This is a genomic window from Burkholderia pyrrocinia (assembly GCF_003330765.1).
Lineage (GTDB): Bacteria > Pseudomonadota > Gammaproteobacteria > Burkholderiales > Burkholderiaceae > Burkholderia > Burkholderia pyrrocinia_B.
The window spans coordinates 917,330-975,000 of sequence record NZ_CP024903.1 but is presented as its reverse complement, the minus strand read 5'-3'; the positions used below and the strand labels follow the sequence as shown (position 1 = coordinate 975,000).

Here is a 57,671-nt window from a genome sequence, read left to right as displayed (position 1 = left end):
ACGACTTCCTGAGCAACGCGAGCACGTGGAACCTCGACATCGGCAACACGAGCGTTTGCACGGGTACGGTTACCGGTCGCTAAGCGCTATTCGGGCTGATTTTTGCCCGACGCAACTGCGCCCTTGGGAAACCGTGGGCGCAGTTTTTCTTTGCGCATGCAATCTGCGCTTCCCTTCGCCGCCAGCTCGAGCATCGCTTTCGAACATGTGGCGCACTTAGAATATCCGGTCGACACGACGGGAGAAAATCTTATGAAACTTCAACCACGCAGACTCTGCCGGATCATCGCGCTTCTCGTTTCCGGTCTGGGCGCCACGGCCGCGTTGGCCGCGCCGAACGTGCAAGGCGGCGGCTCGTCGCTCGTCGCTCCGGCCATCGGTAGGATCAGCAACACCGCAACCGAAATCGGCCTGTTCGGCACCGCCGAAGGCTCGTTCACGTACTTCTCGGTCGGCTCGGGCGCCGGTCAGAACGCATTCCTGAACAACCAGCCGACGTTCTTCGGCGCTGGCGTCACGGGCACGGTCCACTTCGCGAACAGCGATGCGGCCCTATCGACCGCCCAGCTCACGTCGTACAAGGCCGGTCTCGGTGCGACCAACGGCCCGCTGATCCAGATCCCGTACATCGTCACGCCGATCATGGTGCCGGTCGTCAATGGCCCGGCCGTGACGAGCACGACGACCCCGCAAACGACGCCGGGTCAGGCGCACAGCATCGCGCTGAACGACGACGATCTGTGCGGCATCTTCTCGGGCAAGCTGACGAACTGGAACCAGGTCACGAATCCGGAAACGACTGCGGTCTACACGACGAACGCGCCGATCAAGGTGATCTACCGCTCGGACGGTAGCGGCACGACCGAACTGCTGACCCGCCACCTGGCCGCTGTCTGCACGACCGCCAATACGGCGACAGGCGTGACGTTCGTCGACTCGCTGACGTTCACGGCTTCGTTCCCGGGCGGCATCCTACCGTCGAACTTCGTCGCGGCGTCGGGTGATGGCGGCGTGCATAGCGCGCTGACGTCGTCCACCGGTGCTGCGGTCGCGTACCTGAGCCCGGCCTATACGAACACGTTCCTCGCCCCGTCGAGCACGGTCGTAACGTCGGCCGGCGCGCTGCAACTGCCGGTGGCAAGCCTCGTGAACGCGAAGAACGGCGTGTACTATGCCCCGACGTATGCGAGCGCGACGACGGCACTCGGCACCGTCTCGCCACCGGTGGCCAAGGTCACCGCCTCAAACCCGGCCAATTGGGTGCCGAACACCGCCAACCCAGCGTCCGGTTATCCGGTTTCAGGTACGAGCCAAATCATTCTGAGCCAGTGCTATGCCGACGCGAACGTCAAGACGGCCGTGCATGACTTCCTGAACGCGCACTTCACGAACGCCAGCTTCGCGTCGATCGTCCACGGCAATGGCTTCGACACGGTTTCGTCGAGCTACCAGAGGGCCATCTCGAACGACTTCCTGAGCAACGCGAGCGGCTTCAACCTCGACATCGGCAACGCGAGCGTCTGCGCGGGTACGGTGGTCGGCCGCTAAGTCGCCGAGCTGACTTCCGGGATCCAAACGGCTGCGCCCCTGGGTCACCAGCGGCGCAGTTTCTTTTGGTCATCACCAGCACATCCGTCAGGCAACTCGCAACGTTTCCGGACATCCTGCGTTGCAATCGGATGTCCACGTGATCTCGCAGCATGCAAGGCGTCTGGAAGGACAGGTCTGCAATACAACCGTCTTTCACATCCATTCCGCTCAGTTCGTCGATCGGTAAACTTCCCGATCCCCGCGCACAACATCTTCCCGCTTCTCGTCGAACGATCCGCACGACGCCTGCCTGCAAAATAAAACGCGGGCACCGTTACAACCGGCAACCCGCGTCGCGCCGTGCATTCGTCCGAATCAGATCTTGCCTAACCTGGCGCGTTCCTCCGCCGTCAACGTGGCCCGTTGCGTGGCCCCTGCTTGACCGAAGCCAAGAATCGACACCGCGTTCGACGAATCGTAGCCCACCTGCTGCTTGTGCTTCTTCATGCCATCGCCTCCCGCATCGCCGAAACCTTCGACCTGCACCGAGATCGTCCAGCGCCTCGCCGGCGCGCCGGACGCGTTATTCTTCGCGATATCCTGCGCCACCTGGGTCGCTGCCGATGCCGCCGCACTCGCGGCCGTCAGCGCCCCAGTATTCACCGCCTGCACGAGCGGGATGCCGGTTGACTTGCCCGTTACCTGAATGTTGTCCGCGTTCACGACGCGCAGCGCCGCCACGTTCAGGTTGCCCGCACGAATGCCGGCATCGCCCGCATCGACGGTGCCGCGCGGCGCAATCAGGTTGATCGTACCGATCGGCACGCCCGGTACGCTCTGCAGCGTCGCGATGCCCGCGCCAGTGACCTGCCCGCGTGCGTCGACCGTACAGTAGTGGTTCGCATCGCACACATATTGTGGCGCGGGTGTACTGGCCGACGACTTCGAACCCTTGCCGGCGTTGATGTCGCCGTTCGAGCTCCAGATCGTCATGTCGCCGCCTTGCTCGGTGAAGATCCGGCTCTGCGCCAGCAACACGCTGCGGTCCGTAAAGATATCGATGTCACCCGTCTCGAGCGTGAGGATCCCCATCGTTCCGGGCCCGGCAATCACCTTGCCGGTGGCGGCATCGGCGATCTGCGGCGGTGCGGATGTACTGCCGATCAGCGCCTGCCCGCCCGGACCGAGGATCGATACGTTGCCGCCCTGCTGCGTCTGGATGGTCGTACTGCGAATGTCCAGGTCACCCGTATCGATCAACTTGTTCGCACCGTTGCTGCCCCCGCCGAGATTGTTGGCCGTGTAGCCCAGCGCAGCCGGGAACATCGTATTGAGCGCCTCGTATCCGCGTGCATATTTCTGATAGTACGGACTGGCGGGATTGTTGTAATCCTCACCGACGCTGGACAGCACCTTGAACAGCACCTGCTCGGCGAAAAGCTGCTGGACATACTGCGGCAACGCCTTGAATTTCGACCACGCTTCGTCCGAGGTCAATGGCTTGATCGCCGGCTGATCGTTGACCAGCCCCGTATCGATCGAGAGACCCGCCTCGTACTGCTCAATGAACGTGACGAGCGCGGGTGTCGCACTGGAAACGCCGGGTACGGATTTCGCCGGATCGACGTACGTCGAAATGAACGATGCGGTATCGATACCCGGCCCGACGCCGAACAGCACATTGACGTTCGCGCTCTCATGGGGCAGATATGGATTGTTCGCGTTTCCGATCGCATTGATGCCGGTGGCTTTGCCGCCCGGATTCGTCAGGGCCGACGACACGTCCAGCTGACTGGTCAGCGGGCCGATGTTCCGACCTGCTTCGATATCAAAGGTACCTGGCCCGCCAAGAGACAGAACCGGCACGACTGCATTGACGTTGTGTACGAGCGGCGTGTCGTAAATATCTCGCCCGGCGACAACACGTGTCACATCGGACTGACGAAGGTTCTGGCCCAGGAACGACAAGTTCACAATGTCGCGCCCGGCCTGAATCAAAGCGGACTTATCTGTAATAACAGGAACCAGATTGCCGTAGAAGCCTTCATCGAGACCGCTCGTCTGCAGCACACCGTCGACGATGTCTCCGCTAAGGCTGTAGATTCTCGCTGACGCTGTGTCGTCACGATGCAGCGCGACAGCGTCATGTGCCGCTGCCGATGCGACGGTCGGATCCGCGACAAAGACGTTCGGCTTGACCGGTGAAGGCATCGAAGACGGGTCGGCATCCAGCATGCCGAACATTGGCCTTCCGTTAGGCCCTGTTCCGTTGCTGCTCGACAGATTGATGGACTGATCGGCAACCAGAGTCAGATTGCCCGACGGCGACGGGTATAGCCCGCCGCTCGCCGCCACGGCAATACCGCCGGTGAACGCAGTCAAATTCATTGACGCAGGGAGGACGGACGAAAAATCGTTCAAACCCGCAGTCGGTGAATTGGGCGCACCGCCGCCAATCAGCCCGACGTCGGAGAGTGTACCGATCGCAACATCGCCCGTCGTCGACGCAACACTGACAGCGGATGTCGACGAATAGCCCTTCATGTCGGCTTGCTGCGTGTATGCGAACAACAGCGCCTTGCCCTGCACATACGACGGATCGAGCACGCGCCCGATGCTGACGCCTTGTCGCGCGTTGACGTCGAGCACACCATCCTGCGTAGCCAGCAACGTATCCATCGTCACGGCCCGCGCCCCGGCGAAATCCGGGGGCACTACGATATCCGACCCGATCTTCCCGCCCGCCAAGATCGTGCCCGATCCTTTCGCGACGAAATAACCACCGCTGAGAATGTCCCCGCCCGCCCGCACGGTCAGGTTGCCGCCACCAACCGTATTGACCATCGGGCTATCCGTATTGGCGCCAGTCAGATACCACGTCGTCGGCAACGACACCGACAGGTCGGAAATATTCCCGCCCGCCAACACGGACACGTTTCCACCGGTACTCAACACACCTTGACCGAATGCACCGAAGTTGATGGAGGACTGGACGATCTGCGTCGCCGGATTGGTCGCCCCGACCATTCCGGTCGGATTGCCGAGCTGCATCCACTGCCACCAGAATTGGCTGATGTTGGCGCCTTTCCGCCCGGTCACCGTGCCGTTCACATCGGTCAGATACTCCGCGCCCGTGATATCGCGCTGTGCGTGAATCGTGATATCGCCGGCCGAATCCGGATTGACGGCGGGCGTGACCAGAATATCCGGATTGCCGTTTCCGCCATGAATGATCGAAAGGCCGATGCCGGAGGCTGGCGCTCCAGCGGCAGGCGCGCCGCCGGTGTAAATCACGCCCGGAACCTGCACGTCCTGGCTGCCCGGCTGTATCGACCCGGCGTCGAACAACGTAATGTCGTTGCCCGCCGCGATATCGATCGCTCCGGTACCGGTGCGTATCATCGTTGGAGCCAGCAACGCCAGCCCGTTGCCATCCACGAACGTCGTATGCCCGTCGAAGGTCACGCTCTTGCCGTTCGATCCGCCCCCTGCGGTCGGTGCCTGGAGCGACAGCGGGTTTGTGCTGTTCAGATCTGCCCCTGCCACCACACGGAAGGAACTGCTCGATCCGCCCGTCAGCGACGCAGACACAAGCGGAATCGGAACGGTCGCAACGGACGTCGGGGACGGCGAATTGTCCGTCACGGCGGGCAAGCTGATTGTCGTGGTCGCGATGACCGAAACGGGTTGAACACTTGGAGCCGTGACAGTAGTCACGAGCGGCCATTGCAGCTGATGCTGGACCGCAAACTGGACTGAATCGGACAGATACTTCTGATACTGATTCAGATAGATCAGATAGGATCCGGGATTCGACGCTTGCTCGGCCGCGGTCGGCGCGATCGGTGCCACTGCCTGACCGGGCAGCATCGTTGTGGAGTTTAGCCCTCGGAACTTGGAGACGATCTCCATATTGGTAACGTTCGACGGCCATTGCAGCGCTGACGAAAAGCTCGTCGCGGTCTGGTCGAGGAATTGCGCATACGCCGAATAAAGCGCGTAGTACTCGGCAATCTCGTCCGGTGTACCGCCGGTCGGTTGCCCCGGACCTGACGCCAAGCCGTTTCTCGCGAAATATGGAAGTCCATAGCCTGCCAAAGCCCCGTAATATCCCGCCGGCGCTTCATAAATCGCCTGTACCGCCGACAGCGTCGACAACGGCGGCACCGGAATCGTCCCGCCACCGCCTAGCGGGTTCGCAATCTGGAAAAATCCGTCCGACAGACTCGCCTTCACTTTCACATTGTTCTCGGCTCGCAGCGTCACGACCGGCGCTTGCCCGTCGAAGCGGAATGCGAGATTCGTCGGCGACGCGCCCGCACCGAGGTTCCAGTTCGTCAGCACCTGGATATCGCCACCGTTGATCGCGGGGCTCGGGTTGTCGAGTTCGATTCCCGGCACGATGCGCGTATTCGCGATGTTCTTTCCTGCGAACGGATCGACCAGCGTATCGAGTCCGTGTTGCACGAACCCCATCAACGTACCCGGCGCCGCGGTCGATGCGTCGCCGTTCTGGTATCCGTAGAAAGTCTGGTGATCCGTATTCGCACCGTTGCTCGCCGGCGCGAAGTACATGTTGTTCAGCCCGTCGAAACCAATATCTTTATCACCACCTCGTAGCTGCGCCTGCGTGACGCTCGTCGCCACGCCGGTCGCCTGATTCGTCAGGGTGCCGCCGCCGGAGCCGTCCGGTGCGAACGAGAATGTTGCCGGCGTACCGGACGTACCTTGCGCGGTAAACGTGCCGGTCAGCAGATGCCCGCTCTTGTCATACCATCCCGCCGGGTCGATGACACCGTCGAAGTGCTTCGCCCCCGTCGTCGCATCCGTCGTGCTCCACACCGCGTAGGCCTCAAGCGAAGTCGCGCGCGAACCGACGATTCCCTTGCCGTCGTTGAACGTATCCGGCAGGTTGACCTTCACGCCGTTGTCGGCCAGCAGCGGCGCGCGGAAATTCACCGTGCCGCCGGACAAACCGCCCGCCGTCCCGCCCGACACGTCGATCAGCGCGTTCGCTCCGAGCGTGATGGCTCCCGAGTTCGCGCGGAGGATATTCTCGTAACCATAGGTTGCGTTGTACGCGGTCGAGTTGCCGTTCGCATCGACGATCGTCGGATCGAACAGCGCGGTCGTGCCGATATTGACCTTGCCGCCGCGCTGGTTCGGATCCGAACCCCGCGCCAGCAGCGAACCTTCGATGTCCACGCCGTTGCGCCCGTACAGGTCGATCTCGCCGCCCGCCTTGCCGGACGCGTCGATCGTCCCGAGCACGTTAACATTGCCGTTCGCCGTGTCGGCCGCGCTGCCCAGCCCGCCGTCGGCCGTCAGCAGCACCGAATGAGCGGTCAGCGTGTTGCCCGGCGACAGCGTCAGGTTGCCCGTCTTCGTGTGGACCGTAATCGCCTGGTTCACGCCGCTCGATGCAAGCGTCTTAGACAGTGCATCGAGGTCGGCAGCACCACCGGTATTCAGCGAGAACGAGCCGCCCGCATAGCCGCTCGCCGCACCGCCCTTGATCGTGCCGTTCAGGTTCACGACCTGCTGCGGCGCAGACAGTGCGAGGCTGCCCGCCGCACCGCCGCCGCTGGCGCCGGAGAAATCCAGCGTCGAGCCGGACTGCACGTCGACGGTGCCCGCATCGGCCGTCAGCGTGATCGACCCGGCCGGCGCGTAACGCGTCACGTCGAAGAACTGCTTCGATACGCCTGCCGAACTGACCGTCGATCCACCGCCGATCGTCAGGTTGCCGTTCGTTGCTTCGAGCGTCACATTGCCGGCCGGCGCGCTGATCGTCGCACCGTTGTCGGCCACGGTACCGCCGATGAAGGTCCACGAGCCGCCCACCGCGTCGCGGGTCAGTGCAGTGCCCGCTACGCCATTCAGCGTCAGTGCCCCCGTCGTCTTCACGGTAGCGGCCGAACTCGTATCGGCGAGGTAGACCGGCGCATTGAGTGTCACCGGCAATGCGCCGAAATCGAACGTGCCCGTGCCCTGCCCGACGATGCCGCCCGTCGCGTTCATCATCGCCGAGCCGAAACCGCTGGCGGCCTTCGTGCCCGTGCCGAAGTCGATTTCCTTCGCGTTGACCGTCAGCGTGCCGCTTCCAGTCGTCGCCGTGCCCGGCGTCGCACCCATCTCGTTCGTGAACGCAACCTGTTGCGCATTCAGCGTTACGTGGCCGCCATCGCTCGTGAACGTGCCGGCGCTCAGATCGATGCTGTTGCCAAACGTCGCGTTCACGTCGCCGACGAAACCGATCGCACCATAGCTGCGCAGCGTCACCTGCTGCGCGTTCGCGAATTGCGCTAGGCCGGCCGGGTCGACCACGAAGCCCTGCAGGCTCGCCGCCGCCGCGCCGCTCGCGTTCGTGAACGTGATCGCGGAACCGTCCGCCGTGATCGACTTGGCCGACAGCGCCGCGGTCGGATCGACCTTCAGGTCGCCGGACGAATCGAGCAGCAGCGCCTGGCCGCCCGCGAGCGTCGCACCCGCGCCGACCGTCAGCAAGCCCGTGCCCGTGCCGCCGGTACGCGTCAGCGGCGCCATCGCGCCGTTCGACACGCGCAACAGCGCACCGTCGCCGGCGATTGCGATCGGCTGGTCCTTCGCCGCCGGATAGTCGCCCTGCGCGGCAATCGATGCACCTGCGTCGACGCGTAGGCCGTTTGCAGCATTCGGATCGGTGCCGCTACCGTCTGTCTTCGTGACAAGCAGGATCTCGGGGCCTTTCAGCGTCGTGTTTCCGTCGTTCGACACGACGATGCTGTTCGCAATCGGCGTGATCGTGACGCCGCTCGTGGTCGCCGCACGCGTACCGCCGATCAGCAGGCTGCCCGCGTTCAGCGAATCGAGCGCATCGCTGCCGATCTGCAGATAGCCGGGCAGCGCCGCCGCGCCGTTGCCGGTGATCTGGATGTCTTGAGATGCGATGTCGACCTCGGCAGGCGCACCGCCCGCGCCGGCGGCCGCGTTCAACGTCGCGCCGAGCGTGAGCGCCTTCGTCGCCGCCAGCACCAGTTGGCCACCATCGACCGGCAGCGGCGGAGTCACGTTGCCCTTGCTCGCGGCAAGCTTCGTGAAGTACGCGTTCGCCCCCGTCAGCGTGTATTGCGAGTACTGCTGCCAGACGTTGTTCGACTGCACGTTGAACAGCGTCGGCGTCGCGCTGCGGCTGCCCGTCAGCGCATCCGCGAAATAACCGGCCGTCACGACCGTGCCGTCCTGCAGCACCTGGCTCGCACCCGGCACGAGATTGCCGGCCGTGCTCGACACCGTCACGCGATAGGCGCCCGGCACCGTCGCGTACTTGCCAGGCAGCAGCGTGTAGTAGCCGGCCGCCAGCCCCGGCACGCCCGACAGGTACACGGCCTTGCCGACCGCATCGCCCATGCCGGCCTGACCGACGCCGAGCGTCGCCGTCGCGGTCGTCGCCGTGCCGTTCGCATTGGTCGACGGCTGCTGCGTCTGCGCGAACGTCGGGTCGTAGGCGGCGACTGGCGATTGCTTGCCCGGCAAGATCGCATAGACGTTCCCGGCCCCCGCGTTGACAGGCACGGCCGTCGCGCCCTTGCCGCTCGCGTAGCTCACGTTGTATTGCGACAGCACGTCGCGCGTGCCGCCCGTGCCCGGCACCCATTCGGTGGCCTGCAGATCGCCGCCGCCGGACAGGTCGATCGTCGCGCCCTTGTCGAGCGCGACGTTACCGCCGTTCACGCCGACATATTTCGCGGGCGGTGCGGTCAAGTCGGTCGTCGTCGCACCGGCGACCGGATTGAACTGCCACTCGACACCGTCGACCGTCGTGCCATACGGGATGACCGCGCCTTCGTTCGAGACCGATGTCACGCTGCCGCTTGCCAGCTTGACCGAATCCGTCGCGACCAAGGGCAGACCTGCGAACTGTGCCTGCGTCGCGGCATTCGACGGATCGCCGATACCGAACACGAGCGTGCCGGACGGCGCGCGCACCGTGCCGCCCTGCACGATGTTCGTCGCATCGACGAGCAGCGCGCCGCCTGCGGACAGCGGTGTGCTCGACGCACCGTTCGACGCGAATGTGATCGTCGTCGGAGTTGGCTTGCCTGTTGTCGCATCGATCGGGCCGACCGCATCGACGATGAACGTGCTGCCGGTCGCCGGATACAGATTCGCTGCCTTGAACGTCAAGTCTCCCGGCGTATAGAGGATGCCCGGCGCCTGAGCTTGCCCGGCGCTCACCGAACTCAGGCGAACATCGCCACTGCTCGTGAAGTTCGCGTGGCCGAAATTGTTAAGTTGAAATTGGTTTTGCAGGTCGATGAACGACGCGTTCACGTTCAGGTTCGCATCGGAAACAGTCGCGACCGGCTTGAATGCCGGCGACTGCGACGTCAGCGCCGGTCCGGTCAACGCGACATACGGCGCATCGATCTCGATCGTCGTGCCGAGCGCTTGCTGCGGCGGCTGTGCGAGCAGCGTCGAGAGTACTGTCGGCGGCGTTGAGTTGTTGTCCGGCTGTTGGGCCGGCGTCGACAGCAGCGTCGCGAGTTGATCCATGCCAAGCGCGGCGATCCGGCCGGTATTCAGCGTCACCGACTCCGGCAAGCTCAGTTTCACGTTCCCGGCAAACACGATCGGCGGGACCGGCTCGGCGATATTGGACGGCGCAGCGCTGCCAAGCACGAGATTCGCAATGCCCGAGTCACTCAGCCGATCGGCGGCGAACTGAATGACGCCGGTCGGCTGGCCGATCTGCAGCCCGGTCGTCGAATCGATCGCCGTCGAAAAGCTTTGCCCAGGTGCCAGGCCGGCCGGCGTCAACTCGCCGCTTTGCCGGATGACAAGTGCGGTCGCGCCGGCAGCCCCGCTGCTCTGCTGCGGCAGAATCGTCAGCGTACCGCCCCGCGCCTGTGCGCCGCCCCCATGCGCGGCGAGCGTCGCGTCGGCAAAGAGACCATACCCGGCGGACAGCGTGATCGAACCGGCATCGCTCCACACCGGCTGGAACGCGTAAGTACCGTTCGCCTGCAACTGGTCGAAGTTCGCAGATTTGCCCGACACGTCGATCTTCGAGCCCGCCTGAGCGACCACATAACCCGCATCGCTCGACAGCGTGACCGACCCGCCCGGCAGTACCTTACCGGTGTTCGGCACGACGGCCGTCCCGCCGATCTTGACCGGCGTCGCGAGCGGATTGATCAGCGCGACGCCCGACACGTCAAGCGTCGCATCGGAACCCAGCCATACCGATTTACCGGGACTCGTGAACCCCGAGTTGAGCTGCCCCGTCTGCGCGAAAGCACCGTTCGAATCCGCGCTCAATGTGATCGCCCCGCCGGGCGCGGATACCGAACCCAATACCGTGACCTGCGTCGGCGAACCGAGGCCGATGCTCGCGCCCGCGTCCGCCTGGATCGACGCGCCGGACGACAGCGTGACCGCCCCGGTTACGCCCGGGTACGACGGCGCCGTATTCGACGTCCCCACCCACGACGAATAATTGCCCCCCGTCAGCACGAGGTTTGTCGCCTGCCGGTGATAGGTGTCGAGTTGGCCGGAAGTCGTCAACCCCGCCGTCGACAGGTTCGCTCCCGTGGCCGCCTGCTGCAGCGACACGCCGTCGGGGATGCGATTCAATTGCGTGAGCGCGACCCGCGCGCCGGGCGCGACGGTCGCGTCGTAATACGCATTCAGGACGTACTTGCCGAAGCCTTGCTGCGCAAAAAAACTCTCGGGCAGATAGATGTCCCACGGCGATGCCGACGCCGGATCGCCGCCGATCCGGAAGCCGAGCGCCTGCAACGTCAACGTGCCGCCGCCCGAGAAACCGTCGCTCAGGATCGTGCCTTCCATCGTGAGCGTGCCGGACGTCGGCTGCGTACTGGGCAGGTATGGGCGAACCCCGTCATTCCCATACTGCGAAGACGTCACGTACGTGCTCAACGCGACATTACCCGCTCGCCCCACTGGCACGCCGTTCCGCATCAGCATCCGGCCGTTCGCCAGCATCTCGCCGCCGCTCGACACGTCCAGCACGCTGCCGGGCTGCAGCAGGATCGAACCCGTCGTATCCGTGATACGGCCACCACCGGCACTGCCCGACCCTTCGTTCGTCGACAGCGAGATACTGCCGCCATTGATGAACTGACTGTTGCCGGGCGTCGTGCCCGGCGACGCCTGCACGTCGTTGTTCACCCACTGGCCGGCGGCGCTGATCATCCCCTGCGGGCCCACCACGACATTGCCGCCGCTCGTGATCGAGATCGAGCCAGCGGGCACGGCCAGTTGGCCGAGCACGTTGACGCTCGCATTTTCCGCCGGGCTGTTGAGCGTGATCGATCCGCCCGGCTGCAGGTTCAGTTGCGTGCCCTGCGCAACCGTGATGCCCTTGCCGCCCGTCTTGTCCCCGGTCACGTTCAGGTTCGCAAAGCCGCCGCCGTTCAACATCGCAACCGGCACCACCGTATCCGCCTGCACGTTGCGGGGGTCCGTGGCCGGCAGCGCCTGCAGCGCTTTCTGGTCGAGCGGTGTATCGATCGAGAAACCCGGCGCGATCTCGTCCAGCAACGGCGCGCTGTTCTGAAGCGTCACAAGGCCAATCGTGCCGGACGCACTTTCGCGGCCGTTCGACGTCAGGTCGCTCAACGCCGTGCCGCCAAGCTTCGGATCGGCCCCGAGGTTGAACGTCCCGCCGCCAGGCAAGCTGTTGCCCTGCATCTGTTTCGCGCCGCCGAACGCCTGCGCGCTGACGTCGCCGTCGAGCACCATCGACTGCGTCGCATAGACGTCGAGCGTGCCCGCGTTGCCGCCGACGATGTAATCCGGCTCGTAGACACCGCCGACGATCGAGCCCGGCACGGCGATGCCGCCCGCCTGCAACGGGTTGTACCAGGTCTTCGTCACGCCCCAGCGCGGATGCGATTCGATAAACTCGCCGGCCACACCGACGTAGGTCTCGTACGGGCTCGCCTGGCCGATCGGCACGATCGCGCCGTTCGCGTCGACGAGCCGCGTGGTATTCACCATCCCGCCGTCGTAATGCACGTATCCGCCGTTCAGGTTCATCGACGAACCCGTCGCCGTCATCACTTCGTTGCCGGACAGCGTGATCGTTCCGCCGTTCGTAAGCAGCTGATCGACCGTGCGCGGAATCAGGTTCACGTACCCCGACAGGTTCAGGATCGGGCTACCGACCCACTGCACGCCGTCGCTGCGCGTACCCGTCAGCGTGCTGTCGAACACGAGGCCCTTGTACCCGAGCAGGAACCCGTTGCGCAGTAGCGGCGAATCCGCGAGTTCGTTCTGGCCGATCCGGTCGACCGTCACGAGGGTCTGCGAAATCGGTACTTCGACGTTCGCGAGCCCCGACACGTCAATCGTCGCGCCGCTATCCAGATAGATCCGGCCGGGCACGGCTGTCTGTCCTGCCGGTGCCTTGACGCCCGATGCCGACGGCGTCAGCGCCACCACGGATACGGTCGAGCCCGGCGCCTCGATCAACGAACCGCCCTGAAACCAGATCGACCCAGCCGTCATGCCGATGCTGCCGGGCGTGAAGGTCGCGCCCGGCGTGGAAGGCGTCGTCTGGCCGTTGCCGTCCGGCATCACCGTCGTCACCGAATCGGGACCGAAGCTCAACAGCCCGGCGCGATGCGCATCGTCCGGGCCACCGATTCCGCCGGTCACCTGCCCCAGTCCGAGGTAATGGGTGCCCGTCGGGTTGTTCGAACTGTACTCGTCGACCGTGGAAATCGTGATCGTGCCGGGTGAGTTGACGCTCGTCGTCACGCCAACCACACCGTTCTGCGCAACGCGGCTGCCAAGCAGGTTCACGTTGCCGCGCGCCGCTTCGACGATGCCGGTATTGGTCAGCGTGCCGGCTGGCGTGATGTCTGTCGTCTGGCCATTCGGTCCGAGGAGCAGAATTTGCCCGCTCAGTTCAGGCAGCAGCACCTGGGGATTCGTCGTGGCACCCCTATTGGGCCGCAGGCTCACACCGACACCCGCCGCCAGCACGACCTGCCCATCCGTCGCCTTGATGTGCCCCGCGTTGGTCACATTTGGCGCGGCAATCATCACGAAGCCGCCGTCGCTCGCGTTGCCGTTCGCGTGCGTGGTGATCGATGCACCCTGTTCGATGGTGACATCGCCCCACGGTTGATACTGGCTGGCGGACGTGAGGTTGATCTGGTTGCCAAGGCCAAGCACTTCGTTCGGAACCTGGCTGCTACCATTCACCCCCGACGAACTACCCGACTCCGGATACGCCAGCCCACCCGTCGTCCCGGCCGGCAAGCTCAGGAATTGCTTGTTGCTCGCGACGATCCCCGCGGCATCCTGCGCGAGACTGCTGTCCGTCACAACCGGAACCCTGTTCTGCAGGGCCTGGTTGTAATTGTTCATGTTCAGCACATCGAGCGACGACGCCACCAGCGAATGCACATTCACCTGCGACCCGGCACCAAACAGCACGCCGTTCCGGTTGATCACATACACCGCCCCCTGCGCGGTGATGTTCCCCAGAATCTGGCTAGGCCTGCCGCTCGGATCGTTGACCCGGTTCAACACCGCCCAGTTGTTCGCCCCATTCGTCTGCGTGCCGCCCGACTGATCGAAATTCAGCGTCGTCTGCCGCCCGACGTTCATCGTCTCCCACGTCAGCACCGCGTTCTGCCCGGTCTGCTTGACGTCGACGTTCACGTGCCCGTTCGCATCGACGTTCTGCTTCGGTCCGTTCGCGTTCACCCACAGCAATGGGCTGCCGGTATCCGTGTTCTGACTGATCTGGTTGCCCTTATCGTCCGTCACGAGGGTCACACCATTCGCCACCTGCAACCCACCCGGCGCCAGCCCGTTCGGCACCGTCGACGGCAGCTTCGCCGCCGCGGCCGCCGCATTCTGCTGCGCGGCGATCTGCGCGGCGATCGCATGCGCCGCATAACCGAGGTTGCGGATCGAAGGCTGGCTGGCCTGCAGCGCCTGCTGCGGCGACACGCCGAGATTCGGCACGCCCGGCATGCCGCCGACGCCGCCCGCGCCCCCACCCGCCGCACGCGCAGTCGCCTGCCCGAGGTTCGTGATGCCCGCCGCATGCGCATGCGCGGACACGCCCGCCGCGAGCATCAGCACAACCGCCCGGTACAGTGGGCTCAGCTCCGATTTCAGGACCGACCGCGAGGCCGTGGCGCGAGGTTGCCGATCCGTACGTGCGCGTGCTGCCATTCTTTCCACCCCGATGCTAGGAAATTGCGCGCGGCGCCGGTCCGGCACCGCGCATGTCGTTGCGCCTGAAACAGGCCGCTGGAATCCAGAGACCATACGAAGCGCGAATGGCAGCGACATGGCGACTGTTACGGACCATTCCCGCCGCCTTGAAAAGGTCCGTAGCTTTTGTCATGGAAGGCCGGTCACGCCGGTTCGGCGCGTGCGCGGGCCGCCTCGCCAAGCGCCGCAGCCACCCGGTCGATCACCGCCGGCCAGTCGCCAGGCCTCACCTGCCGGAACAACTTCGCGGCCGGATACCACGGGCAGTCGTCGCGTGCGAGCAGCCAGCGCCAGTCCGGCACGCGCGGCAGCAGCACCCACACGGGCCGCCCGAGCGCGCCGGCCAGATGCGCGACCGACGTGTCGACGCTGATCACGAGGTCCAGCGTGTCGACCAGCGCGGCCGTTTCGGCGAAATCCGTGAGCGCGTCCGCGAACGACAGCACGCCGCTCGCGGCGAATTCATCCAGATCACGCGCCCGCACCTGCGGCTGGAGGCTCACGAACGTCGCATCGAGCGCATCGCACCCGACGAGCGGCGCGAGCGCGGCGAACGGTATCGAACGGTTCTCGTCGTTCGCATGACGCGGATTGCCGGACCACGCGAGCCCGACCCGCAGCCGGCCTGGCGGCGCAAGCGCGTCGAGGCGCTGCACCCACGCAGCGCGCCGCCGTGCATCGGCACGCAGGTACGGCACGTCGGCCGGCACCGTATCAAGCGTCGTGCGGAACGCATACGGCAGGCTCATCAGCGGACACTGCAGGTCGAACGCCGGTGTCGGCTGCCCCTCGGTAACGATCCGGCTCACGCCGCGCAGCGTGCCGAGCAGCTCGCCGAGCGCGGCCGGCGCCTCGACGATCACGGTCGCGCCAAGGTCATGCGCGAGGCTCGCGTAGCGGCAGAACTGCAGCGTGTCGCCGTAGCCCTGTTCCGCGTGCAGCAGCAGCGTGCGGCCCGCGAGCGGTTCGTCACCGGTCCACAGCGGTCGGTCGGCATGACGCCGGTGCAGCATCACGTCTGCGGCATCCCAGCGCGTCTCGTGCTGCCGCCATCCCTCGTCGAAATCACCCGTCAGCAGCCGGCAGAACGCCTCCGACCGGCGTGCGGCGCCGTGGTGAGGATCGCGTCGGCAAGCATCGGCGTAATCCGCCAGCGCCGCGTCGTAGTCGCCGAGATGCTGGCGCGCAACGGCGCGGGTAAACAGCGCCTGCGCGGCTTCCGCCGGCGCGGCAGCCGCGGCCGCGTGGCTCGCAAGCGCTTCGTCGTAGCGGCCGAGCTGCTGCAGCGCCAGCGCGCGGTTGTAATGCAGTTCCGCATGCGGGCCCGTCAGCGCGAGTGCCGCGTCGTAGTCGGCGAGCGCTTCGTCGAACCGGCCCAGCGCACGAAACGCGGCCGCGCTGTTGCGCCGCGCGTCGATATCGTCGGGCTTGCGCGCCAGCGCTTCGCGGTACGCGTGCGCGGCTTCGTCGTAGCGTTCGAGCCCGAGCAGCGCATTGCCGCGCCCGACCCACGCGGCGACGTTGCCGCGATTCAGCGCGAGCAGCCGGTCGCAGCGCTTCAGCAATTCGTCGCGGGCATGCAGCAGATCCAGCGCGACGCAGCTCGCGTACAGCAACTGTTCGTCGTTCGGCAGTTGCGCGAGCCCTTCGTCGAGACACGCGAGCGCGTCGGCCGGGCGGCCGAGTTCGGTCATCACGACGCCGCATGCGTAGACGAGCTCGGGCGTCTTGCCGCGCACGACCATCGCGAGCTGATAGCTGTGCAGCGCCTGCTCGCGATGGCCGAGCGCGCGCAGCGCATGCCCGCGCTCGATGTTCGCGGCCGGATCGCCCGGGTCGATCCGCAACGCGCGCTCGATGCTGATCAGCGCATCGGCGGGCCGTTCGAGCCGCCGCAGCGTCTCACCGCGCTTGCGCCACGCGGCCGCATGGGCCGGCTCGCGCACGAGCGCGCGATCGTAGGCCGCGAGCGCCGCATCGTATTGTCCGAGCGCGAGTAGCGCGTCGCCGCGCGCCGCATTCGACGGCGCATGGTTCGGATCGGTCGCGAGCGCGCGCTCGGCAACGGCGAGCGCGTCGAGATGGCGACCGACGCCGGTCAACGCCGCCGCATGGTTCGCGAGATTCCATGGCTGGTTCAACCCGAACCGCATCGACCGGGCAATCAGTGGCTCCGCGCGCGCGGGGTCGCCGAGCTGCAGATGCACGAGACCGAGCAGGTGCAGTGCCTCGACGTGGTCGGGCGCCATCGTCAGCACGCCTTCGTAGAGCCGCCCGGCTCCCGCGAAGTCGCGCTGTTCGAGCCGCGCGCGCGCATTGCGCAACGCGTCGTCGAGCACCGCACGCAACGGCGCCGTGGCTGCGCCGAGCACGGCGCCGGCCATCGGCGCGGGCTCGCGGCGCGCACTCATCGCGCGTCTCCGCAGACGAGCGTCGGCAAATCGGCCGCGATCCGCTCGACGACGGGCGCCCACTGCCCGCCCTCGGGCTGGCGGAACAGCCGCGCGGACGGATACCACGGGCTGTCGTCCCGCTCGAGCAGCCAGCGGAAATCGGGCGTATGCGGAATCATCAGCGCGAGCGGCCGGCCGAGTGCGCCGGCGAGGTGCGCGACGGACGTATCGACGCTGACGATGCCGTCCATCAGTGCGGTCAGCGCCGCCGTATCGGCGAAGTCCTGGAGTTCGTCGCCGACGAACCGCACCGCGCTCGCGTCGAGCACCGGCCGATCCTCGTCGCGGACCACCTTCTGCAGGCTGATCCACTCGTAGCGGTCGTCGAACAGCGGCAGCAGATCCGCGAGCGTCATCGAGCGGTTACGGTCGTTCAGGTGCAGCGGGTTGCCGGACCATACGAGGCCGATGCGCGGCCGCGTCGATGCGCCGAGCCGTTCGCGCCAGCGCGCGATGCGCACGGGGTCGGCGGCGAGATACGGCACGCTTGCCGGAATCGACGCCAGGTCGGTGCGGAATTCGAGCGGCAGGCTCAGCAGCGGGCAATGCAGGTCGAACGGCGGCAGCGGCTCGCCGCGCGCGACGAGCGTATCGACGCCATCGAGCGTTGCGAACAGCGTCTTCAGTTCGACCGGCGCTTCGAGCACGACGCGTGCGCCGAGCGCCTTCACGAGCGGCACGTAGCGGCAGAACTGCAGCGTGTCGCCGAGCCCCTGTTCCGGGTACAGCAGGATCGTCTTCCCGTCGAGCGGCATCCCGTGGGTCCAGCGCGGCTGCGCGAAGGTGCGACGGCTCGCGTCGAGCTGCGTATCGCGCCAGCGCCATTCGTACTCGGCCCAGCCCGCTTCGAAATCGCCGATCGACAGGCACAGGAATGCACGCATGCAGTGCGCGAGCACGTAGTCGGGATCGACGTCGATCGCGTCCGCATACGCCTGCCGCGCGTCGTCGTGACGCCGCAGCGCGCGCAGCGCGTTGCCCTTGTGGAAGTGCGCGAGCTTGTCGCGCGGCGTCGCGTCGATCACGCGGGCGAAATCGTCGAGCGCAGCCTCGTAGCGATGCGTTTCGAGCTGCACGCGGCCGCGCGTGAACCAGGCAGGCGCATAGCTCGTATCGAGCGCGAGCGCGCGGTCGCACATGTCGCGCGCATCGTCGTGACGTTCGACGCGCATCAGCGCGCTCGCATAGTTGCACAGCACGCCGATGCTGCCCGGTTCCGCATCGAGCGCGCGTGCATAGCTGTCGACCGCATCGCGATAGCGCTCCAGGTGGCTCGCCGCATTGCCGCGATTCGCGAGCGCCCGCGCATGGCGCGGATCGATCGCGAGCACGCGGTCGCAGCGCCCGAGCGCCTCGTCGTGCCGGCCGAGCTGCTCGAGCGCGATCGAGCTGTTGAAGATTGCATCGACGAAGGTCGGACTCGCCGCGATCGCCGCATTGAAATCCGCGAGCGCGCGTTCGGGATCGTGCAGGTCCAGATACGCGACGCCACGCAGGAACAGCACTTCGACGCTGCCCGGCGTCTGCGCGAGTGCGTGGCCATAGCTGTCGACCGCATCGCGGAAACGGCCGAGTTCGCGCAGCGCGAGCCCACGCCCGCGCATCGCGTCGAACGAACGTCCCGCGAGCGTGATCGACCGCTCACAGTCGGCGAGCGCTTCGTCGTGGCGGCCGAGTGCGCGCAGCATGTCGCTGCGCCTCACATAGCCGTCGGCGAAGCCGGGCGTCAGTTCGAGCAGGCGATCGTAGACCATGCGCGCGTCGTCGTGCCGCCCGAGCTGCGCGAGCAGGCCGGCGCGCTGGAACAGTACGCGCTGATGGACAGGATTGATCGCGAGCGCCTCGTCGAGCCGCGCGAGCGCGTCGTGCTCGCGCCCGAGCCCGGCCAGCACCGCCGCATAATTCGCGAGCGCGAGCGGCACCGGCTGGCGCTCGACCGAGCGCCGCATCAGCGGCTCTGCATCGTCGAGCCGCCCCTGCTGGAAGCGCACCGCGCCGAGCAGGTGCAGTGCCTCCGGGTGCTCGGGATCGAGCGTCAGCAATTCGGCATACGCATTCTCCGCATGCTGCAGCGCGCCCTCGTGGTGTGCCTTGCGCGCACGCAAGAGCAGCCGTTCGAGCTGCGCGGTGTCGGGCGGACGGCGATCCGGCGCGACCGGCGCGCTCGCGAATGTCGTCCCTTCCCCGTTCGGTGTCATCGTGTGGCCCCCACTGATCGCTGTTCGTATCGCGTGTCGTGTCTAACGTGTCATCGGCTGAATCGCAGCGCGCACCGCATCGATCGCGCCCGTCCAGTCCCCCGGCGCCGGCTGCCGGAACAGCCGCGCGGACGGATACCACGGGCTGTCGCCGCGCGACCGCATCCAGCGCCACTCCGCCGGATCGGGCAGCAGCACCCAGACCGAATGACCCAGCGCGCCCGCCAGATGCGCGACCGCGGAATCGACCGCGATCACGAGATCCAGCGCGCCGATCAGCGCGGCCGTATCCGCGAAGTCGCCGAGTTCGTCGTCGACGCGCAGTATCGGTGCATCCGCGAGCAGCGCCTCGTCGCGTTCGCGCATGGGCTTTTGCAGGCTGATCCATTCGACGTCGAGATCGAACAGCGGCGCGAGCCGGGCGAAATCGATCGAGCGGTTGTGATCGTTCCGGTGCTCCGGATTGCCGGCCCATGCGAGGCCGATGCGCGGCCGGCGCCGTGCGCCGAGCAGCGCACCCCACTGGCGCATGCGCTGCGGGTCCGCATGCAGGTAGGCATCGGCGCGCGGAATGGTGGCTTCGTCGGTGCGGAACGCATGCGGCAGGCTCAGCAGCGGCGTCTGAAGGTCGAACGCCGGCAGCGGCTCGCCGCGCGCGATCACGTGCGCCGTACCGTGCAGCGACGCCATCAGCGCGCGCAGCGGCGGCGGCACCTCGAATACGACGCGTGCGCCGCGCGCGGCCACCAGCGGCACGTAGCGGCAGAATTGCAGCGTGTCGCCGAACCCCTGTTCCGCATGAATCAGCACGGTCCTGCCGTCGAGCGGCGTGTCGCCCTGCCACGCCGGCTGCGTGAACGGTCGGTAGTGCCGCGCAAGCTGCGCATCGCGCAGCCGCCATTCGTATTCGGGCCAGCCGCGCACGAAATCGCCTTCGATCAGATACAGCGACGCGCGCGCGAAATGCGCTTCGGCATAGTCGGGATGCAGCGCGATCGCGCGGTCGTACGCGGCGAGCGCGTCGTCCGTGCGTGCCGTTTCGAAATGCAGGTTGCCGCGATTGAGCCAGTTCGTCGCGTGATCGGGACGCAGCGCAAGCGCGCGGTCGAGCGACGCCATCGCTTCATCGTAGCGGTGCAGGTCCTGCAGCACGCTGCTGCGGTTGGTCCACGCTTCGGCGAAACGCGCGTCGCGCGCCAGCGCGGCATCGTAGCTGGCCAGCGCGTCGTCGTAACGTTTCAGATAACGCAGCGCGGTCCCGCGGTTGCACAGCGTTTCCGACGAGTGCGGATCGAGCGCCAGCGCGCGCGCATAACCGGCCAGCGCGTCGTCGTAGCGCTTGAGCTGCAGCAACGCATTGCCGCGGCTCGCATGGGCACGGACATGATCCGGATCGAGCATCAGCACGCGCTCGCAGCGGGCGAGCGATTCGTCCGCGCGACCGAGCCGTTCGAGCGCCACCGCGCTGTTGTAGAGCACGTCGATCCGCGCGGGATCGGCCGCGATCGCTTCGTTGAACGCCGCGAGCGCCTCGCTCGGCCGGTCGAGATCGATCAGCGTGCGGCCGCGCTCGGCCATGATCGCGGCCACGCCGGGCCGGATCGCGTTGGCGCGGTCGAAGCACTGCAGCGCATCGGCCGGCCGCTGCAGTTCGCGCAACACGAGGCCGCGGTTGAACCACGATTCGAACGAACGCGGGTCGACCATCAGCGCGCGATCGTAGGTGTCGAGCGCTTCGTCGAAGCGGCCGAGCGCACGCAGCGCGCTGCCGCGATTGCAGAGCGCATCGAGCACGAGCGGCGACACGGCGAGCGCGCGGTCGAACGATGCCAGCGCGTCGCCGTAGCGGCGCAGCCCGATCAGCGTATTGCCGTGACGCACGAGCGTCTGCACGTCGTCGGGCGTCGCGCGCAGCGCGGCCGCGAAATGCTTGAGCGCCTCGTCGACGCGGCCGCGCTCGCCGGCGATCGCGCCGAGATCCGACAGCGCGCGCGTACCGGGTGCGATCGCGATCGACTGGCGCAGCAACGCTTCGGCGTCGTCGGCCGCACCGCGCTGGAACTGCAGTACGCCGTACAGATGCAGCGCCTGAGGATTGTCCGGCTCCTTCGCGAGCACGGCGAGATATTCGCGCGCAGCGTCGTCGAACCGCCCGGCGCTGTGCCAGTTTTGTGCGCGGCTCAGGATCGCCGCCGCTTGCTGTAGCCCGCGCGCGTCGTTCCCTGACGCGCCCGCGTGTGCATCATGCCGGTGCTCGACCGTCACGTTCGCCCCCTTCCCGTTTGCCGATGCCGCCGCTGAACCAGCCAATGGAACCGGTCGCGGCGGTCATGCTCGTCACGAGACTAACGGACGGGCAATAACAGACGTATGACGAAAGTTACGGACCTTTTTGCCCGGGGGACGGAACACGTTTCGGGCCGGGGCCGCCCGCGCCGCCGTCACTGTCCGATCGGAATCGTCCGCACGTATTCGACCGCCGGCGAGCCCAGCGTGACCGCAAAGCGGACGCCGCGCGGCAGCGGCATCCCGAGCGACGTGATGTTGCTGACGCCATGCTGCGCGAGAAACTGCGCGTAGGTCTGCTCGACGGTCGCCTGGCTCGTTGTCCAACCGCTCGGCGGAATCCACACGGCAAGCTGCATCGACCGCGCATCGTTGCTGACGACCACGCGCGCGAACGCGTCCATGTGATGCAGCGCGTCGTCGACCTCGGCCAGCGACGCGAGCGGCTGCGACGCGCTGCGCACGAGCTCGCGCCCCTTGAGCTGGTAGCGCACGACCTGCACGTGCGTCGGCCCGCCGCCGACCCCGAGATGGCGCACCATCACGAGTTCGCCGGGGCTGATGCGCAGCGGCGGCCCGAACACTTCGTCGGCCGTCACGAGGTTCATCAGGTCGAACTGCAACTGGGAGAAATAGCGGCCGAGCAGACGCGTTTGCGCCAGATTCGACGCGATATCGTCGCGGCCGCGGATCGTCGCGTCGAGGCCGCGCCACGACAGCAGCGCGATCACGGCGAGCAGCGTGATCGCGACCAGCATCTCGATCAGCGTGAAGCCGCGGGCGCGCGCCGCCGCGCGCGGTTCAGCGGCGCGCTTCATTCTGGATCACTGTGACGACTTCGGCGAGCACGTTGCGGCTCGACGCGGACGGATAGACACTCACCGTCACGCGACGCACGAGCGGGCTCGGCAGCGCGGCCACCGACTGGCGGCACACGAACCGGTAGCGGCCCTGCGGGCACGCAAACGTGTTCGTGCCGACGGACGGCCAGGCCGACGCGATGCGGATTTCGCCGAGCGCATTGTCGGCGCTCCATAACGCGAGCAGGCGCATGCGGGCCGTATCGGTATCCGACGCGAGCGCGCCGATCGCGCGCATCACGGCGCCCAGCGCCACCGCCACGATCGCCAGCGCGATCAGCACCTCGATCAGCGTGAATCCCCGTTCCGGCGCCCGCGCCGTGCGCGATCCGCCGCGTGCATGGCGGTTGTAGTCGGTTCTGTCGTCGCACATGACCTGCATTCTTGTCGATGGGTCGTCGCCCGGCGTCCGGCGCCCGAACCGCGGCGCAGGCCGCATCGCCGGCGCGACGGACGCCGTGCAAGGACGTTAAGCGCGGCGTATGGCACACACGTGTCGAATGGTACGGACCATTTGGCGCGGCAAGCGCGGGCGGACAGGCGCGACGGCGCACCGCATGCAGTGTCGCGCGATGCGCGCATCGCGGCAGACGGGAAACGATCGGGAAAAAACCGTCCGGCAGCGGGCGGTGGACGGCGAATGCGATCCCCAGGCGGGATCGACGCGACGGCGTCAGGCCGTCACGGCGGCGTCATATTCGGCGCGGGCAAGCTGGCCGGCGGCGTAAGCCTCGGCTTCGCCGCGAAAGCCTTCCCGGCTGAATGCGACGACTTTCACACCGACACCGGTCGCCCGCTTCACCGTCAGCGCCCATTGCCATCCGCCGTCTTGTTCAAAGACGTGCAGCGAGGGTTCGAAGGAAGGGTCGAATACGGTCACGCGTTATGCTCCTGCCCCGTTACGCGTTGCATCGGCAACGTACGGGGGCATGTCGAAAAAGGTCGCGCCGCCATGCGACGCGTCTCAGCCAATCGACAGTCTAGTCAATAATTGTTGCGACGCACCATCAGAGGTTTCACTCATCTATCGGAACCGGACGGTCGATCGAATATCCCTGAAACCCATATGGAACGGGCCTCCGAGCCGTATCAGGCTGCACGGTACAACATCCGTGCGGCAACGTGCCGCACGCCAGGCCGATTGCCAGCATCGGTCATTCGTGGATCGTAGAAACGGGGCGCGATCTATCCGGCCAGTATCACACGCCGAAATGTCAGGTTGATGCGCTCGCCCTGCACGCCCGGCGCCTTCGGCACGCAATGCTGCCATTCGGCCTGCGTGCGCCCGCGCATCACGAGCAGGCTGCCGTGCCCGAGGCGATACGCATGCGTGACGCCGGTCGCGCGATGGCGAAGATCGAATACGCGCATCGCACCGAGGCTCACCGACGCGATCACCGGCGCGTCGCCGAGTTCGGGTTCGTTGTCCGCGTGCCAGCCCAGGCTGTCCTGCCCGTTGCGGTAGCGATTGAGCAGCACGCTGTTGAATCGCGCGCCGCAGGTCGCCTCGACCGCGCGCTTCAGGTCGAGCACGGCCGGCGTCCACGGCGCCGGCACGTTGCGAATCCCCGAATACACATAAACGGCATCCGGCTCGCCCTGCCACGCGGTGAGCCTCGGCAGCGGAATGCGGCCGCGCGGTGTGCGGATCGTGTCCTGCCGCCACGCGACCTCGCCAATCAGCGCGGCCAGCGCGCGATCGGCGTCGGGCGGCGCAAGCCAGTCCGGGTACCAGTCCACGTCGGGTGCAGGTGTGTCAGCGAAGAAATCAGGCGTCGACATATCGGAACGAACAGGCGATGAACGGGGCGAACGATGCATGTCTGCATACTAGCCAACGGCGTCGCGCGCCGCCATGCGCTGTCATTCGCCGCCGACAGGAAACCGCCGCGCACCGCGATGCGCTTTCGCGCATCACGCTATCATCGCGGCGTGTCGCGGCACGCCCTGCCGATGGGTGCCGCTTTCTCCCGCCATGCCGGCCGGCGCGACCCGGCCGCCTTCTTCCCGGATCCCATCATGACGACGCTCTCCGATTCCGCCCTCGATCAACTGTTCCTCACCGCGCGCACGCACAACGCGTGGCAGGACAAACCCGTCGACGACGCGCTGCTGCACCGGCTGATCGACGTGGCGAAATTCGGCCCGACGTCGGCGAATTCGAGCCCCGCGCGCTTCGTGTTCGTCAAGTCGCCCGAAGCGAAAGCGCGCCTGAAGCCCGCGCTGTCCCAAGGCAATCTCGCGAAGACGATGGCCGCGCCCGTCACCGTGATCGTCGCGATGGATTTCGCGTTCCACGAGCACCTGCCGCGCCTCTTCCCGCATGCCGACGCACGCAGCTGGTTCGCCGGCAACGATGCGCTGATCGAGGCCACCGCGTTCCGCAATTCGTCGCTGCAGGGTGCATACCTGATCCTGGCCGCGCGCGCGCTCGGCCTCGACGCGGGCCCGATGTCCGGCTTCGACAATGCGAAGGTCGACGCCGCATTCTTCGCGGGCACCGCGATCAGGAGCAACTTCCTCGTGAATCTCGGCTACGGCGATCCGGCCGGCCTGTTCCCGCGCAGCCCGCGCTTCGACTTCGGCGACATCGCCCGCATCGAGTAACGGCCGCAGGCTAACCGCCGCGGGTCAACCGGATCAGCGTGATCTCGGACGGCACGCCGAAGCGGTTCGGCGGCCCCCAGTACCCGGTGCCGCGGCTCGTATAGAGCCACAGATCGCCGAAGCGGCTCAGCCCGCCGATCACCGGCTGCTGCAGGCGCACGAACGGCGGCCACGGCAGGAACTGGCCGCCGTGCGTATGCCCCGACAATTGCACGGTAAAGCCCGCCCGGTTCGCCGCTTCCGCGCTGCGCGGCTGGTGCGCGAGCAGGATCTTCGTGCCGACGTCGGGCGGCGCGCCAGCCAGCGCCTGCGCGGGGTCGCTGCGATGGGCAGGATCGAACCCGCCCGCCGTGAAGTCGGTCACGCCCGCGAGCACCGCGCGCGCGCCGCCGCGCTCGATCAGCACGTGCTCGTTCAGCAGCACCTTCAGCCCGATGCGACGAAATTCGTCGATCCACGCATGCGCGCCCGCGTAATACTCGTGATTGCCGGTCACGAGGAAGCTGCCGTGCCGCGACTGCATGCGGCCGAGCGGCGCCGTGTGTTCGCGCAGGCGCTTGACCGAGCCGTCGACCACATCGCCCGTCACGACGACGAGATCGGCATCGAGCGCATTGACCGCGCGCACGATCCGTTCGACATAGGGCCGCTTGATCGTCGGCCCGACGTGGATGTCGGACAGTTGCACGATCGTCAGCCCGTCGAGCGCGGCCGGCAGCCCCGCGACCGGAATCGACACGCGCTTGACCGCCGCTGTGCGGCGCGCGCCGACAAACCCGATCGCGGTAACGAGCACCGCGCCCGCCAGCACGCCGAACGCCGTGTCGGCTGCGGCGCCGCTCCACGCGCCGTCGTGCCCGAGATGCCGCCATGCGAACACACCGAGCAGCACGAATTCGCGCAGGAACGTCAACGCGAGCAGCGACGAGAAGAAACCCATCACGAACGAGCCGACCCAGCCGGCCAGCGTCGCGGCCCAGCCTTCGTCGAAGCGGCGCGAGAACATGCCGACCGGGATCAGCACGACGAAGCTCGCCAGCACGAGCGCCGCGATCGTGCGCAAGACCGGCGACGCGAACGCATCGGGAATGATCCGCATCCCGACATACAGATGGAACAGCACGCCGATTGCAATGAACCGGACAAAGAAACTTCGCATGGAACGTTCACCTTCGTTGCGATACCGCTTCCGCGACGCGCGTCGCACGAGGCCGTGACGCCCCGTGCCGCGCTTCGCGCCGTACGCACGATGGTACACAGATCGCGGCCGCGACGACCGGTCGCGGTCGCCGGTGGGGCCTCGCGCGGCTTGGCGCGACAATCGGCCCTCCTCCCGCAACCACGGCCATGCGCTTCGATCTCGCCGACCTGCTCGCCGAGGATGCGCCTGGCCAGCCGGACTGACCGGATTCACGCGTGTTCGAGCAACAATCGACCGCTTCCACTCCGATTCCGCTGCGTCAGCACAGCAAATTCCACCACCCTTCTTTCGTCTGACGATCCTTTACAGTCCGTTAGCAACCCTACGCGAGCTGACGCTGGCAGAATCGCGGCGATCCGGCCACCGCTGCCGAAAACGCGATGCCGGACGAGCCAGCATGGCCGCCGGAGCGGCCGCGACCGGCCACGGCCCGTACCACGAACGCGGGCCAGCCGGCTGGCGGTCCGCATCGCGCTGCTTTATTATCGGCTCCGTATCGCGGAATCGTCGTCGCGGCGACGAACCGCATTGCGCCGCGCCCGGCACCACCCCCATCGTCGAGCTCGTCACACCATGAGAAAAACAACGCCGCGCGCGCCCCTGCGCGTCGCCGCCGTCCTGGCGCCCGCCCTGCCGCTCGCGGGCTGCGCATCGCGCGGCGCACCGTCGTACGTCCTATTCGGCGCGTATTTCCCGCTCTGGCTCGTCAGCGCGATCGTCGGCATCGTCGGTGCGATCATCGCGCACCGCGTGTTCGTCGCGACAGGCTGGGCCGCCACGGTGCCCTACCAGCTTGCCGTCTGCACCGCGATCGGGCTCGTGGTCGCCGTGATCGTCTGGCTCACCGGGACGGGGCCGTTCGCATGAAGGCCGCCGGAATCGCCCGCCCCTCCATGAAAGGCCGCGTGATCGCGCTGGCGATCGTCGCGCTCGGCATCGCGGCGCTCGCGTACGCGTACCACCGCACGACGGCCTATCCGTCCACCGACGACGCGTCGATCGACGCGGACATCGTGCATGTCGCATCGCCTGTCGGCGGCCGCATCGTCCGGCTCGCGGTGCATGAAAACCAGCGCGTCGCAAAGGGCGACCTGCTGTATGAAATCGATCCCGTGCCGTACCGGCTGACGGTTGCGCAGGCGCAGGCCGACCTCGAGCTCGCGCGCGCATCGCTCGACACGCGCCGCCGTTCGCTGATCGGCGAGCGCTCGAACGCGTCGGTCGCCGCCGAGCAGGTCAAGCGCGCGACGCAGAACCACGACCTCGCGACGCGCGACGTGAACCGGCTCGCGCCGCTCGCCGCGCAAGGCTATGTCAGCGCGCAGCAGTTCGACCAGGCGAAGGTCCGCCAGCGCGACGCGGCCGTGTCGCTCGCGCAGGCACAGGAGCAGCAGCGCGCGTCCGCGCAGACGATCGGCGACGACGCCGACGCGATCGCGACGCTGCATGCGCGCGAGGCCGCACTGGCCCGCGCGCAGCACGCGCTCGACGATACGATCGTGCGCGCGCCGCACAACGGCCTCGTGACGGGCTTGAGCGTCCTCGCCGGCGAAACCCTTGCGCCGAACCAGTCGATCTTCACGCTGATCGACGCGAGCGAATGGTTCGCCGTCGGCAATTTCCGCGAGACGTCGCTGAACCGCATCGAGGTCGGCGACTGCGCGACCGTCTATTCGATGATCGACCGCAGCCGCCCGATGACGGGCAAGGTCGTCGGCATCGGCGCGGGCATCGCGGACAGCGCTCGCATCAACCTGCCGCGCTCGCTGCCGATCGTGCAGAACTCGGTGAACTGGGTGCACGTCGCGCAGCGCTTCCCCGTGCGCGTGAAGCTCGACGAACCCGACGGCAAGCTCGTGCGCGTCGGCGCGAGCGCGATCGTCGAGGTCCGGCATGGCACTGCCTGCCGCTGACGTCCGGTCGCCGGGCCCGCGCGAAGTCCTGCGGCTGCTCGTGCCGTTTCCCGGGCGCACGGCGATGGCCGTACGGGTCGCGCTGATCTGCGCGCTGGTCGTGCTCGTGACGAGCGGGTACGGCACGCCGGAAGCCGCGATTTCCGCGTATGTCGTGTTCTTCCTGAACCGCGCCGACCGCGTAACGAGCGTCCTGCTCGCGGTCGCGATGCTGCTGCTCGTCACGGTCGTGATCGCACTCGTGATGGGCATCGCGATCTTCAGCATCGACTATTCGATCCTGCGGGTCGCGTGCATGACCGTGATGTCGATCGGGCTGCTCTACCTGACGTCCGCCAGCAAGCTGCGCCCCGTCGGCGCGATCCTCGCGATGATCGTCGGCTTCGGGCTCGACCAGCTCGGCCTGGCGCCGGTCGGCGAGGCCGCGACGCGCGCGTTGCTGTATGCATGGCTGATGGTCGCGATCCCCGTCGGCGTCGCGATCGTCGTCAACCTGCTGATCGCGCCGTCGCCGCGCAAGCTCGCGCTCGCGCAGCTCGCGAAGCGGCTGCGGCTCGCGGCGCTCCGGCTGCGCGGCGATGACGACGCGCGCGCCGCGTTCGACGCGGGCCTGCGCGAAGGCGACAAGCAGTTGCTCACGTGGCTCAAGCTGTCGAAGCTCGAAGGCTCGTCGTCGGTCGCCGATGTCGTCGCGCTGCGGCAGGCCGTCGCGTCGAGCACCGCGCTGCTCGTGGCGGTCGCGCTCGCGGACCGCGAGCCGGACGCGCGGCTGCCCGACGCATTCGCCGCGCCGATCGCCACGACGCTCGACGACATGGCCGCGATTCTCGAACACGGCGGCTATCCGGTCGACGTGACGCTCGCGCTGCCGGCAGCCGATGCGCTGGCGCCGCTCGCACGCGTCGTCGCGACGGACCTGCACACGGCGATCACGCACTTCGCGGAACCGGCCGCGACCGACGCGTCGGCCGATGCGCCGACAGAAACCGCCGCGCCGCCTGCGCCAGCCGCACCACGCGGCGGCTTCTTCCTGCCCGACGCGCGCACCAATCCCGACCACATCCGCTATGCGCTCAAAACAACAGCAGCGGCGATGTTCTGCTACCTGCTGTACTCGCAGCTCGACTGGTCGGGCATCCATACCTGCTTCATCACCTGCTACATGGTGTCGCTCGGCTCGACGGCCGAAACCGTCGAAAAGCTCACGCTGCGCATTGCCGGCTGCATCGCCGGCGCGCTGATCGGCACGGCCGCGCTCGTATTCGTCGTGCCGTCGCTGTCGTCGATCGGCGAGCTGATGGCGCTCGTGTTCGCCGGCGCGTGGCTGGCCGCGTGGGTCGCATTCGGGTCGCCACGCATCGCGTATGCGGGTTTCCAGGTCGCATTCGCGTTCTTCCTGTGCGTGATCCAGGGCGCGGGCCCCGGCTTCGACCTGACGCTCGCGCGCGATCGCACGATCGGCATCCTGCTCGGCAACGTGGTCGTATATCTCGTGTTCACGCGCATCTGGCCCGTCAGCATCGGCAAGCAGATCGACACCGCGATCGCGGCGCTGCTCGACCAGTGGCGGCGCGTCGCGCAGATCGCGCAGCCGGCCGAGCGGCGCGCGCTGGCCGCCGAAGCGTTCGCGCGTCACGGCGCGATTTCGCAGGAGCTCGGCCTGATCCATTACGAACCGTCGTGGGTACGGCCGGCCGCCGCGTGGCTCGCGTCGCGGCGATGCGCGCTCGCGGAACTCGGCGCGATCGAAGGCCCGCTGTTCCTGCTCGCCGAACGCGCGCCGGGCGACGCGGCGATCGGCGCGCGGCTCGCACGCGTAGTCGAACCGCGCGACGACGAAGCCGCGCCCCATCCGGATTCTCCCGCGCCGCCGGCCCCGCCGCCGAACACCGCCCCCACCGACCCCGCACGCGACGCGTTGCTGAACCTGATCGACACGCGGCTCGCGCACATCGCCGACGCCGCCCGTCAAGCCACACCGAAGGAGCCCGTCCCTCATGCGCCTACCTGAACCGCCGGCCGCGTCGATCGCCGCCGCCGCCCTCGCGACCGCCGTCGCGCTGGCCGGCTGCGCGACGTCGTCGATCGATCTGGCGCCGGAGGCGTCCGACCGCCCGTGGCAGCCGCAAACGTCGGCCGCGGGCGACATCGTGCCGGGGCCGCCGCGCGCGTCCGCGCAAGGCGCACACGACTACACGCTGCCCGCCTCGCCGGCGCTCGCGTCGGTATCGCCGCCGGCTGCGCTCGATTCCGCGCATGCGTACACGCTGCCCGAGCTGATCGATCTCGCCGAATCGGAGAACCCGCTGACCCGTATCGCATGGAACGACGCGCGCAACGCGGCGCTCGCGGTCGGCCTTGCAAAGGCCGCCTACCTGCCGCGACTGTCGGCGACGGCCATGGGCGCGTATCAGACGAGCCACGGCTCGACGTCGACGATACTCGGCGACTCATCGAGCAACACCACCGTGCACGGCACGATCTCGGCGCTGTCGCTGCAATGGCTGTTGTTCGATTTCGGCGGCCGCGCGGCGCGCGTCGAAGCGGCCGAACAGGCATCGATCGCGTCGAACGTCGCGTTCACGGCCGTGCACCAGCAGGTGATCCACGACGTGACGGTCGCGTACTACCGATACGAAGCCGCGCGCTCGCGCGCACTCAGCGCGCAACAGGGTCTCGCGAACGCGGACGCGATCCTCGCGGCATCCCGCGCGCGGCTCAAGCACGGCGTCGGCACGGTCGTCGAGCTCGCACAGTCGACGCAGAACCGCGCGCAAGCGAACCTCGCGCTCGTGCAGGCGAACGGCGCGGCGAGCGACAGCTACCTCGCCCTCGTCTCCGCGCTCGGCATCTCGCCGCTGTCGAAGCCGACGATCGCCGCGCTGCCGAAACGGCAGCTGCCGCCCGCGCTCGGTTCGTCGGTCGACTCGATCGTATCGGACGCGATCGCGCGCCGCCCTGACCTGCAGGGCGCGTTTGCGCTCGAAAAGGCCAATCGCGCGAAGATCAAGGCCGCGGAAGCCGCGTTCATGCCGAAGATATTCCTGTCCGCGTCGACGTCGTACGCGAGCGGCGGCACGGCCATCTCCGCGCTGCCCGCGATCGGCGACCAGGCGCCGACCGTCAACCTGAACGGCAGCCGCTACGGCGGCGGCGTGTTCCTCGGCGTGACGATCCCGCTGTACGACGGCGGCCTGCGCTCGGCCGTGCTGATGCAGGCGCGCAACGATGCGGAAAGCGCATCCGCGCGTCTCACGCGGACCAAGGAAGAAGCCGTCCGCCAGGTCGTCGCCGCGCAGAACGCGGTGCAGACGAGCCTCGCGTCGCACGACGCCGCGAACGCGCTCGTCGATGCCGCGCAGACGAGCTACGATGCGGCGCTGACCGCGTACCGGAACGGCGTCGGCTCGGTTACCGATGCGACGATCGCGCAAAGTCAACTGCTCGCGGCCCGGAACGCGGAGGTCGACAGCTATGCCGGCGCGCTGTCGGCGGCCGCCGCGCTCGCGCTCGCGACGGGGACGATCGGCTCGGCGCAGTAGTGCAACCGCCGCAAGGCGGTTGACGCATGCGTTCGCCGCCCACTAGAATGCCGCCCATTCTTCCTTCAGGAACCATCGTGGACAGTTGCAGCACTCCGTTGCGTGCGCCGCTTGCCGCCTGAATGCCTGTCCGACGCAGTTCTCCTGCCCCGGCTCGCGTTCCGCGAGCCCGCACGCCTACCGTTTCACACTGAATGACGCATTTGCGCGGTACCGTACCGCGCGATGACGGCCATCTTCGCGTCGCCTTCGGCATTGCGCCGCGGCGACGCGAGCCGGCATGCGCTCCTCGCACGGCAGGACAACCATGACTTTCGATTTCGCACTCCGTCTTTTCACCGCGTTCGCCTGCGGCGTCGCCATCGGCCTCGAGCGCCAGATGCGCCAGCGCACGGCCGGCCTTCGCACGATCACGCTCGTCGCGAGCGGCTCGTGCCTGTTCGTCACGCTCGGCGTGCTGACCGGCAACGGCGTCGCGGGCGTCACGCAGATCGCCGCATACGTCGTGTCGGGCGTCGGCTTTCTCGGCGGCGGCGTGATCATGCGCGACAAGGGTTCGATCCAGGGTATCAACACGGCCGCGACGCTGTGGTGCTCGGCCGCCGTCGGCGTGCTGTCCGGCTCCGGTCATTTCGTGCCCGCGCTCGCCGGCACGGGCGTCGTGCTGCTCACCAATACGGTGCTGCGCGGCGTCAGCCAGGCGATCAACGCGACGCCGGTGTCGAACGCCGATCTCGTGCGCGAATACCAGATCACCGTGATCTGCCTGGCCTCTGACGAAGTGCACATCCGCACGCTGCTGTCGAACTCGATGTACGCGAAGCCGCTGTCGTTCCAGAGCCTCACGAGCGAGGACGTACCTGACCAGCCGGACCGGCCGGACCGGCTGAAGGTCACCGCGACGCTGAAGCTGCATCCGAAGGATCAGCAGAAGCTCGAGCAGATCGCGAGCCGGATCAGCATGGAGAAGAGCATTTCCAGCGTGAGCTGGACCGCGAAGGAAGCGGAGCCGATGATGGAGTAAGCGGCATGGCGGCAGCCGGATTCGGCGCCGCCGCCATCGCCCGTGTCAGGGTGCCTCGATGAGCCCGGCCGAGATCGCCTTGACGACCGCCTGGACCTTGTTCGTCGCGCCGAGCTTCTCGAGGATGTTGTTGACGTGGAAGTTGACCGTCCGTTCCGAGATGCTGAGGATCTGGCCGATTTCGCACGCGGTCTTGCCCTCGGCCGTCCAGCACAGCACTTCGCGCTCGCGCGCGGTCAGCGCGACGCCCGCCGCGGGCGACAGCTTCGGCACCATGAAGCGGCTCATCAGCGAATGCGACAGGTTCGCGAGCCAGTTCGTCTGCAGCGTCAGCATGTTGATCTCGGCCGGCGTCAGCCGGTCGGCGTGGCGTGCGATGCTCAGCAGGCCGAACGCGCCGCGGGCCGCCCAGCTCGACTGCGCGACGCCCACCGACAGCCCGAATTCCCGCGCGTCCTGCCATAGCGGACACGGGTCGATCCGGTCGACGTCCGGCCAGACGATCATGTTGGTGCTGTGCACGCCGTCGCGAACCGTCGAATCGATCTCGATGTAGTTCTGCGCCTGGTAGTGCGCCATCCAGCCGTCCGGATAGGTATTGAAGATGGCGACCGCCGGCTTCGATACCGGCAGCGGTACGCGAATGCCGTAACAGCAGTATTCGAATCCCAGCCGCTTGGAATACGCGGCGATCCGCTGAAAGAGCTGCTGCTCGTCTTCCGCGGCGCTGAATTGTTGGTAGGCATCCTGCCAGCGCAGTTCCATTCTTTCTCCGACAACGTCACGCTGTCATACTTGTCAGGTGCCAGCTCCCATTCGGGGCTGATACATTCCGCGCATGACTTCACCTTTGCTGCACCCGGTCCCCGGCCCGTCCCCGGACGGCTACGTACGCCTGTCAGAAGGCGCACTGGCCGCGCTTGCGCTCGACCATGTCGCAAGCGGCCTCGATGCATCGCTGCTTGCGGAGCTGCGCGACAACGCGATCGACGCACGCCTCGCCGGCTATACCGAATGGCAGCGCACGGCCAGTGCCGGCGTCGCATACGTGACCATCGGCTGGGACTGGTACCTCGAACGCGCGACCGGCGCGTTCGTGATCGCAGGCGGCGACGTCCGCAGCAACGTGATGGCCGTCGACGCCAAGGGCGCCGACATCGGCATGTTCCGCACGGCCGCCGCGCTCGCCGCGCGGCTCGCCTGCATCGACTGGCCCGCCGCGGTCGCGTCGGCCCTGCTCGGGCACAACGACGCCTATCATGCCGGTCCGACGCTCCAGTGACAACCGGTCGCGCATTCATCTGACAATTTCCGCGATGCTGGCGCTCTTTATAAGCAAAAGCGGCCCGGTTTTCAATCCCGTCGATCAAGAAACCGTTACCACGTCCTGAATGGCGTCTTTACGCCGCCAACCTGTAAGAGTTACCAGTTACAGCCTCCTCGTGCCGCGCGCTGTAATGCACGCATACAAAAGCACAAATCCGAGGACACCCATGCAGACCTTCGTTCACGAGGAAGGGCGGTTACCACACGAACTGGCAGCGGATCTCGGGCGCTATCGGCGCCGCGTGTTCGTCGAACAGCTCGGTTGGGCGCTCCCGTCGGCGAACGAAAGTTTCGAGCGCGACCAGTTCGATCGCGACGATACCGTCTACGTGTTCGCTCGAAACGCCGGCGGCGACATGTGCGGATGTGCGCGGCTGCTGCCCACGACGCGCCCGTATCTGCTGAAGTCGCTGTTCGCCGACCTGATCGCCGAAGACATGCCGCTGCCGCAATCGGCTGCCGTCTGGGAGTTGTCCAGGTTCGCGGCGACCGACGACGAAGGCGGGCCGGGCAATGCCGAGTGGGCCGTGCGCCCGATGCTAGCGGCCGTCGTCGAATGCGCGGCGCAGCTTGGCGCGCGGCAACTGATCGGCGTGACGTTCGCGAGCATGGAGCGGCTGTTCCGCCGGATCGGCATACACGCGCACCGTGCAGGCCCGCCGAAGCAGGTGGACGGGCGTCTGGTGGTCGCGTGCTGGATCGACATTGATCCGCAAACGTTTGCGGCACTAGGAATCGAGCCGGGGCAGGCAGCCCGGCAAGCTATCGCCGCCTGAACCGGAACGCGCGTTTCCGTCCGGGCGGCATCGTAACGAAGGAGAACCAACGTGGACCAGTCTCAGGTCTTTCGCGCGATGATGCCCGGGTTGACGAGCGCCAACGGCGCCCGCATCGCGGTCGCCTATCCGTCGTTTCCCAGGCCGCTGCCGCTCGTGCGGCTCGACCGCCACGGGCTCGTGTTTCGCGCCGCCGGCGCCGCGCCGCTCGTCTGCGGGCTGCCGCGTGCGGCGACACTGCTGGTCGCGGACGAGCCGCTCTGCTCGCTGCGCCTCGTGATCCGCGACATTGCCCCGGCCGGCAACGGCCGGCACGACCTGACGATGCAGCCGTCCGGTGCCGCCGGCGACGAATTGCTTTGGCATGCGCTGCGCGATCGCGAACCGTACCAGCGGATTCAGCATCCGCTCGCGCCTGTCGACGCATCGATCGCCGCGGACCACGACCCGCATGCGGCGGCCGGCAAAGCCGGGCCGCGCCCGTCGCGCAGCGCGGCCTTCCGCCTGCCGTGCCACAGCGACGCCCTGTTCTTCGCGGACTGGCTCGAATATCACTTCGACGAGCTGCGCGCACTGTCGCAACAGCACGGGCCGCAACTGCAGCTCAACCAGCTCGAACGACAGGTCGCCGACGACGAGGTCGGCGTGCGCTTCGTCTACGACATCGACGGGCACGCGACGCGGCACGCATTGACCGACTGCGCGCGCGAGGCCTGTGCGTGGATCGAGACGGAGATGCGCGACAAGTACGCGCTGCCTGTCGCGCAGGAACGGTTCGGTGCGTTTGCGGCGCACGCGCGGGCCGCCGGCATGTAAGTGCGCACCGGCCGCGTCGATGCGCGGCGGCCGGTGCGGCAGCAAGTTGCATGAATACAACGGGGGCTTGCCAACCCCCGGGTTTTCCCTTAAATTTACGTCTGTCTCCTCCATGTCTCCAAACATGGATTCAGCCCGCTCAAGCAGCGGGCTTTTTTATTGCCTGCGCACATTGCGGGGCCATACCAACCTTCGCCGCCTGCCTGACCGGATCGTGCTGCGAACGCCGCATGGCGCTGACGAAAAGAACACGCACGCGAGCCGTTACGCGCCGGCAACGCCGGGTACGCCTCGTCCCGCCCATTGCGCGTCATTTGCGGTTTTCGCTCAGGCCGTCTTGCGCAAGAACCCCTGGTTGCCGCCGTTGCGGTTCGGCGCGAAGCCGTTCGCATGCAGCGACTCTTCCACCGTGTCGTAGAACACGCCGATCCTCGAGATCGCTCGTGCTTGCTGCGCCGTGGCAATCTCGCGGCCGAATTCGCGCGAGATGCGCACGAGCTGCTCTATCTGCTTCACGGTGCTCATCTTCTCCGTGCGAGACGGGTTCCACAAGCAGTCCTCCGTGCCGCAACGCACGTGCAGGCCCATCGCAATGCCCATCATGTTGACGGGCAGCACGTTGCGGACATTGCTCTCCACGGTCACCACGGCGCCGTCCGGCACCGCGCGGATAAAGTTCGCGAGACTATAGACGCTCGGCGTATCCATGCCGCCCGCGATCGCCACCCAGTTCATGACCAGCGGGCCCTTGTAGAAACCCCGGCGCATCAGCCGCTCGACCGACTCGAAACTGTTGATGTTGTAACACTGGAACGCGCTCTGAATGCCCTTCGCCGTCAGGCGGCGCACGTGCTCCTCGACCCAGCCCGGCTGCGCAGGCACGGTCATTTCCTTGTATGCGTTGAAGAGCGCGGGATTCGCGCGCGAGGTTCCCCTGAAATCCGAGTCTTCCGCCTGATCGGTGACGTTCATCTGCGACGTGTTGACCGTCACCGTCACCTGATCCGGCGTGGGTTCGAGTTCGGCCAGCATATGGCGGGTGTCGTCGGCGAGCCACTTCGCGGCCTGACCTTCGTTCTCGGGCGCGAACGAGATCGAGCCGCCGACCTGGATGATCATCTCGGGTACCGCCTTGCGCACCCCCGCGATCAGTTCGTTGAACTTCGACAGGCGCTTGCTGCCCTTGCCGTCCAGCTCGCGGACATGCAGATGCAGCACCGTCGCGCCGGCGTTGTAGCAGTCCACGGCCTTCTGGATCTGCGCGTCCATGGTCACCGGAATATCCTCGGGAAAGTCGGTCGGCAACCAGCCGGGGGCATAAGGCGCGGCCGTGATGATCAAGGGCGGCTGATTCTCGGGAAAAAGATGACCGTCAAGAAAATTCATTCGCGTTCTCCAAAGATAAAGACTGTCGATCAAACATCGGATGTCGTCGGTCGCGCGCCCGCGGCCCGGGCGTGCGGCGGCCCGCTACTCGCCCAGCGGGCGCGCGACCGAGAGTCGGTTCGTCACGGACTTCACGCCACGCACATTCCTGGCCACCTCGCCCACGGTATCGATCTGGGACGCATCCGTGACCGTGCCGTTGAGCGTCACCGCTCCGTCTTTCGCCACGATGCTGATATTCCCGGCTTCGATCTCCTTGTGCTTCGCGAGCGCGGCGTACACCTGGCGCTTCAGTGCGCGGTTCGCCTTTCTCGTTTCCTTCGCCGTGGGCGCGGCGGAGGACGCCGATGCCCCCACCGTCTGGCTACCCTGCGCCCATGCACCGGCCGTCAGCATCAATGCGCACGTCATGACGGATGCTGCTTTGACAATGAATAGGAATCCTTTTTTATTCATCACGTTCTCCGGTTTCAGACCACATCTTTAGAAGCTGTGCCGAATGCCGAGCATGGCTGCCGTCGTCGAGACGCCTGGCGCGACGGGCGCACCGTAGGTGATCGTCTGATTCATCGTCCCATGGTTCGCGACATGGCCTACCTGCACGTAGCACAGGGTGCGCTTGGACAGGCTGTATTCCGCACCCAGTGCGTATTCGCTCGAATGATTCGTGGCGTTGTTTCGATCCTTCAGATAATAGAAGCCCGACGTGATCCTGAAGAATGAAGAGAACTGATACCCGAGCCCGCCCGAGATGAGTTCGTAGTCCGCCTGGTTCACGTTCGAAGGATTCCGCCCGATGCCGTAGGCAGCCGACACGGACACACCGCGAAACGTATACTTCGCGCCCAGGTAGTACAGGCGATTGTTGTCGAGCCCCGTGGCGGGCGCTGTAGCCGGCAGGTTCGTGTCATGCGCGTTGTAGTAGACGGCGGCCAGATTGAGGCCGTAGTTCGAATACCTGAGCACGGCCGACTCACGCGTGCCGCCCTGGATCTGCCCGGGCACGCCGCCAGGCGCGTATTCCAGCGCAAAGGAAGCACCGTAGAACTTCGGCGACTGATAGACGATCGCATTGCTGTCATAGAGCGCGCCGATCGGTACGTTGGTGTTGGTGCCGCCCCAGCCTGCCGCCTGGTTCAAGCCGAGCCAGGCGCCCAGGATGCTTCCGAAGTACTGCGCCGAGCGAACATCGGTATCGGCCATCGCATGGATCATCGGCGTGAACTGGCGTCCTAGGTCGATCGAACCGAACGGGCCGGACACGCCAACCGTCGTCTGCTGGTTGAATATCGCGGAAGCGCCAGTCGTATCGGCGAGACCGAGCTTGCCGCTGCTGCTGTTGAATACGCCCTGCAACCTGAAATTGACCTTGTAGCCGCCACCGATGTCTTCGGTTCCCTTGATCCCCCAGAAGCTCGAATAGATCCCGGCATCCTTCAACCCGTAGACGTGCCCCAGGTTCTTCGCCGTGCTCGCGAACGATGCAGCCGACGTACTCTGGTAATACACGCCGCTATCGATGGCCCCGAACAGCGTCACCGACGATTGCGCGTGCGCCGCCCCGGCCATGAACGCAAACACGGTCACGGCGCTCGACTTCAGTTTCATTGCGTCTCCTCCAGTCTGTTGTGACAGCCGGCCTTATCGGCCCGCTTGCTGCGCGCGCCTGCCTGGTGTGCTTCCGGATCCCGGCGGCGCGCGTCCGCCGGTTGCTGCATCGTCGTCGAACCGCCCGCTCAACCTTCGCGCGTCGACGCCACCCCGCGGGCAAGGTCGCCTGCATACCGCCGCTTGCCGAGGACAAAAAGCAGCGCCGAGCCCAGGGCTGCAAACGGGATAAGCTGCAGTGCGACGTGCAGGCCCAGCCGGTCGGCGAGCATGCCGGTGATGAGCGGTCCCGCTGCGAGGCCGATCAGGTTGTTGGCCAGCGCCCAGATCGCCATCGCCGTCGCGTGGATCGCGGGAGGCGTGAGATCTGCCACCAATGCGCCCGTCGGGCCGCAGACGCCCGAGACGAGGAACATGCCGACGCCAATCGAGACCAGTTGCGGCAAACCCGGCGGCAGGTGGAAGGCCGTGCCGAATGCCACGAACGTGCTGGCGCAATAGACGATCGCCATCGTCCATTTGCGTGCCGGTCGGTGCCGGCTGATCCGGTCGGTCAGTACGCCGCAGACGCTCATGCCCACCCCCGAGGTCAGCACGAGCGATGCTGCCACCACGCTGGCGCGATCGAGCGGCATCCCGTACGAACGCACCAGGTAGCTCGGCAACCACGCAAACAGGGCGCCCGGCAGAATCAGTTGCACACCGCAGCCCAGATAGGCGAAAACCACGGCTTTCGCAGCGAACAGTGCACGCCCGAAACTGCGGGGCGTGAAGCGAGCCTGCGTCGCGCGCCCGGCGCGCCGCGGCGCGACCGGCCGGTCGGGCGCGAGGCGCTGCTCGGTGACCACAGCGCGGTAGATCGCGGCGAGCACGAGGCCGAACACCGCCATGGTGACGAACGACCAGCGCCAGCCGAACCGCGCGGCCACGATGCCGCTCAAGGCCATGCCCAGCATGGACCCGAACGACCCGCCCGCGAGAAACGAGCCCGAAAGCGTTGCGCGCAAATGCGCGGGAAACACGCTGAGCACGACAGCAAGACCCACGCTGCCATAGGCAGCCTCGCCCACGCCGACGAAAAAGCGTGCCGCGAACATCTGGCCATAGTTCGCCGACACGGCGCATCCGAGCGTGGCGAGGCTCCACAGTATCGCCATGAGGATCAGGCTGCGCACGCGCCCCCAGCGGTCGGCCAGCATCGACAGCGGGAGCGTCAGCAGCCCCACCATCAATGCGACGATGCTGCTGAGCGAACCCAGCTGCGTGTCCGTGAGCAACCATTGCGTCTTGAGCAGCGGAAAGACCGCGTTGAGCACCTGGCGCGACATGTAGTCCGCGAGCAGCAGACCGAAGGTCAGTGCAAAAACACTCCACGCGTAGGCCCTGGATACGGCCGGGGCAGGCGCGAGCGGGTCTCCCATCGCGGCAGTTGCTTGCATTCCCACGTTCGTCTCCTTGCTTTTCTGTCGATGCGCCAAACGCGCCGGATTTGCGTGACTTTGAGCCGCCTGCTTCTGCGCAGCGTCAGATCGTGAAAATGGAAGAGCCGGTCGTCCTGCGCGCCTCCAGGTCCCGATGCGCATGCACGGCATCCTGCAGCGCATAGCGCTGGTTGATTTCGATCTCGATGCGGCCCGCAGCGACGTGACCGAAGATTTCATTGGCAAGCTCGGCCTTTTCCGCCGGATCGGCGATATAGTCGGCGAGCGCCGGACGCGTGACGAAAACCGAGCCTTTGCGTGCGAGGAGTTGCGGCTCGAACGCGGGCGCCGTACCGGACGCCGTCCCGACGCAGACAAGCAAGCCGCGGCGCCGGAGCGAATCGAGCGAGGCCATGAACGTGTCCTTGCCCACACTGTCATAGACGACGGAAACGCCCGCGCCGCCGGTCAGCTCCCGCACGCGCCGCACCACGTCTTCGCGCGAATAGTCAATCACGTGATCGCAGCCGCGCCGGCGCGCGATCGCAGCCTTCTCCTCGCTCGACACGGTACCGATCACCGTGAGCCCGAGCAGCTTCGCCCACTGGCAAAGAATCAGGCCAACACCGCCCGCCGCCGCGTGCACGAGTATCGTCTCGCCGGGCTGCAGCGGCCAGATCCGCCGCATCAAGTAAGCCGACGTGAGGCCGCGCATCGTCATGGCCGCCGCGGTCTCGCACGTGATGTCCTGCGGCAGCCTGATCAGCGGGGTCGCCGCAATCAACCGCTCGGTGCTATACGCGCCGAGTGTGTTCACGAATCCCGTGTAGGTCACGCGGTCGCCAGGCGCCACGTTGGTCACGCCCGCTCCCACCTCCTCGACCACACCCGCCGCCTCCACGCCCATTCCCGCCGGCAGCGGAACCGGATAGAGGCCGCTGCGAAAATACGTGTCGGCAAAATTGAGGCCGACCGCCTCGTGGCGCAACCGCACCTCGCCCGGGCCGGGGGCGCCGACCTCGACCGCCTCCCAGCGCATGACTTCGGGTCCACCCGTCTCATACAACCTGATTGCATGTGCCATCTTCCGTCTCCTCGATTCCTGCTTTTTCGCTGCTGCCAGATATATCGTTATGCCAATCAATCCCGTGCCTTCTCGATCCTGCTGCGTCGGGCACCACGTATCGCAAGACACAGCGCACGCGCCTGTCAGAACGGACGGTCACCGACGATGCCTGCGCGCTCCATCTTGCGCGAAGCGGGCCAGTAGTCATGTACGGCGTAGTGCTGCGTCGCACGATTGTCCCAAACGGCCACGCTATTCGGCTTCCAGCGAAAACGCACCTGATACTCGGGGATATAGGCCTGGCTGAGCAGATAGTTGAGCAGATGGCTCGCGCCGGGGGTCTTGTCCTGCCCGAACCGCACGTTCTCGGGCGTATGAAAGTTGGCGAAATGGGTCGTGAAGCCGTTCACGTAGAGCACTTTTTCACCTGTCTCGGGGTGCGTTCGCACCACCGGATGCTCGACCATCGGGTTTTCCTCGGCGAGCTTCGTCCTCGCCTCGAGCGTCATCACCGCGCCGAACGAATGCTCGATGCTGTGCTTGGCCCGCAACCCGTCGATACGCTGCTTGATCTCCTCGGGCAGATTGCGGTATGCCGCGCCCATGTCGACCCAGATGGTGTCGCCCCCCACTTCGGGCCCCTCGATACAGCGCAACACCGCGCCCATCGACGGACAGGGCCGCCACGAACCGTCCGTGTGATAGCTGTTTTCGTAGCTCTCTTTCTTGTCGCTGCGATAGATCTGCACGAGCCTCGGATGTTCCGGATCGCTGCCGGCGACAGGATGATCCTCCAGTTCGCCGAAGCGCCGCGCAAACGCGACGTGTTCCGCACGCGTGATGTCCTGGTCACGCAGAAACAACACCTTGTGCTTGAGCAGCAGCGCCCTGATTTCGGCGAACAGGGTGTCGTCACGCGCCGCGTCGCGCAGATGAACGCCGGAAAGTTCAGCGCCGATGTTGCAGGTCAGTCGTTCGATTCTCATGGCCGGATTCCCGTGAATATAAGATCTCGCGCGAGGGGCGGCACGAATGTCTCCGCACGTCGCAAGCTTGAGCGTCCGCCGCCTGCCCGCTGCGCTCGTTGCGGCCCTTTTGCGAATGCGGTCGGCGACACACCTCCATGGACAGGCATTGTGGGAAATGCGCCGCTCGTCCGCTTGACGCCGGACGACACGATCTGACAACGCGCGACACGCGCTCCGTTCATGGTTATTCCTGACAGACGCCGCACGGCGCAGTCGCTACCCTCCCCGGAGTCGAATCCGCCTGTGAAGCCATGCCGCCCCTGGTTCGAGCCGCGTCCCTGACCAAGTTTTCGGAGATCGCCCGAAGCGCGGGCGTCGATCCGGTTCGCACGCTGCGTGAAGCGGGGCTCGATCCCGCCTGCGTCACGACACCCGATCTGCGTCTTCCCGAATCAAGCGTCGCACGGGTGTTCGAGGTATCGGCGCGCACCGCCGGTTGCCGCTCGCCAGGCGTACGCGTCGGCGAGGCGTGGCGGCTCTCCGATTTCGGGCCGATCAGTCTGCTGCTCCAGCATCAACCGACACTGCGCCAGTTGCTGGCGCAAATCGAGAACTACCGCCATCTGCTGAGCGATTCGGTGGTCATCCACCTCGAGGAAACCGCGGATATCGCGGTCGTGCATGTCGGACTCGTGACCGGGCGTCCCGAGCCGGGGCCCGAGATGGTGGAGTTGACGGTCGGCGTGGTATTCAGTCTCGTGCGCTCGGCACTCAACCCGCAATACATGCCCCGCAGCGTGCATTTCGCGCACGCCGCGCCCGCGAGCCTCGAGGTACATCGTCGCTTCTTCGGACGGCACGTCGAGTTCGATAGTGAATTCGACGGCATTGTGCTGGCCCGGCAGGATCTCGACCGCGCAAACCCGCTGGCCGACGCGCATCTCGCGCGCTACGCCAAGGAACTGCTCGACCTGCAGCCGCGCTACAACCCGGAATCGCTCGCCGACAACGTACGCCGCACCATTCACGTGCTATTGCCGCACGGCCAGGGCGCGATCGAGCCCGTCAGTTTCCGGCTGGGCCTGACGCCGCGCACGCTGCAACGCCAGCTCGAACAGACCGGACAGCGGTTCTCCGTTCTCCTGAACGAGATCCGGGCGTCGCACGCGAAGCGGTATCTGGCCCAGCCGCGTCATTCAATGTCCGATATCGGCGAACTGCTGGGCTTTTCGGAATCCAGCGCGTTCTCGCGCTGGTTCGGCGCCGAGTTCGGCAAGCCGCCGAGCCAGTGGCGCAACGAACACCTCGACCCACCCGCCGCCTCTCCCCGATCGGCACGCGCATCGAAGGCCGCGGCTTCCACCACGGGCGACGTCGAGCCGGTGGGGCTCGCATGGGAGCCGGCGCAACCCGTGTAGCACTCGCCGCCGTAGCGCGCTATCGAGCCTCTCTCCACTTTGAAACCGTCGTTCCAAAGTGTTTCCTGAACCAGAAGGCAAATGCGCTTGGGCTGGAAAAACCGAGCAGATCCGCCAGTTCGGCGAGCGAGCGATCGCTATCCCGGATCTGTCGAGACGCGAGTTCGCTCCGGACAACCTGAAGCAGCGCCGAAAAGCTCGTTTCCTCCGCGGCCAGACGCCGATGCAAAGTACGACGATCCATGGCGAGGTGTCTCGCCACCTGGTCGGCCGTGCAGCGGCCATTGGACAACATCGCGACAATCACTTGCCGAATCGTATGCGTGGCACTGTCATGAGCGCCTGACAAAGCCTGATCCAGAAAGCGGCGAGCATAAAGCGCCATCCGGGAATCTCGGGCAGGCCGATACGCCGCCAGATCCTTCGCGTGACACACGATGCCGTTGAAGCTGGAATTGAATTCGACGGCCAATCCGAAAAAGGCCTTGTGGCAGGTCGCACCATTCGGCGGACGGTGCTCGAAGCAGACGCTTCGCGGCCGCCAGCCCGGCCCCAGGAGTTCCCCGATGCTCCGGTAGAGTACGCCGACGGCCATCTCGATGGACTGTCGCACCGAACGCTTGTCGTCCACCAGGATGTTCTCGCGAATCAATACGGCATCGCCATAGTCTTCGATACGGGTCAGCAGCGAAGCATTGATCAAGCGGATGTAACGACACAGGCTCTCGAGAGACTCTCGAGCCGTAGGCGCTTCACTCATGACAGCGCTGATCGGTCCCAGGTTGGACAGCCGCCGGCTCATTGCCAGTCGCAACCCGAAATCTTCCACGTTTGCCGCCGCGGCACTGCTTTCCAGCAGTTCGCGAACCGCAAAAGTACTGATCGGAGCATCGGGATCGACCAGATCGCGCGCGCTCAACCCGACCTTGCGCAACATGCGCGCGGGATCGAGTCCGACATCGCGTGCGAGATCCGTATAGCCCGTCAGGCTTGCGCTCCGGATCGTGAGCATGGATCGCTGCATGGTAGTGTCCCAATTTAGACATCCAATGTCCCAAATAATACATAGGAGTCTAACTCGCGGCGATATTCTTTTGGTGTGAATCCGATCCCCGATACCTGACGCGGCAAAGCCGGTTCATGCGGGCGTTGCCGGCGAAGTAATGCCCTGAATCCAATTCAAATCACCACCATCCATTCCTTTTACCCAGGAGACACGCCATGAACTTTCTCGACGGACACCTGTTCCCCGAAAACCAGCAGCCGCTGATCATCACGGCCGCGCCCTATGCGCCGTCGTGGCTGCCGTCGGACTTCCCGGAGGAAATCGCCGTCACGATGGAAGATCAAATCCAGAGGGCCGTGGACTGCTACAACGCAGGCGCGACGGTGCTGCATCTGCACGTGCGCGAGCTGGACGGCAAGGGAAGCAAGCGTCTGTCGAAGTTCAACGAACTCATCGCCGGGGTGCGGGCACGCGTGCCGGAGATGATCATCCAGGTGGGCGGCTCCATCAGTTTCGCGCCGGAGACCGAAGGCGCGGCAGCCAAGTGGCTGTCGGACGACACGCGCCACATGCTGGCCGATCTGGACCCCAAGCCCGACCAGGTAACGGTGACGGTCAACACGTCGCAGATGAATGTCCTGGAGCAATTCGATGCGCGCGACATCAAGGGCACGTCGATGGAAGACCCGGCGGTGTTCAACGCGTACAAGGAGATGACGGTACCGGCGCAGCCCGGATGGGTCGAGGAGCATGTCCGGCGCCTGACGGCCGCGGGCATCCAGAGCGCATTCCAGTGCTACAACATCAACAGCTTCGAATCGGTGGAGCGGCTGATCCGTCGCGGTATCTACAAGGGCCCGCTGGTTATGAACTGGGTGGCCATCGGCGGCGGCATGGATGCGCCCAACCTCTACAGCCTCGCCAATTTCGTGCGCGCCGTGCCCGACGGCGCGGTACTGACGGTGGAAAGCTCCGTGCTCAACGTGCTGCCGGTGAACATGATGGGTATCGCGATGGGCCTTCACGTGCGCACGGGCACCGAGGACAACCTGTGGAACCAGTCGCGCACGGCCAAGATCGGCACCGCCGCGCAGATCGAGCAACTGGTGCGCATCTCGCGCGAGTTCGGCCGGCCGATCGCCACGGCCAGGGAGGCGCGCGAGATCAGCAAGATCGGCGTGTTCTACGACACCACGGAAGAAACCCTGGCAGCCAATGGTTTCGCGCCAAACCGGAACGGCGGGCAACAAGGGTATCTGCGCAAGATCGCGTGACCGGAAGCAATGAGGGATGTCGTGCGCTCGTACCGGTCGATGGCATCCCTATCAGTTTTCCTAATTAAAATAGCGCGATACCTTGAACGCGCAAGACGGGTTCAAGCATGAGCGCGCCCGCCTGCCTGCCGGAATGCCCAGTAACCGTTCCCCTCCCGGAAAACGGGAAATCGATCGGCCTTGCACCGCATGCTTGGCACGATGACGCGGCGCGCCGCTGCGCCGACAGCCATACGAGGTAGTCTCCGTGTCAGCGACCCAAGCATCCGCCATCCCCGACAACCTGATTGCGCCGACCCCGTCGGCCTACGCCTATCCATTGCTCGTCAAGCAACTGCTGCTGAACTCGCAGAGCCTGAGCGCGCATCAGGAGATCACTTATCGCGGCAAGCTGCGCTATACGTACGCCGACCTGCGCCGGCGCATCGGGCAACTCGCCAGTGCGCTGGAAACACTCGGCGTGCGGCACGGCGCCACCGTCGCCGCCATGGACTGGGATAGCCACCGCTACCTCGAGAGTTACTTCGCGATCCCGATGATGGGGGCGACACTGTTCACGGTCAACGTCCGCACCTCGCCTCAACAGATCGCCTATGCGCTGAACGATTCGCGCGCCGAACTGGTGCTCGCGCACACGGATTTCCTGCCGGTGCTCGAGCAGATTCGGGCGGAGCTGAAGTTCGTGCGTCAGGTCTTGGTGCTTGCCGACGACCATCCGATGACACCCACGCCGCTGCCCGTCGCGGGCGAGTATGAGGCGCTGGTCGGGCAAGCCTCGCCGGATTTCGTCTTTCCCGAGTTCGACGAGAATACGCGCGCCGCGCTTTTCTACACGACCGGCACCACGGGCGACCCTAAAGGCGTGTGCTACAGCCACCGGCAGATCGTGCTGCACGCGTTGACGATTTCGACGAGCCTGTGTTCGCCGCGCGATGGCCAACGACTGCATCGCGACGACGTGTACATGCCCATCACACCGATGTTCCACGTGCTCGCGTGGGGCCTGCCGTACGTTGCGGTCTTGCTCGGGCTGCGCGTCGTGCTGCCCGGCCGCTATGTCCCCGAGATATTGCTGGCGCTGAAGAAGACCGAAAAAGTGACGTTCTCGCATTGCGTGCCCACCATCCTGCAGATGCTGCTCGATGCCGCGCGCCGCGACGGCCACGACCTGGTCGGCTGGAAGATCATCACGGGCGGTGCAGCCCTGCCCCCCGGACTATGCCGCGCTGCGGTCGAACAAGGCATCGACGTGTTCGCGGGCTACGGGATGTCCGAGACGGGCCCGACGGTGGCGCTCTCGCAGTTTCCCCCGGGCGCCGCGCCGGTCGACCAGGACGAGAACGTGCACAAGCGTTGCATGACCGGACGCCCGCTGCCGATGGTGGACCTGCGGGTGGTCGATCCCGACATGCGCGACGTGCCGCGCGACAGCTCAACGCCCGGCGAAATCGTGCTGCGCGCGCCGTTCCTCACGCAGGGATACCACAACCAGCCCGAAGCCTCCGAAGCTCTATGGCGCGGCGGCTATCTGCATACCCAGGACGTCGCGGTGATGACGCCGGACGGCTATGTGCAGATCGTCGACCGCATCAAGGACGTAATCAAAACGGGCGGCGAATGGGTGTCGTCGATCGAGATCGAAGGCTTGATCGGGGAATTGCCGGACGTGCAGGAATGCGCGGTGATCGGCGTCAAGGACGACAAGTGGGGAGAACGACCGATGGCTCTTGTGGTTCGAGTTCAAGGAAGCTCGCTCGGCGCCGACGATGTGCGCGAGCATCTGCAGCGGCACGTCGAGTCGAAGCGCATCAGCCGGTACGCAGTGCCTGAAGCAGACCGGATTGCGTTCGTGGCCGACATTCCGAAGACGAGTGTCGGCAAGATCGACAAGAAAGCGCTACGCAAGTTGGCCGGATGACCCGGATCCGCCGCACGCCGCCGGTCAGCTTCCCGGCATACGTGAGCTGCGTAACGGGTTACACGGCGGGGTTACACGGCGGGTTACATCGCGCAGGTTCCCCCACAACGGGAAAAACCTGCGCCGGCGCGACCGGTCCGGATACAGGCAATCGAGCAAAAAACGCTCAACCCGGCGGTCGGCGTAGATCGATAAATTCCTTCTAAATCAATCTATTACTCGTTTTCCTCGAAGTAATGCCCGAACTTCGTTTGCTTCGTGCGGATATAACGCTCGTTTTCCTCGCGCACGGGCACCGCAAGCGCCACGCGTTCACAGACGGGAATGCCGTGCTTCGCGAGCGTGTCGAACTTCTTGGGGTTGTTGCTCATCAGTCGCACCGAAGTCACGCCGAGGATCCTGAGGATCGCGGCGGCCGAGTCGTATTCGCGAGCGTCGTCAGGCAGGCCAAGGTCGAGGTTCGCCTCGACGGTGTCGCGCCCCTGCTCCTGCAGCGCGTATGCGCGAATCTTGTTGCTCAGGCCGATCCCGCGCCCCTCATGGCCGCGCAGATACAGCAGCACGCCGCGGTCTTCGGCCGCGATGTAGCGCAACGCGAGATCGAGCTGCTCGCCGCAATCGCAGCGGTACGAGCCGAACACATCGCCGGTCAGGCATTCGGAATGCAGCCGCGTCAGCACGGACTGCTCGCCGGTCACGTCGCCCATCACAAGCGCGAGATGTTCGGCATCGCTGCCCGATACGCGGAACGCGTATGACGTGAACGTACCGTAGCGCGTAGGCAGCGACGCGGTAGCGACGAGCGTCACGCACTCGTCGGCCTGGCCATTGCCCGGCGTGGGCGATTGGGGACGCGAAGACATCATGAATTCAATCGAAACGTTCAGGAATGTAGGAATTGTGTGGATAGTGCGTGACGGGAGTTTACCGCTAATCTGGAAACGTCACGCGACTGCCACCGCCTGCCCGGCTATACTGGGCTCGTCGGGTGACGCGCATCACACCCTGCCTTCCCTGCATCGACCTGCACACGGAGAAAGCGAATGAGCACGACTGTCGCGCAGATTCTCAAGGCCAAGCCGGATTCAGGCCGCACCATCTACACCGTCACGAAAAGCGACCTCGTCTACGACGCCATCAAGCTGATGGCGGAAAAGGGAATCGGCGCGTTGCTGGTCGTGGACGGCGACGACATCGCGGGCATCGTCACCGAGCGCGACTATGCGCGCAAGGTCGTCCTGCAGGACCGTTCATCGAAAGCCACCCGCGTCGAGGAAATCATGACGGCGAAGGTACGCTACGTCGAACCGTCGCAATCCACCGACGAGTGCATGGCACTGATGACCGAGCACCGGATGCGTCACCTGCCCGTCCTCGACGGCGGCAAGCTGATCGGCCTCATCTCGATCGGCGACCTTGTGAAAAGCGTGATTGCCGATCAGCAGTTCACGATCAGCCAGCTCGAACACTATATCCACGGCACGCCCGCGGTCACGTCCGTCTGACCCGCTCCAGCAAAAAAGGCCCAAACGCGTCAGCGTCTGGGCGGAAAGCCGCCGGAATGCGGCGACGGAGGTTCTGCTCCTGCGGGCGAACGACGCGCGCTAATGGCGCGCGTCTCGTCGATTAAGTGGTGCGCTCGGGCAGACCGGGGACGTTCAGTTGCCGAAGTAGACCGAGTTCACGGGATTCGGTGCTTCCCGCGTCATGCGACGGCCCGCTTGTCCGGCACCCGTCGCCACGGCACCGTAGCCGCTCGTATCGGCCTGCGCGAGCATCGGCTGGTTCGGCTGGATCCGCTGTTCGGCGGCCTGGATGTTGTTCGGATACTGCGAATCGCTCGCCAGCGGCTTGTAGCCGTTCTGTTCGAGTTGCACGAGTTCGGCCTTGACCTGGTCGCGGGTCAGCCCTTGCTCGGACTGCGCAAACGATGCGATCGGGGCGGCAAGGACGGATGCGGCGATGGCTGCGTAGATGATCGACTTCATGATTTACCTCCGGAATATGTTCTCTTTTGACGTCGCCTCGGCAGGACTGTCTGAAGCGATTGAGTCCAGTGTAGTTCTCGCCACCCCAAGGGGAAACCCTTAGTTCGAACATACAGCGTTGCATTTTTAGCAAATATCGCCCACTGTTTCCGAACAGGGTCGTCACAACTTGCTTCATTTGCACAACAATCGCTGACGAAACGCCAACAGCCGAATCACATATCCCGAAGCTTGTGTTGTAGAATCGTAAGGTTTTATTCGCCAGCCGATATTCCATCCACCATGTCCGCGCTCACGCCCCTTTCGGTTTCGCCGTCCGGCCCGTCCGGCGTGCGTGCGCGCGCCGGTCATCCGGCGCATCCCCTCGCTCGACGCACGGCCCAGGCGCCGCTCGCCCCTGCCCGGCGCCTGATCTGACGGCTCGGTCTCCTCCCGGAGCCAGGTCAGACAGGCTCCGGGCGATCCTCATAGGCACGCCACGCCTGCCCCTGCCGATCATTTGGAGAACTGCCATGAAACAACGTCTTTACCAGTTGACCGAACTCGACGTCGCTCGCCTCGAGAAGCACGCCGAGCACAACCCGCGATTCCAGACAATGCTCGACACGCTGCTCGAACGCGCCGACATCGTCCAGCCCGACACCATCAAGGCGAACGTCGTCACGATGAACTCGCAGATCACACTGCTCGACGAAGCGACCCAGGAACAGGCCACCTGGACGATTGTTTATCCGGACGCCGCCAATCTCGAACTCGGCCGCCTGAACGTCTTCTCGCCCGTCGGCATGGCGCTGCTGGGCACGCAGCGCGGCCAACTGGTCAAGGTGATGCAGCCGAGCGGCACCGAACAGCTGATGAAGGTCGCCGCGATCGTGTTCCAGCCGGAAGCCCACGGCAAATACACGCGCTGACGCCGCCGGCCAGCACCGCGCCGCAACGGGCGCAGAACGAAAAAAGCGAGGCACAGGCCTCGCTTTTTTGCATCCGGACAATCCGGATTGTCGTCATCGCATTCCGCACACGAAAAAAAGGCGCCCGAAGGCGCCTTTTTCGATGCTGCGAAGCGGGTTACCCCGCCGTCACGCTTAGAAGCGGTGACGCAGACCAACCGTTGCTGCGGTTTGGTTGATCGACGAGCTCGGAGCCGTCGTGTTGTCGCCGTTGTAGATCGACGTGCCGATCACGTTACCCTTCGCGCCGCGCTGGTACACAGCTTGTGCGTACACGTCCGTGCGCTTCGACAGAGCGTAGTCAGCTTGCACGCCGAACTGGTTCCAGTGCGAGCTGCCGCCTTCGATCTTCGTGTTCGTGTACGTGTAAGCTGCGCCCAGGCCGAGAGCCGGCGTCAGGTTGTACTTTGCGTTGACTTCGTAGTTGTCGGTGCGTTGCTTCGGCACACCAGCAGCACGGTTGTCGATACGCGATTGCGTCCATGCAGCGCCGACTTGTGCCGGGCCGAATGCGTAGCCAGCAGCAGCACCGTACGTGCGGACGCGACCTTGCGAAGCAATCGACGTCGCGCCGTTGGCGTTCGTACCGTCACCGAGGTTCGCTTGCGAGTACGCTGCACCCAGCTTCAGGCCTTGGAACTGGTAAGCCGCACCAGCGCTGTACGCGCGGTTGTTGCCGAAGTTCTGGTTGTTCGAGAACGAGTACGTACCACCGAACTGCAGGCCAGCGTAGTTAGCGCTCGTGTACTTGATCGAGTTGTTCAGTGCGACGTCGCCGTTCGTGCTCAGACGGTCGTTGTTGCCCGGGTGCGCGAAGTACGTGCCGCCCCACGAGCCCGTTGCCGTCAGCGGTGCCAGGTAGTCTTGCGTTGCGTCATACTGCTTGCCCAGCGTGACCGTGCCGTACTGGCTCGACAGGCCGACGAAAGCTTGACGGTTGAACATGCCGCCGTTGTTGCCCAGCTTGCCGTTACCGATGCCGAAGCCGCTTTCCAACGTGAAGATTGCCTTCAGGCCGCCACCGAGGTCTTCCGAACCACGCAGACCGAAACGGCTTTGGTCGATACCCGAGCCCATCGACCACAGCGACTTGCTGGCGACGTTGCTTTGGTAGGTGATGCCTGCGTCCAGCACGCCGTACAGCGTGACGCTGCTTTGCGCGTGAGCGACGGTAGCGAACGATGCTGCAGCTGCTGCAACGATCAGAGTCTTGTTCATTCGTGGAGCTCCCTTCTAAAAAGAGGCAGGTCTCGCGACCTTGTTCATAAACGGTCTGCAACCGTCCGGGAGCGCCACCTGTGTACTGCTGGCCGCGCCCGGATAGTTGCCCGTTTGGGAACCGTGAGTTTAGGGGTGTACCCTAGGGGCGCGATCTGCAAATAAAGAAATAAGCTTTTCCAGAACTAGAAATAATGAAAGTGGGGCCGCGTTATAAGTATTTGTTTTAACGCTTGTTTTTGACCTCTTGACGACGGCTTTTTGGAGGCTTTCATCGCACCATTCCTTCGTGTCATCGTCTTGACGGTTGCATAGAAACAACAAACGGATTCGTTTCAACACCCGAAATCGGCAATTTTTACCCAAACCGATCTCGAATACTGGGCTCCGGGCGCCTAAAACGCATCCGTCACTCAGTAAACAGGGCGCGACATCCGTGCAGGAGGCAATGTCCCCGTCAGCCGGCAGAAACGGAAAGGCCAACTTCCGCCTGCCGGCGGTCCGCCCGCCAGGCGTGACACGCGGTAACAGCCTTAACCGCTCGCGTAACCCGGCCGGCGTACTGGCCGGCTAATGTAAGACAGCCTCGAATACAGAATAGGAAACGACATGAATCGACGCTCGTTGTTGCGCGCCATCGGATTGACCGCCGCCTTCGTCGGCACCGGCTGGCTCCGCGCCGCCACGGCCCAGCCCGCGCCGCCCGGGTACCGGCCGTCCGGCCCGAACCGCGTGCCCGGCACGACCGCCGGCCGCCACCGCCACGGCCGCACGGCTATATATGGACCGACGGCTACTGGCGCTGGCAGCGCGGCCGCTATATATGGGTGTCCGGCCGCTGGGTCGCACGGCGCCCCGGGCGTCGGTGGATGCCCGGCTACTGGCGTCGCCAGGGGCCGGTATGGGTCTATGTCGACGGTTCGTGGCGATAGGCAGCCCGCGGCTCCGGCCGATGGAAGAGCCGGAGCCGGAGCCGGAGCCGGACGGCGCGTGCGAACCCTCGCCGTTCGGCCACGGAATGAATCATGGCGCCCGGCAGGCGCGCTCGCGGAGCCTGCCCCATCCCGGGACGATGCCGGCCGCCGAAACCGATGCCAGGGCGTGCAATCGGGCAACCTCGACAATCAATATGCCCGCCGATCTCCGGCGCAGCGTGTTGCATCGACCTGATTCCTGCCGCTCTCTTATCGTGCGCCATGCAACAGAAGACCGCATGTTTCGGTCGCCCGCGCATTGCCGCGTTCGAGACGAACACGTCAAAGCATCGCCGATGCCTTCCGCCCTGACGAGATCCTTCGGATAACGAAATCATGCGATGACGATGCGAATGCATCCGGCCATGTCTCGTCACATCGCACTCCATCAGCAGCACACCGCCAATCGACGTAACGGTGCGTGCGTCCTGCTCAGCGCCGCCGCCCTCCAGCCCCCGCGCACACTTCTTGTGACGGGTTCGCGGCAACTGTACCATTCGATCGGCCCGACAGCCGCCCGGATTCTCCAGTTCAACGAAGCATGACGATTCCGTGTGGCCTCGCAATATCCGCAGCCGTGACGACACGGGTTTCGCGGCGAATCCTTCGCGTCGATACGGCATGCGTGCTCGCGGCCATACCCCCATCGCTCGCCGATCGTCGCGATCGGCGCAATCCGCAGTCGCGCATCGCGCGCCAGCCAACGGATCATCAAAACAAGGAAAACGCACCATGTCATCGCTCCGCTCCCCCGTTCGCGCCGTAGCCGCGCTCGTCCTGCTGGCCGCGTCGACCGCCGCGCTGGCCGCAGGCGCGGCCACGCGCGACCTGGCCGCCGAGGAAGCCAACCGCCAGCTCGTGCTGACGTTCTACGACCGCTTCTTCAACAAGCACGAAGCGGTCGAGGCCGCCGCCGTCGTCGCGGATGACTACAGGCAGCACAACCCGCACGTGCCGGACGGCAAGAAGCCGTTCGTGTCGTACTTCGTCGGTGCCTTCCAGAAGAACCCGGCATCGCGCGCACGCATCGTCCGCAGCGCGACCGACGGCGATCTCGTGTATCTGCACGTGCATGCGACCGAACGTCCGGGCGATCGCGGCGAAGCGGTCGTCGACATCTTCCGCGTAAAGGACGGCAAGATCGTCGAGCACTGGGACGTGATCCAGCCGGTGCCCGAAGCGTCCGCGAACCAGAACACGATGTTCTGACGCGCGGGGTCGGCACGCGGCGCGCAACGACGCGCGCCGCTCGTCGACGGACGATCGGCCGCCCGCCGGGCAAGGGCGGATGCCCCGCGCCGGCGAAGTCCCCTACAATCGAGCTTCGCCGCCACGCCAGCCTCCGTCTCGCATGACCGCACCGCCGGCCGCTGCCCCGCAAGCGCGCCGCCGCACGCGAAGCAGGGCCGGCGCGGGCGGCCGTTCGCGAAGACGGTGTCAACTGATGAGCCCCGCCCATATTTCCCTGAGCAACGCCGGCGACCTGGTCGCCAGCCTCGGCAGTCCGCAGTTTCCCGCCCGGCTTTGGGCGTGGCTGCGCGAGACCGTCGACCCGCAATCCCATTACAGCGTCGCGACACGTTACCGGCGCGACGCGCCGTCGCAATCGGTCGACAGCGTCGACGTGCTGTTCTTCGCCGGCGGCGACGATCCCGACGGCACGCGCCACGCGCTCGATCTGTATACACAGGGCGACTGGCGTACCGACACGCTGCTCCCGCATATCGAGCGCACCACCGATTCGCAGCTCGTGTTCTCGTGCAATGAGGAAATCGACACGGCGACCGAATACGGCCGCCATTTCGCGCTCGGCGAGCTCGGCGAAGACTGCACGCTGCTCGGCAGCGAGCGCGACTACGTCTATGCGTTCTCGCTGTTCCGCCGGCGCGGCCAGCCGTCGTACACGCTGGCCGAACTGGCGCTGCTGCGGCAGCTCGGCGATTTCGTGCTGCCGCTCCTGATCCAGCATGCGCGGCTCGCACGCCTGACGCCGCGCTCGGACGACGGTGCGCTGCTGCAGCGATTCGAACAGCGGCTGTCGGCCAGCGGCGCGGCGCTGTCGCAGCGCGAACGGCTCGTGTGCCGCGCGGTGCTGCAAGGCCGGCCCGTCCCGCAGATCGCCGATACGCTCGCGCTCAAGCCGAGCAGCGTGCGCACCTATCTCGGGCGCGCGCTCGCGAAGCTCGGCGTCGCGAACCGGGCCGGGCTCTTCGCGTGGTGCGTGACCGAAGAAGAAGCACCGGGGGACCGCAGTCGCTAGATGACGCCACCGCATCATCGCAACCGCCGCCACCCGACACCGCCTTTGTCGCGCGTTGTCCTCAAAACGATGACAGACAGCCGGCCGCCCCGCTCCTAGTATCTGACTCACCCGACGACAGGAACGCGTCGGATGCCACGGAGACACGGAATGCCGAATACCGGATGGACGCCGGCCCGCACGGCCGCGAGTGCGTCGCCCATCGATTTGCCGATACGGACGCATCGGCGAAATCGGCATGACCCGCAGCCCGTGCCGCGCAGCGCCGCCACCTAACGCCCCGCACCCCATTCCAACCTGACCGGGTTCACACGACCGGACGAGCCAGACGGCCCGCCCGCCGGACACGTGCGCCCGTCGACCAGCCCCTTATCCGGAGGAGACACATGCAACACGCCGACACCGTCTATCTGAACGGCCTGCTTTATACGGGCGACGCGCAGCGCCGTTTCGCGCAGGCGCTCGCCACGAAGGACGGCAAGATCGTCGCGGTCGGCCGCGACGACGACATCCGCTCGCTGGCCGGCCCCGCGACGCGCACCGTCGACCTGGCTGGCAGGCTGATGCTGCCGGGCCTCATCGACGGTCACGTGCACCCGCTGGAAGGCCACCAGATCCTCGGCGACTTCGACCTGTCCGGCATCAACGATCCCGACGCGATCCTGCAGCGCATCCGCGCGTGCGCCGATGCGACACCGAACGAACCGTGGGTCTACCTCGGCGGCGCCAACCTTGCTGCGTTCGGCGCGTATCCGACTCGCGCGCTGCTCGACCGGATCGTGCCCGACCGGCCGCTGCTCGTGGTCGGCTTCGACGTGCACAGCGGCTGCCTCAATACGAAGGGGCTCGAAGCGGCCGGCATCAAGGCCGACACGCCCGATCCGACCGGCGGCGTTTACGAGCGCGATGCGTCGGGCGCGCCGAACGGCGTCGTGCACGAAGCGGCGTTCTACCGCGTCTGCCCGATCATTCCGCAACTGAGCCCGGCCGGCTACCCGAAGTCGCTCGCGAAAGCGCATGCGATGGCGCACGGTTTCGGCATCACGGGGTGGTTCGACGCACGTGTCGAGGAGGCCGAGCTCAAGGCTTATGCCAGCGCGCAGCGCGCCGGCAACCTGAAGGCGTACATGAGCGCGGGCCTCTATGCGAACCCGCGCCGCGACTCGCGCGAGCAGGTCGAGCGCTTCGTCGCATGGCGTCGCGAGTACGAGCGCGACAACCTGCGCCTGCATACGGTGAAGATCTTCGTCGACGGCGTGCCCGAATCGAAAACCGCCGCGCTGCTCGAGCCATACGCCGGCACCGACGACTGCGGCCTCGCGCTGTGGAGCCAGGAAGCGCTGAACGAGATCTGCCTGCTCGCCGATACGGCCGGCTTCGACCTGCACTTCCATACGCTCGCCGACCGTGCGGTGCGCATGACGCTCGACGCGCTCGAATCCGTGCAGCGCCGCAACGGGATGCGCGACCGGCGCGCGCAGCTCGCGCACCTGCAACTCGTCGATCCGGCCGACATGAGCCGCTTCAACCGGCTCGGCGCGATCGCCAGTGTGCAGACGCTGTGGACGGCTGCACGCGAGGAGCAGCAACAGCTCTATCGCGACCTGCTCGGCGCCGAGCGCACCGCGCGCAACTATCCGTTCCGCAGCCTGCGCAACGCGGGCGCGATGCTCGCGGCCGGTTCCGACTGGTCGGTCAGCACGATGAACCCGATGCAGATCATCCAGACGGGCGTCACGCATCTGTTGATCGACCAGCCCGACAGCCCGCCGTGGAATCCGCACGAACGCCTCGACCTGCTCACGATGCTCGAGGCCTATACGGTGAACACCGCGTATGCGCTGCGCTTCGACGACTGCACGGGCTCGCTCGAAGCGGGCAAGGACGCGAGCTTCGCGATCCTCGACCGCAATCCGTTCGCGCACCCGGTCGAGACGTTCGCGCAAACCCGCGTGATCGAGACGTGCTTCCGCGGCGAAGTCGTGTACGCCGCGCCGGGCTGGGCCGGCTGAACCGCGAACCGGGCGGCCGTCAGGCGACGCCGAGCGCCAGCACCTGCTCGGTCGTCAGCACGTCGCCGAACGTGTCCGACAGCGCGGCCAGCGTCGCGCGATGGAGGTCGCGGTGCGGCACCGTGCCGCCGTCCGCGACGTCGAGATCGCGCGTCGCGCATGCGTCGTCGACGACGATCACCGCATAGCCGAGCGGCACCGCGTCGCGTGCCGCGCCGGCGACACACGCATGCGTCATCAGGCCCGTGACGATCAGCGTGTCGATGCCGGCCGCCTTCAGGCGCGCATCGATGTCCGTGGTCGGGAACACGCTCACCGACGTCTTCTTCACCACCGCGTGATGCGGCGCCGGCTGCAGGTCAGCGTGAAAGCGGAAGCCGTCGCTGCCGTCGGCGAAGATCGGGCTGTCGGCCGTATCGACGTGCTGGAC

The 57,671-nt window shown here is 66.1% G+C and carries 40 protein-coding genes and 1 pseudogene (2 of these 41 running past the window's edge); 20 read left to right on the top strand and 21 right to left on the bottom strand.

The genetic code is table 11. From position 1 onward, the window contains the following. Window positions 1-83, top strand: partial view of a substrate-binding domain-containing protein gene (locus CUJ89_RS21815; protein WP_114179518.1) — the final stretch only. It extends 1,210 nt beyond the left edge of the window; 83 of the gene's 1,293 nt are visible here — the last part of the coding sequence; the start codon falls outside the window, past its left edge; its stop codon occupies window positions 81-83. A 169-nt stretch (window positions 84-252) separates the two neighbouring features. Further along, complete coding sequence (locus CUJ89_RS21810) at window positions 253-1,548, top strand: substrate-binding domain-containing protein (RefSeq protein ID WP_114179517.1); 1,296 nt, start codon at window positions 253-255, stop codon at window positions 1,546-1,548. Between the two features lie 357 nt (window positions 1,549-1,905). Here CUJ89_RS21810 and CUJ89_RS21805 read toward each other — a convergent pair whose 3' ends face one another. From CUJ89_RS21805 to CUJ89_RS21770, 8 genes are all read right to left on the bottom strand, one after another. Then, window positions 1,906-14,631, bottom strand: coding sequence for a filamentous haemagglutinin family protein (locus CUJ89_RS21805; protein WP_236655085.1), 12,726 nt, complete (start codon window positions 14,629-14,631; stop codon window positions 1,906-1,908). A 284-nt stretch (window positions 14,632-14,915) separates the two neighbouring features. After that, window positions 14,916-17,183 carry a tetratricopeptide repeat protein gene (locus CUJ89_RS21800; RefSeq protein ID WP_415859056.1) on the bottom strand — a complete coding sequence of 756 codons (2,268 nt, stop codon included), beginning with the start codon at window positions 17,181-17,183 and terminating at the stop codon, window positions 14,916-14,918. Further along, entirely contained in the window at window positions 17,180-19,423 is a 2,244-nt protein-coding gene (locus tag CUJ89_RS21795; protein ID WP_114179515.1) for a tetratricopeptide repeat protein, read from the bottom strand. The genes CUJ89_RS21800 and CUJ89_RS21795 overlap by 4 nt, the downstream gene beginning before the upstream one ends. A gap of 42 nt (window positions 19,424-19,465) precedes the next feature. After that, window positions 19,466-21,688, bottom strand: a complete 2,223-nt coding sequence (locus CUJ89_RS21790; RefSeq protein WP_114179514.1) for a tetratricopeptide repeat protein — start codon at window positions 21,686-21,688, stop codon at window positions 19,466-19,468. 176 nt (window positions 21,689-21,864) lie between these two features. Then, window positions 21,865-22,527, bottom strand: a complete 663-nt coding sequence (locus CUJ89_RS21785; RefSeq protein WP_114179513.1) for a type II secretion system protein J — start codon at window positions 22,525-22,527, stop codon at window positions 21,865-21,867. Then, window positions 22,511-22,942 (bottom strand): type II secretion system minor pseudopilin GspI, encoded by a 432-nt coding sequence (gene gspI / locus CUJ89_RS21780; RefSeq protein ID WP_201752384.1) that lies wholly within the window; start codon window positions 22,940-22,942, stop codon window positions 22,511-22,513. Before gspI ends, CUJ89_RS21785 begins: the two co-directional genes overlap by 17 nt. Before the next feature lie 300 nt (window positions 22,943-23,242). After that, window positions 23,243-23,449: a hypothetical protein gene (locus CUJ89_RS21775; RefSeq protein ID WP_059585120.1), complete on the bottom strand. Its 207-nt coding sequence runs from the start codon at window positions 23,447-23,449 to the stop codon at window positions 23,243-23,245. A gap of 305 nt (window positions 23,450-23,754) precedes the next feature. Further along, on the bottom strand, window positions 23,755-24,351 hold the full coding sequence (locus CUJ89_RS21770) for an alpha-ketoglutarate-dependent dioxygenase AlkB family protein (protein WP_201752383.1): 597 nt from the start codon (window positions 24,349-24,351) through the stop codon (window positions 23,755-23,757). Window positions 24,352-24,588: 237 nt separating this feature from the next. Between CUJ89_RS21770 and CUJ89_RS21765 the strand changes: the two genes are divergently transcribed. Then, window positions 24,589-25,176 (top strand): malonic semialdehyde reductase, encoded by a 588-nt coding sequence (locus tag CUJ89_RS21765; protein ID WP_114181494.1) that lies wholly within the window; start codon window positions 24,589-24,591, stop codon window positions 25,174-25,176. A 10-nt stretch (window positions 25,177-25,186) separates the two neighbouring features. On the opposite strand, the gene CUJ89_RS21760 is transcribed toward CUJ89_RS21765, so the two are convergent. Next, window positions 25,187-26,335 carry a metallophosphoesterase gene (locus CUJ89_RS21760; protein ID WP_114181493.1) on the bottom strand — a complete coding sequence of 383 codons (1,149 nt, stop codon included), beginning with the start codon at window positions 26,333-26,335 and terminating at the stop codon, window positions 25,187-25,189. A 615-nt stretch (window positions 26,336-26,950) separates the two neighbouring features. Between CUJ89_RS21760 and CUJ89_RS21755 the strand changes: the two genes are divergently transcribed. The 5 genes from CUJ89_RS21755 (at window position 26,951) to CUJ89_RS21730 (ending at window position 32,856) form a co-directional block, all read left to right on the top strand. After that, the gene (locus CUJ89_RS21755; RefSeq protein WP_114179510.1) at window positions 26,951-27,244 is read left to right on the top strand and encodes a hypothetical protein; all 294 of its coding nucleotides are present in this window, start codon (window positions 26,951-26,953) and stop codon (window positions 27,242-27,244) included. Continuing rightward, on the top strand, window positions 27,241-28,290 hold the full coding sequence (mdtN, locus tag CUJ89_RS21750) for a multidrug transporter subunit MdtN (RefSeq protein WP_114179509.1): 1,050 nt from the start codon (window positions 27,241-27,243) through the stop codon (window positions 28,288-28,290). The genes CUJ89_RS21755 and mdtN overlap by 4 nt, the downstream gene beginning before the upstream one ends. Beyond that, window positions 28,271-30,301 (top strand): FUSC family protein, encoded by a 2,031-nt coding sequence (locus CUJ89_RS21745; protein ID WP_114179508.1) that lies wholly within the window; start codon window positions 28,271-28,273, stop codon window positions 30,299-30,301. Before mdtN ends, CUJ89_RS21745 begins: the two co-directional genes overlap by 20 nt. Further along, window positions 30,288-31,832 (top strand): TolC family protein, encoded by a 1,545-nt coding sequence (locus CUJ89_RS21740; protein ID WP_114179507.1) that lies wholly within the window; start codon window positions 30,288-30,290, stop codon window positions 31,830-31,832. The genes CUJ89_RS21745 and CUJ89_RS21740 overlap by 14 nt, the downstream gene beginning before the upstream one ends. A 307-nt stretch (window positions 31,833-32,139) precedes the next feature. Continuing rightward, window positions 32,140-32,856 carry an MgtC/SapB family protein gene (locus CUJ89_RS21730; RefSeq protein ID WP_114179506.1) on the top strand — a complete coding sequence of 239 codons (717 nt, stop codon included), beginning with the start codon at window positions 32,140-32,142 and terminating at the stop codon, window positions 32,854-32,856. A 45-nt stretch (window positions 32,857-32,901) separates the two neighbouring features. Here CUJ89_RS21730 and CUJ89_RS21725 read toward each other — a convergent pair whose 3' ends face one another. After that, window positions 32,902-33,621 carry an autoinducer binding domain-containing protein gene (locus CUJ89_RS21725; protein WP_114179505.1) on the bottom strand — a complete coding sequence of 240 codons (720 nt, stop codon included), beginning with the start codon at window positions 33,619-33,621 and terminating at the stop codon, window positions 32,902-32,904. 73 nt (window positions 33,622-33,694) lie between these two features. Between CUJ89_RS21725 and CUJ89_RS21720 the strand changes: the two genes are divergently transcribed. The 3 genes from CUJ89_RS21720 (at window position 33,695) to CUJ89_RS21710 (ending at window position 35,774) form a co-directional block, all read left to right on the top strand. After that, complete coding sequence (locus CUJ89_RS21720) at window positions 33,695-34,138, top strand: DUF4902 domain-containing protein (protein ID WP_114179504.1); 444 nt, start codon at window positions 33,695-33,697, stop codon at window positions 34,136-34,138. 211 nt (window positions 34,139-34,349) lie between these two features. Beyond that, window positions 34,350-34,958 (top strand): acyl-homoserine-lactone synthase, encoded by a 609-nt coding sequence (locus CUJ89_RS21715; protein WP_114179503.1) that lies wholly within the window; start codon window positions 34,350-34,352, stop codon window positions 34,956-34,958. Window positions 34,959-35,009: 51 nt separating this feature from the next. Next, on the top strand, window positions 35,010-35,774 hold the full coding sequence (locus CUJ89_RS21710) for a hypothetical protein (RefSeq protein ID WP_201752382.1): 765 nt from the start codon (window positions 35,010-35,012) through the stop codon (window positions 35,772-35,774). 327 nt (window positions 35,775-36,101) lie between these two features. Here the strand turns inward: CUJ89_RS21710 and CUJ89_RS21705 are convergent, their stop codons facing one another. From CUJ89_RS21705 to CUJ89_RS21680, 6 genes are all read right to left on the bottom strand, one after another. Next, window positions 36,102-37,160, bottom strand: coding sequence for a 3-keto-5-aminohexanoate cleavage protein (locus tag CUJ89_RS21705; protein WP_114179501.1), 1,059 nt, complete (start codon window positions 37,158-37,160; stop codon window positions 36,102-36,104). A gap of 84 nt (window positions 37,161-37,244) precedes the next feature. Then, the gene (locus CUJ89_RS21700) at window positions 37,245-37,616 is read right to left on the bottom strand and encodes a BON domain-containing protein (RefSeq protein WP_114179500.1); all 372 of its coding nucleotides are present in this window, start codon (window positions 37,614-37,616) and stop codon (window positions 37,245-37,247) included. 27 nt (window positions 37,617-37,643) lie between these two features. Then, the gene (locus tag CUJ89_RS21695) at window positions 37,644-38,768 is read right to left on the bottom strand and encodes a porin (RefSeq protein WP_114179499.1); all 1,125 of its coding nucleotides are present in this window, start codon (window positions 38,766-38,768) and stop codon (window positions 37,644-37,646) included. Window positions 38,769-38,896: 128 nt separating this feature from the next. Next, window positions 38,897-40,207, bottom strand: coding sequence for an MFS transporter (locus tag CUJ89_RS21690; RefSeq protein WP_114179498.1), 1,311 nt, complete (start codon window positions 40,205-40,207; stop codon window positions 38,897-38,899). Between the two features lie 85 nt (window positions 40,208-40,292). Then, window positions 40,293-41,273, bottom strand: a complete 981-nt coding sequence (locus CUJ89_RS21685) for a quinone oxidoreductase family protein (protein WP_114179497.1) — start codon at window positions 41,271-41,273, stop codon at window positions 40,293-40,295. A 125-nt stretch (window positions 41,274-41,398) separates the two neighbouring features. Beyond that, complete coding sequence (locus tag CUJ89_RS21680) at window positions 41,399-42,241, bottom strand: TauD/TfdA dioxygenase family protein (protein WP_114179496.1); 843 nt, start codon at window positions 42,239-42,241, stop codon at window positions 41,399-41,401. A gap of 293 nt (window positions 42,242-42,534) precedes the next feature. Here CUJ89_RS21680 and CUJ89_RS21675 point away from each other — a divergent pair, with 293 nt between their 5' ends. Beyond that, a complete protein-coding gene (locus CUJ89_RS21675; protein WP_114179495.1) occupies window positions 42,535-43,641 on the top strand; it encodes an AraC family transcriptional regulator in 1,107 nt (368 codons plus the stop codon). A 19-nt stretch (window positions 43,642-43,660) separates the two neighbouring features. On the opposite strand, the gene CUJ89_RS21670 is transcribed toward CUJ89_RS21675, so the two are convergent. Continuing rightward, window positions 43,661-44,665 (bottom strand): AraC family transcriptional regulator, encoded by a 1,005-nt coding sequence (locus CUJ89_RS21670; RefSeq protein ID WP_114179494.1) that lies wholly within the window; start codon window positions 44,663-44,665, stop codon window positions 43,661-43,663. A 197-nt stretch (window positions 44,666-44,862) separates the two neighbouring features. On the opposite strand from CUJ89_RS21670, the gene CUJ89_RS21665 reads away from it, so the two are divergent. Both CUJ89_RS21665 and CUJ89_RS21660 read left to right on the top strand, forming a co-directional pair. After that, window positions 44,863-45,921 carry a 3-keto-5-aminohexanoate cleavage protein gene (locus tag CUJ89_RS21665; protein WP_114179493.1) on the top strand — a complete coding sequence of 353 codons (1,059 nt, stop codon included), beginning with the start codon at window positions 44,863-44,865 and terminating at the stop codon, window positions 45,919-45,921. Window positions 45,922-46,192: 271 nt separating this feature from the next. Then, window positions 46,193-47,839, top strand: coding sequence for a fatty acid--CoA ligase (locus CUJ89_RS21660; protein ID WP_114181492.1), 1,647 nt, complete (start codon window positions 46,193-46,195; stop codon window positions 47,837-47,839). Between the two features lie 215 nt (window positions 47,840-48,054). Here CUJ89_RS21660 and ribA read toward each other — a convergent pair whose 3' ends face one another. Further along, window positions 48,055-48,705: a GTP cyclohydrolase II gene (ribA, locus tag CUJ89_RS21655; RefSeq protein ID WP_114179492.1), complete on the bottom strand. Its 651-nt coding sequence runs from the start codon at window positions 48,703-48,705 to the stop codon at window positions 48,055-48,057. A 177-nt stretch (window positions 48,706-48,882) separates the two neighbouring features. On the opposite strand from ribA, the gene CUJ89_RS21650 reads away from it, so the two are divergent. Beyond that, on the top strand, window positions 48,883-49,344 hold the full coding sequence (locus CUJ89_RS21650; protein ID WP_114179491.1) for a CBS domain-containing protein: 462 nt from the start codon (window positions 48,883-48,885) through the stop codon (window positions 49,342-49,344). A 153-nt stretch (window positions 49,345-49,497) separates the two neighbouring features. Here the strand turns inward: CUJ89_RS21650 and CUJ89_RS21645 are convergent, their stop codons facing one another. After that, window positions 49,498-49,827, bottom strand: a complete 330-nt coding sequence (locus tag CUJ89_RS21645; RefSeq protein ID WP_048247268.1) for a DUF4148 domain-containing protein — start codon at window positions 49,825-49,827, stop codon at window positions 49,498-49,500. 512 nt (window positions 49,828-50,339) lie between these two features. Here CUJ89_RS21645 and CUJ89_RS21640 point away from each other — a divergent pair. Beyond that, window positions 50,340-50,738, top strand: a complete 399-nt coding sequence (locus tag CUJ89_RS21640; protein ID WP_114179490.1) for a GreA/GreB family elongation factor — start codon at window positions 50,340-50,342, stop codon at window positions 50,736-50,738. A 174-nt stretch (window positions 50,739-50,912) separates the two neighbouring features. Here CUJ89_RS21640 and CUJ89_RS21635 read toward each other — a convergent pair whose 3' ends face one another. Continuing rightward, window positions 50,913-51,995, bottom strand: coding sequence for a porin (locus CUJ89_RS21635; RefSeq protein WP_114179489.1), 1,083 nt, complete (start codon window positions 51,993-51,995; stop codon window positions 50,913-50,915). A gap of 609 nt (window positions 51,996-52,604) precedes the next feature. On the opposite strand from CUJ89_RS21635, the pseudogene CUJ89_RS21625 reads away from it, so the two are divergent. The 4 genes and pseudogenes from CUJ89_RS21625 to CUJ89_RS21605 all read left to right on the top strand — a co-directional run bounded on the left by CUJ89_RS21625 (window position 52,605) and on the right by CUJ89_RS21605 (window position 57,241). After that, window positions 52,605-52,927 (top strand): annotated as a pseudogene (locus tag CUJ89_RS21625) (hypothetical protein). A 774-nt stretch (window positions 52,928-53,701) separates the two neighbouring features. Further along, the gene (locus CUJ89_RS21615; RefSeq protein ID WP_114179487.1) at window positions 53,702-54,178 is read left to right on the top strand and encodes a nuclear transport factor 2 family protein; all 477 of its coding nucleotides are present in this window, start codon (window positions 53,702-53,704) and stop codon (window positions 54,176-54,178) included. 235 nt (window positions 54,179-54,413) lie between these two features. Beyond that, entirely contained in the window at window positions 54,414-55,229 is an 816-nt protein-coding gene (locus CUJ89_RS21610) for a helix-turn-helix transcriptional regulator (protein ID WP_114179486.1), read from the top strand. A gap of 386 nt (window positions 55,230-55,615) precedes the next feature. Beyond that, a complete protein-coding gene (locus tag CUJ89_RS21605) occupies window positions 55,616-57,241 on the top strand; it encodes an amidohydrolase (RefSeq protein ID WP_114179485.1) in 1,626 nt (541 codons plus the stop codon). 19 nt (window positions 57,242-57,260) lie between these two features. Here the strand turns inward: CUJ89_RS21605 and CUJ89_RS21600 are convergent, their stop codons facing one another. Next, window positions 57,261-57,671 carry the 3' portion of a cysteine hydrolase family protein gene (locus CUJ89_RS21600; protein ID WP_114179484.1) on the bottom strand. It continues 201 nt past the right edge of the window, so the window shows 411 of its 612 coding nt (coding positions 202-612); its start codon lies beyond the right edge, outside the window — the gene reads right to left on this strand; it ends in the stop codon at window positions 57,261-57,263.

Coding starts and splice junctions, on each gene's coding strand:
- CUJ89_RS21810 (WP_114179517.1), top strand. CDS start 253: ATGAAACTTCAACCACGCAGACTCTGCCGGATCATCGCGCTTCTCGTT.
- CUJ89_RS21805 (WP_236655085.1), bottom strand. CDS start 14,631: ATGCTCGCGGCGGGCGTGTCCGCGCATGCGCATGCGGCGGGCATCACG.
- CUJ89_RS21800 (WP_415859056.1), bottom strand. CDS start 17,183: ATGAGTGCGCGCCGCGAGCCCGCGCCGATGGCCGGCGCCGTGCTCGGC.
- CUJ89_RS21795 (WP_114179515.1), bottom strand. CDS start 19,423: ATGACACCGAACGGGGAAGGGACGACATTCGCGAGCGCGCCGGTCGCG.
- CUJ89_RS21785 (WP_114179513.1), bottom strand. CDS start 22,527: ATGAAGCGCGCCGCTGAACCGCGCGCGGCGGCGCGCGCCCGCGGCTTC.
- gspI (WP_201752384.1), bottom strand. CDS start 22,942: ATGTGCGACGACAGAACCGACTACAACCGCCATGCACGCGGCGGATCG.
- CUJ89_RS21770 (WP_201752383.1), bottom strand. CDS start 24,351: ATGTCGACGCCTGATTTCTTCGCTGACACACCTGCACCCGACGTGGAC.
- CUJ89_RS21765 (WP_114181494.1), top strand. CDS start 24,589: ATGACGACGCTCTCCGATTCCGCCCTCGATCAACTGTTCCTCACCGCG.
- CUJ89_RS21760 (WP_114181493.1), bottom strand. CDS start 26,335: ATGCGAAGTTTCTTTGTCCGGTTCATTGCAATCGGCGTGCTGTTCCAT.
- CUJ89_RS21755 (WP_114179510.1), top strand. CDS start 26,951: ATGAGAAAAACAACGCCGCGCGCGCCCCTGCGCGTCGCCGCCGTCCTG.
- mdtN (WP_114179509.1), top strand. CDS start 27,241: ATGAAGGCCGCCGGAATCGCCCGCCCCTCCATGAAAGGCCGCGTGATC.
- CUJ89_RS21745 (WP_114179508.1), top strand. CDS start 28,271: ATGGCACTGCCTGCCGCTGACGTCCGGTCGCCGGGCCCGCGCGAAGTC.
- CUJ89_RS21740 (WP_114179507.1), top strand. CDS start 30,288: ATGCGCCTACCTGAACCGCCGGCCGCGTCGATCGCCGCCGCCGCCCTC.
- CUJ89_RS21730 (WP_114179506.1), top strand. CDS start 32,140: ATGACTTTCGATTTCGCACTCCGTCTTTTCACCGCGTTCGCCTGCGGC.
- CUJ89_RS21725 (WP_114179505.1), bottom strand. CDS start 33,621: ATGGAACTGCGCTGGCAGGATGCCTACCAACAATTCAGCGCCGCGGAA.
- CUJ89_RS21720 (WP_114179504.1), top strand. CDS start 33,695: ATGACTTCACCTTTGCTGCACCCGGTCCCCGGCCCGTCCCCGGACGGC.
- CUJ89_RS21715 (WP_114179503.1), top strand. CDS start 34,350: ATGCAGACCTTCGTTCACGAGGAAGGGCGGTTACCACACGAACTGGCA.
- CUJ89_RS21705 (WP_114179501.1), bottom strand. CDS start 37,160: ATGAATTTTCTTGACGGTCATCTTTTTCCCGAGAATCAGCCGCCCTTG.
- CUJ89_RS21700 (WP_114179500.1), bottom strand. CDS start 37,616: ATGAATAAAAAAGGATTCCTATTCATTGTCAAAGCAGCATCCGTCATG.
- CUJ89_RS21695 (WP_114179499.1), bottom strand. CDS start 38,768: ATGAAACTGAAGTCGAGCGCCGTGACCGTGTTTGCGTTCATGGCCGGG.
- CUJ89_RS21690 (WP_114179498.1), bottom strand. CDS start 40,207: ATGCAAGCAACTGCCGCGATGGGAGACCCGCTCGCGCCTGCCCCGGCC.
- CUJ89_RS21685 (WP_114179497.1), bottom strand. CDS start 41,273: ATGGCACATGCAATCAGGTTGTATGAGACGGGTGGACCCGAAGTCATG.
- CUJ89_RS21680 (WP_114179496.1), bottom strand. CDS start 42,241: ATGAGAATCGAACGACTGACCTGCAACATCGGCGCTGAACTTTCCGGC.
- CUJ89_RS21675 (WP_114179495.1), top strand. CDS start 42,535: ATGCCGCCCCTGGTTCGAGCCGCGTCCCTGACCAAGTTTTCGGAGATC.
- CUJ89_RS21670 (WP_114179494.1), bottom strand. CDS start 44,665: ATGCAGCGATCCATGCTCACGATCCGGAGCGCAAGCCTGACGGGCTAT.
- CUJ89_RS21665 (WP_114179493.1), top strand. CDS start 44,863: ATGAACTTTCTCGACGGACACCTGTTCCCCGAAAACCAGCAGCCGCTG.
- ribA (WP_114179492.1), bottom strand. CDS start 48,705: ATGATGTCTTCGCGTCCCCAATCGCCCACGCCGGGCAATGGCCAGGCC.
- CUJ89_RS21650 (WP_114179491.1), top strand. CDS start 48,883: ATGAGCACGACTGTCGCGCAGATTCTCAAGGCCAAGCCGGATTCAGGC.
- CUJ89_RS21645 (WP_048247268.1), bottom strand. CDS start 49,827: ATGAAGTCGATCATCTACGCAGCCATCGCCGCATCCGTCCTTGCCGCC.
- CUJ89_RS21640 (WP_114179490.1), top strand. CDS start 50,340: ATGAAACAACGTCTTTACCAGTTGACCGAACTCGACGTCGCTCGCCTC.
- CUJ89_RS21635 (WP_114179489.1), bottom strand. CDS start 51,995: ATGAACAAGACTCTGATCGTTGCAGCAGCTGCAGCATCGTTCGCTACC.
- CUJ89_RS21615 (WP_114179487.1), top strand. CDS start 53,702: ATGTCATCGCTCCGCTCCCCCGTTCGCGCCGTAGCCGCGCTCGTCCTG.
- CUJ89_RS21610 (WP_114179486.1), top strand. CDS start 54,414: ATGAGCCCCGCCCATATTTCCCTGAGCAACGCCGGCGACCTGGTCGCC.
- CUJ89_RS21605 (WP_114179485.1), top strand. CDS start 55,616: ATGCAACACGCCGACACCGTCTATCTGAACGGCCTGCTTTATACGGGC.